This is a genomic window from Acinetobacter sp. G11, from assembly GCF_049808495.1.
GTDB classification, from domain to species: domain Bacteria; phylum Pseudomonadota; class Gammaproteobacteria; order Pseudomonadales; family Moraxellaceae; genus Acinetobacter; species Acinetobacter kookii.
On record NZ_JBNCAT010000025.1, the window covers coordinates 1 to 43739 of the forward strand.

At 42.9% G+C, this 43739-nt stretch carries 39 protein-coding genes; 18 read left to right on the plus strand and 21 right to left on the minus strand.

Translation table 11 applies throughout. The features are described 5' to 3' along the window. Window positions 1-217: 217 nt before the first annotated feature. Both ACPUEY_RS10100 and ACPUEY_RS10105 read right to left on the minus strand, forming a co-directional pair. Window positions 218-937 carry a UDP-2,3-diacylglucosamine diphosphatase gene (locus tag ACPUEY_RS10100; RefSeq protein ID WP_425121981.1) on the minus strand — a complete coding sequence of 240 codons (720 nt, stop codon included), beginning with the start codon at window positions 935-937 and terminating at the stop codon, window positions 218-220. Between the two features lie 166 nt (window positions 938-1103). Then, window positions 1104-1613 carry a peptidylprolyl isomerase gene (locus tag ACPUEY_RS10105; protein WP_092819418.1) on the minus strand — a complete coding sequence of 170 codons (510 nt, stop codon included), beginning with the start codon at window positions 1611-1613 and terminating at the stop codon, window positions 1104-1106. Window positions 1614-1778: 165 nt separating this feature from the next. On the opposite strand from ACPUEY_RS10105, the gene ACPUEY_RS10110 reads away from it, so the two are divergent. Together ACPUEY_RS10110 and ACPUEY_RS10115 are read left to right on the plus strand one after the other, a co-directional pair. Then, entirely contained in the window at window positions 1779-3503 is a 1725-nt protein-coding gene (locus ACPUEY_RS10110; protein ID WP_425121982.1) for a glutamine--tRNA ligase/YqeY domain fusion protein, read from the plus strand. A 284-nt stretch (window positions 3504-3787) separates the two neighbouring features. Next, complete coding sequence (locus ACPUEY_RS10115) at window positions 3788-4249, plus strand: SRPBCC domain-containing protein (protein WP_425121983.1); 462 nt, start codon at window positions 3788-3790, stop codon at window positions 4247-4249. Window positions 4250-4411: 162 nt separating this feature from the next. On the opposite strand, the gene ACPUEY_RS10120 is transcribed toward ACPUEY_RS10115, so the two are convergent. Beyond that, window positions 4412-4945 carry a lecithin retinol acyltransferase family protein gene (locus ACPUEY_RS10120; protein ID WP_092819421.1) on the minus strand — a complete coding sequence of 178 codons (534 nt, stop codon included), beginning with the start codon at window positions 4943-4945 and terminating at the stop codon, window positions 4412-4414. Between the two features lie 147 nt (window positions 4946-5092). Between ACPUEY_RS10120 and ACPUEY_RS10125 the strand changes: the two genes are divergently transcribed. Then, window positions 5093-5866 (plus strand): phosphodiester glycosidase family protein, encoded by a 774-nt coding sequence (locus tag ACPUEY_RS10125; RefSeq protein WP_425121984.1) that lies wholly within the window; start codon window positions 5093-5095, stop codon window positions 5864-5866. An 80-nt stretch (window positions 5867-5946) separates the two neighbouring features. On the opposite strand, the gene ACPUEY_RS10130 is transcribed toward ACPUEY_RS10125, so the two are convergent. The 3 genes from ACPUEY_RS10130 to putA form a co-directional block, all read right to left on the minus strand. Then, window positions 5947-6177 (minus strand): hypothetical protein, encoded by a 231-nt coding sequence (locus ACPUEY_RS10130; RefSeq protein ID WP_092819423.1) that lies wholly within the window; start codon window positions 6175-6177, stop codon window positions 5947-5949. A 243-nt stretch (window positions 6178-6420) separates the two neighbouring features. After that, window positions 6421-7503, minus strand: a complete 1083-nt coding sequence (gene trmA / locus ACPUEY_RS10135; RefSeq protein WP_425121985.1) for a tRNA (uridine(54)-C5)-methyltransferase TrmA — start codon at window positions 7501-7503, stop codon at window positions 6421-6423. 325 nt (window positions 7504-7828) lie between these two features. Beyond that, the gene (putA, locus tag ACPUEY_RS10140; RefSeq protein WP_425121986.1) at window positions 7829-11599 is read right to left on the minus strand and encodes a trifunctional transcriptional regulator/proline dehydrogenase/L-glutamate gamma-semialdehyde dehydrogenase; all 3771 of its coding nucleotides are present in this window, start codon (window positions 11597-11599) and stop codon (window positions 7829-7831) included. Between the two features lie 118 nt (window positions 11600-11717). Here putA and ACPUEY_RS10145 point away from each other — a divergent pair, with 118 nt between their 5' ends. Beyond that, window positions 11718-12203, plus strand: a complete 486-nt coding sequence (locus tag ACPUEY_RS10145; protein ID WP_092819505.1) for an Lrp/AsnC ligand binding domain-containing protein — start codon at window positions 11718-11720, stop codon at window positions 12201-12203. 65 nt (window positions 12204-12268) lie between these two features. On the opposite strand, the gene putP is transcribed toward ACPUEY_RS10145, so the two are convergent. Continuing rightward, complete coding sequence (putP, locus tag ACPUEY_RS10150) at window positions 12269-13807, minus strand: sodium/proline symporter PutP (RefSeq protein WP_425121987.1); 1539 nt, start codon at window positions 13805-13807, stop codon at window positions 12269-12271. A gap of 474 nt (window positions 13808-14281) precedes the next feature. On the opposite strand from putP, the gene aspA reads away from it, so the two are divergent. From aspA to ACPUEY_RS10175, 5 genes are all read left to right on the plus strand, one after another. Then, on the plus strand, window positions 14282-15730 hold the full coding sequence (aspA, locus tag ACPUEY_RS10155; protein ID WP_425122009.1) for an aspartate ammonia-lyase: 1449 nt from the start codon (window positions 14282-14284) through the stop codon (window positions 15728-15730). A 140-nt stretch (window positions 15731-15870) separates the two neighbouring features. Continuing rightward, the gene (locus ACPUEY_RS10160; RefSeq protein ID WP_180043350.1) at window positions 15871-16242 is read left to right on the plus strand and encodes a hypothetical protein; all 372 of its coding nucleotides are present in this window, start codon (window positions 15871-15873) and stop codon (window positions 16240-16242) included. Between the two features lie 133 nt (window positions 16243-16375). After that, window positions 16376-19834, plus strand: a complete 3459-nt coding sequence (mfd, locus tag ACPUEY_RS10165) for a transcription-repair coupling factor (protein WP_425121988.1) — start codon at window positions 16376-16378, stop codon at window positions 19832-19834. 233 nt (window positions 19835-20067) lie between these two features. Further along, entirely contained in the window at window positions 20068-20502 is a 435-nt protein-coding gene (locus ACPUEY_RS10170; RefSeq protein WP_092819429.1) for an HIT domain-containing protein, read from the plus strand. A 65-nt stretch (window positions 20503-20567) separates the two neighbouring features. Next, window positions 20568-22025 carry an adenylate/guanylate cyclase domain-containing protein gene (locus ACPUEY_RS10175; RefSeq protein WP_425121989.1) on the plus strand — a complete coding sequence of 486 codons (1458 nt, stop codon included), beginning with the start codon at window positions 20568-20570 and terminating at the stop codon, window positions 22023-22025. Between the two features lie 84 nt (window positions 22026-22109). On the opposite strand, the gene fdx is transcribed toward ACPUEY_RS10175, so the two are convergent. The 8 genes from fdx to ACPUEY_RS10215 form a co-directional block, all read right to left on the minus strand. Continuing rightward, window positions 22110-22448: an ISC system 2Fe-2S type ferredoxin gene (gene fdx, locus ACPUEY_RS10180; RefSeq protein WP_131274070.1), complete on the minus strand. Its 339-nt coding sequence runs from the start codon at window positions 22446-22448 to the stop codon at window positions 22110-22112. 13 nt (window positions 22449-22461) lie between these two features. After that, window positions 22462-24324, minus strand: coding sequence for a Fe-S protein assembly chaperone HscA (gene hscA, locus ACPUEY_RS10185; RefSeq protein ID WP_425121990.1), 1863 nt, complete (start codon window positions 24322-24324; stop codon window positions 22462-22464). Window positions 24325-24370: 46 nt separating this feature from the next. Next, on the minus strand, window positions 24371-24886 hold the full coding sequence (hscB, locus tag ACPUEY_RS10190; protein ID WP_425121991.1) for a Fe-S protein assembly co-chaperone HscB: 516 nt from the start codon (window positions 24884-24886) through the stop codon (window positions 24371-24373). A 105-nt stretch (window positions 24887-24991) separates the two neighbouring features. After that, the gene (gene iscA / locus ACPUEY_RS10195; RefSeq protein WP_086196349.1) at window positions 24992-25312 is read right to left on the minus strand and encodes an iron-sulfur cluster assembly protein IscA; all 321 of its coding nucleotides are present in this window, start codon (window positions 25310-25312) and stop codon (window positions 24992-24994) included. Between the two features lie 38 nt (window positions 25313-25350). Continuing rightward, window positions 25351-25737: a Fe-S cluster assembly scaffold IscU gene (gene iscU, locus ACPUEY_RS10200; RefSeq protein WP_425121992.1), complete on the minus strand. Its 387-nt coding sequence runs from the start codon at window positions 25735-25737 to the stop codon at window positions 25351-25353. A gap of 105 nt (window positions 25738-25842) precedes the next feature. After that, the gene (locus tag ACPUEY_RS10205) at window positions 25843-27060 is read right to left on the minus strand and encodes an IscS subfamily cysteine desulfurase (protein WP_092819435.1); all 1218 of its coding nucleotides are present in this window, start codon (window positions 27058-27060) and stop codon (window positions 25843-25845) included. A 1-nt stretch (window position 27061) separates the two neighbouring features. Further along, window positions 27062-27535, minus strand: coding sequence for an Rrf2 family transcriptional regulator (locus tag ACPUEY_RS10210; RefSeq protein ID WP_086197843.1), 474 nt, complete (start codon window positions 27533-27535; stop codon window positions 27062-27064). 121 nt (window positions 27536-27656) lie between these two features. Further along, window positions 27657-28295, minus strand: a complete 639-nt coding sequence (locus ACPUEY_RS10215; RefSeq protein ID WP_425121993.1) for a hypothetical protein — start codon at window positions 28293-28295, stop codon at window positions 27657-27659. A gap of 190 nt (window positions 28296-28485) precedes the next feature. Here ACPUEY_RS10215 and ACPUEY_RS10220 point away from each other — a divergent pair, with 190 nt between their 5' ends. From ACPUEY_RS10220 to ACPUEY_RS10230, 3 genes are all read left to right on the plus strand, one after another. Then, window positions 28486-28953 carry a phasin family protein gene (locus ACPUEY_RS10220; protein ID WP_425121994.1) on the plus strand — a complete coding sequence of 156 codons (468 nt, stop codon included), beginning with the start codon at window positions 28486-28488 and terminating at the stop codon, window positions 28951-28953. 158 nt (window positions 28954-29111) lie between these two features. Beyond that, a complete protein-coding gene (locus ACPUEY_RS10225; protein WP_004651791.1) occupies window positions 29112-29384 on the plus strand; it encodes an HU family DNA-binding protein in 273 nt (90 codons plus the stop codon). A gap of 131 nt (window positions 29385-29515) precedes the next feature. Next, window positions 29516-31384, plus strand: a complete 1869-nt coding sequence (locus ACPUEY_RS10230) for a SurA N-terminal domain-containing protein (RefSeq protein WP_425121995.1) — start codon at window positions 29516-29518, stop codon at window positions 31382-31384. A gap of 61 nt (window positions 31385-31445) precedes the next feature. Here the strand turns inward: ACPUEY_RS10230 and ACPUEY_RS10235 are convergent, their stop codons facing one another. Next, window positions 31446-32318 (minus strand): DUF2797 domain-containing protein, encoded by an 873-nt coding sequence (locus ACPUEY_RS10235; RefSeq protein WP_425121997.1) that lies wholly within the window; start codon window positions 32316-32318, stop codon window positions 31446-31448. Window positions 32319-32352: 34 nt separating this feature from the next. On the opposite strand from ACPUEY_RS10235, the gene ACPUEY_RS10240 reads away from it, so the two are divergent. Both ACPUEY_RS10240 and ACPUEY_RS10245 read left to right on the plus strand, forming a co-directional pair. After that, a complete protein-coding gene (locus ACPUEY_RS10240; protein WP_425121999.1) occupies window positions 32353-32823 on the plus strand; it encodes a DUF6231 family protein in 471 nt (156 codons plus the stop codon). A 98-nt stretch (window positions 32824-32921) separates the two neighbouring features. Continuing rightward, window positions 32922-33581 (plus strand): YidB family protein, encoded by a 660-nt coding sequence (locus ACPUEY_RS10245; protein ID WP_425122000.1) that lies wholly within the window; start codon window positions 32922-32924, stop codon window positions 33579-33581. 75 nt (window positions 33582-33656) lie between these two features. Here ACPUEY_RS10245 and ACPUEY_RS10250 read toward each other — a convergent pair whose 3' ends face one another. From ACPUEY_RS10250 to ACPUEY_RS10260, 3 genes are read right to left on the minus strand one after another with little or no spacing between them, the layout of a single operon-like run. Further along, complete coding sequence (locus tag ACPUEY_RS10250) at window positions 33657-34274, minus strand: OB-fold-containig protein (protein ID WP_092819507.1); 618 nt, start codon at window positions 34272-34274, stop codon at window positions 33657-33659. A gap of 17 nt (window positions 34275-34291) precedes the next feature. Further along, the gene (locus ACPUEY_RS10255; protein WP_171259680.1) at window positions 34292-34603 is read right to left on the minus strand and encodes a Rieske (2Fe-2S) protein; all 312 of its coding nucleotides are present in this window, start codon (window positions 34601-34603) and stop codon (window positions 34292-34294) included. A 14-nt stretch (window positions 34604-34617) separates the two neighbouring features. Then, a complete protein-coding gene (locus tag ACPUEY_RS10260; protein ID WP_425122003.1) occupies window positions 34618-35622 on the minus strand; it encodes an adenosine kinase in 1005 nt (334 codons plus the stop codon). A 136-nt stretch (window positions 35623-35758) separates the two neighbouring features. Between ACPUEY_RS10260 and ACPUEY_RS10265 the strand changes: the two genes are divergently transcribed. The 3 genes from ACPUEY_RS10265 (at window position 35759) to ACPUEY_RS10275 (ending at window position 40703) form a co-directional block, all read left to right on the plus strand. Then, entirely contained in the window at window positions 35759-36208 is a 450-nt protein-coding gene (locus ACPUEY_RS10265) for a GNAT family N-acetyltransferase (protein ID WP_092819444.1), read from the plus strand. Window positions 36209-36579: 371 nt separating this feature from the next. Continuing rightward, window positions 36580-39519: an insulinase family protein gene (locus tag ACPUEY_RS10270; protein WP_425122005.1), complete on the plus strand. Its 2940-nt coding sequence runs from the start codon at window positions 36580-36582 to the stop codon at window positions 39517-39519. 29 nt (window positions 39520-39548) lie between these two features. Beyond that, complete coding sequence (locus ACPUEY_RS10275) at window positions 39549-40703, plus strand: phospholipase A (RefSeq protein WP_425122006.1); 1155 nt, start codon at window positions 39549-39551, stop codon at window positions 40701-40703. Window positions 40704-40757: 54 nt separating this feature from the next. On the opposite strand, the gene ACPUEY_RS10280 is transcribed toward ACPUEY_RS10275, so the two are convergent. Both ACPUEY_RS10280 and ACPUEY_RS10285 read right to left on the minus strand, forming a co-directional pair. Then, the gene (locus ACPUEY_RS10280) at window positions 40758-42098 is read right to left on the minus strand and encodes a TrkH family potassium uptake protein (protein ID WP_425122007.1); all 1341 of its coding nucleotides are present in this window, start codon (window positions 42096-42098) and stop codon (window positions 40758-40760) included. 3 nt (window positions 42099-42101) lie between these two features. Beyond that, on the minus strand, window positions 42102-42752 hold the full coding sequence (locus tag ACPUEY_RS10285) for a potassium channel family protein (RefSeq protein ID WP_131273991.1): 651 nt from the start codon (window positions 42750-42752) through the stop codon (window positions 42102-42104). Window positions 42753-43044: 292 nt separating this feature from the next. Here ACPUEY_RS10285 and ACPUEY_RS10290 point away from each other — a divergent pair, with 292 nt between their 5' ends. Continuing rightward, window positions 43045-43590, plus strand: coding sequence for a hypothetical protein (locus ACPUEY_RS10290; protein WP_425122008.1), 546 nt, complete (start codon window positions 43045-43047; stop codon window positions 43588-43590). Window positions 43591-43739: the final 149 nt, after the last annotated feature.

A 43739-nucleotide genomic window follows, 5' to 3' on the forward strand; every position in this document is an offset into this window, starting at 1 on the left:
TTGATTATAGGATGACCAATTAGTTGTACGATAGATTTTAGGTGCAGGCTTCTTCATTCTGAAATTATATTGCTGAAGAAGCCTTCTAAGCTATGTTTGTGCAACAAAGCCCTTTTGGTCAGCTAAATTTTCTCATCGCAGAAACATTAGTTTTTAGTTCTGGGCAGGTTGTGAATGACATAGTCGAGGGATAAAAGCTGATTATGGAAATTTATATTTAATAAGCCCAAGTCTTTAATTCTAATTTTACATCTTTTTGTTCAGGATTGATCTCTAAAATCTGTGCCGAATGTTCGCGCCAGTCCCCCAGCACAATCCTTTTTTTAGCCTGAATATCATGTATCGCAGGGCGATGTGTATGACCATGAATTAATACGTCAACATGTTCTAAGGTAACTTTCACCGCGAACTGATTTACATCCATAATGTCATAAGATTTGACTTGCTTGGTTTCAGCACTTTTTTTACGGAAACCATTGGCCAGTTTTTGCCGAAAACTTAAAGGCATACGTTTTAAAAAACCTAACAGCAATGGATTGCGAATGATTTTACGGAATTTTTGGTAAGACACATCATCGGTACAGAGCAGGTCGCCATGTTCTAAACGGTATGTGGTGTCGGATATTTTTAAAATGGCGGGTTCAGACAGCGATCTGCCATGGAATTGTTTTAAGAATCTTTTGCCGAGTGCAAAATCACGGTTGCCAGCCTGAAAATATACCTGATTGCCGGCCTGATGAAACTTTTGCAGGGCATGGACAATATCATCCAGCCAGGGCGCAGTGTAGTCATCGCCAATCCAGGCATTAAACCAGTCACCCAAAATATAGAGCCGGGTATTTTTATCTTTATAACTGTCCAATAAGTCCAAAAACCCCCGAACGAGTCGAGGGTGTTCAGGTGACAAATGTAAATCAGAGATAAACAGATAGGTCACTTATTTTCCTTTTTGTAATTTCCCTTACGGAGCAATGCTCCTCACCCATCTTTGATAAAGAGGGACTTCCCAACTTTTATAATAAAGGAATAAACCTTTATTTTATGGAGGAAAGTTCCTCCCTCTTAAAAGGGACTTGCGTAGCAATGCTACTCAGGAGGGATTTTTATTCAGCAATGATTTTTGCAGATTCAATCACAACGTTCTCTAGAGGAACGTCAGCGTGGTAGCCACGGTTACCTGTGCGAACGCCTTTGATTTCATTCACGACATCCATACCTTCGACCACTTTACCAAATACGGCATAACCCCAGCCTTGAGCTGTTTTACCCGTGTGGTTAAGGAAAGCGTTGTTTTTCACGTTAATGAAGAACTGAGCAGAAGCAGAGTGAGGCGCTTGGGTACGCGCCATAGCGATTGTACCTTCGTCATTGCTTAGACCGTTGTCTGCTTCGTTTTCAATTGAATCACGCGTTGCTTTTTCTTTGAAATTTTCATCCATGCCACCGCCCTGGATCATGAAACCGTCAATAACACGGTGGAAAATTACGCCATCATAAAAACCATCACGAACATATTCCAAAAAGTTAGCAACAGTTTTAGGTGCTTTTTCTGAGTTAAGTTCAAGAACAATACGTCCTTTATTGGTGTTTAATTCGACTTGAGGAAAACTCATTCTATAATCTCCTGATCATGGACAAAAAAGCCATGGGTTTTTGGTTGAGAGAAGCATAAGCAAACTGTAAACTACAAGGCAAGCAAAAACGTTATTTTCTTTGTTAAAAATGGAGAAAAGCGTTTTAATTATCCTATTTTATCTTATAGAAGTGATTTATCAACTATGAAGCCGAATGATGTTGTTTCATCCCTGCCAAATAACCCGACAACAAGTACTCAACCTGTCGATGCTGCGCAGCAAGAACAACAGCCTGGCTTAGATTTTGTACGCCAGGTCATTACTGACGATTTGGCAGCAGGCCGTACCCAGCAAGTGATCACGCGTTTCCCACCGGAACCGAATGGTTATCTGCATATTGGTCATGTGAAAGCGATTTGTTTGAACTTCGGTATTGCGCAAGAATTTGACGGTTTATGTAACTTGCGTTTTGACGATACCAACCCGGACGCAGAAGAACAAGAATATGTGGATGGTATTGCCAACGACGTAAAATGGCTCGGTTTTAACTGGAATGGCGAACCTCGCTATGCATCAAGCTATTTCGATCAACTGTATACATGGGCAGTACAACTGATTGAACAGGGCGATGCCTATGTAGATTTACAGACACCTGAAGAAATCAAGTTAAACCGTGGTTCATTTGTAGAACCGGGTAAAAACTCTCCATACCGTAATGCGACTGTAGAAGAAAACCTGGCGCGTTTTGAACAAATGCGTAATGGCGAGCTGGGTGAAGGTCAGGCTGTACTGCGTGCCAAGATTGATATGGCTTCTCCAAACGTGCATATGCGTGATCCAATCATGTACCGGGTATTGCACTCTGAACATCATCAGACGGGTGATAAATGGAAAATGTACCCGATGTATGACTATGCGCATCCATTATCCGATGCCATTGAGGGTGTGACTCACTCTTTATGTACCCTGGAATTCCAGGATCACCGTCCATTCTATGACTGGATTGTGGAGAAGGTGAAATCTCCAGCCGTACCGCACCAGTACGAATCGAGCCGTTTAAATGTCGATTACACCATTACCTCGAAGCGTAAGCTGCGTAAACTGGTAGAAGGCGGCTTTGTACAAGGTTGGGACGATCCACGTATGCCAACGGTTGTAGGGATGCGCCGCCGCGGTTTCACGCCTGAAGGTCTGCGTGATTTCTGTAAACGTGTGGGTGTGTCGAAGTCTGACGGTATTGTCGATGTGGCAATGCTGGAATACTGCATCCGTCAGTCTTTGGAAAATACTGCTGCACGCGGCATGGCAGTGTTGAATCCGCTGAAAGTGACTTTAACCAATTTGCCTGAAGATATGGATTTGACACATGCACGTCATCCAAACGTCGACATGGGTGACCGTATCATTCCGTTAAGCTCTGAAATTTACATTGACCGTAAAGACTTTGAAGAAGTACCGCCGAAAGGCTTTAAGCGTTTGATTCCAGATGGTGAAGTACGTTTACGTCATGCTTACGTGATCAAATGCGATGAAGTGATTAAGGATGAAAACGGTGAAGTGGTTGAACTGAAATGTTCAATCGATCCGGAAACTTTAGGCAAGAACCCGGAAGGCCGTAAGGTGAAAGGCGTAATTCACTGGGTTTCTGCAACCAAGGGTGTGCCTGCTGAGGTCCGTATCTACGACCGTTTATTCACTGAATCTGATCCGGAAGTGGGCGATGACTTCCTTGCCAACTTGAATCCTGACTCATTACAGACAGTTCAAGCGGTGATTGAACCTGCACTGGCTGAAGCGAAGCCTGAAGACCGTTTCCAGTTTGAACGCGAAGGTTACTTCGTAGCAGATCAATATGATCACACAGCAGCAAAACCAGTGTTTAACCGCATTCTGGACTTAAAAGATAGCTTTAAGCCTAAGCAAGGATAAGTTACACCTTTTGATCTTGCGCCAGATAAGGCGCATTTGCTGGCCGCAAGAGATGAAACTGTGAGTAATAAGCTATCTGTGATACAGCTAAAAATGAATTGAAATAAATATGCTAAAAGCTCAACTTCGGTTGGGCTTTTTCGTAAGCGTAAAATGACCAGTTCTGACGGTAGCCACTTTATTGTGTGATCTTATTAACCAGGACTGTTTATTCTGCGAAAAATAATATTCAATAAGAACGTAAGCATGGCGATCACTAAAACAACAGGCTGAGGGGAATAAAAATGAGCGTTGTCATAGAAACCCAAATGTTAATTCGTAAACCGGTTGCAGAGGTGTTTAATGCCTTTGTTGATCCCGAAATCACCAGCAAGTTCTGGTTTACTTCATCTACAGGACCCTTGATTGAAAACACTACAGTAGACTGGTATTGGGAAAAATATGAAGTGACCAGCAGTGTGTATGTCGAACAGCTGATTAACAATGAACTGATCCAGATGATCTGGGGAGAGCCCAAGAGTACGGTCGACTTTATTTTTGAGAAATTAACCGCACAAGAAACTTATCTTCGCATTCGCAATTATGATATTCCTTTGCAAGGCTCAGACTTAATTGCTTTCGTGATTGAGCAAACAGGCGGTTTCACCACTGTGCTGGATGGCTGCAAAGCTTATCTGGAATATGGAGCGCAGTTAAATCTGGTCAATGACAAGTTTCCGCCATTTGTTGAAATGGGGGTGATCTAAACCTAAGGATCAACTGTTATTGATTGGTGGTTCGTTGCTATGCATATGGAGCAGATGGGGTATATGGAGAAGTCATCTCCTTGAAGTTGAAACTGGCTAAAAGATCTGGATGTCTATGGGCAATTTAAATTTTATCCTGCAATGAGAAACGAGCCGGTGCAATCACTGCTTGGGATTCTGTTCTTTTAACCAGAGATAATGCGGAATCCGTTTTTTTGCCTTATCACGTAACTTTTTCTTGATGTACAGCACCAATGCAAAACAGGTGGTGGTGAGGGTCAGCAACATGCTGTTCATAAAACTCATGAGTGAGCTGACATAACCGATGGTGGTTAAACGGTTCATCATGCGGATGACTTGAGGACTGCTTTCTACACCGGTAATGGCCCAGGTACACAAGTGTTCGCAATTGTTAATAATCAGATGATACTGGTTTTCGTTCATGCGAGAACGCATACGCCGTACCACTTTACGGCCGCGAAATTTAGGATTGTTATATTGCTGGATAATAATGGTTTTACCAAAACTGAATTTTTCCAGTGAGGTGATTTCAATGGGGCGTTTCTTAAATAAATGAGCAAAACCGGAATAGTGAATAACCCGGCCACGACCTGCATAAATGCCGTGATGAGAATATCCAAAGTGTTTAACGATAAGATGTGCCCCTAAAGGAAATCGTATTTTCTGCTGTTGCATGTTGACGTTTAGCCAATAAAGTTACAAATATGTTTTGTTGATGTAGTTTACTGCTTCTTTATAAAAGAATCGACTATTTCACCAAGCTGACAGACTTTTATATATCCATTACATCGCAGTATACAATGTCAGGACTCAGCATACCTCATGAGCCACAGCAACATGAAGAAAGTATTGTTAATAAAATGTGCAGTTGTCGCTTTACTCAGTTTTAGCAACCTCACTTATGCCGACCTTCATATCCAGCGCTGGCAAAATGAAGGGGTAGATGTTGATGTGGTCAAAATAGATCAGCCACAAAACTTGCGCCTGTTTTTAAATGATAACCAGACCCATCAACCGTTAGCTAAATTCCAGGCTGTGGCAAAGCAGCTGAAGCGATGTGAAAAGCTGCTCTTTGCCATGAATGCCGGGATGTATCATGCGGACTATTCTCCGGTCGGCTTATATATTGAAGCAGCTCGGCAAGAGCAAAAACTCAACACGGTAAAGCAGGCATATGGCAATTTTCATCTGCAACCCAATGGGGTATTGGCATGGAATCGACATCACAGCCTGATTACCAAGACCGAAGATTATCAAAAGCTCAATTTTAATGCCGAATATGCGACGCAATCGGGACCGATGCTGGTGATTGATGGGCAGATAAATCCCAATTTTCTAAAAGATTCAGACTCGTTAAAAATCCGTAACGCTGTCGGGATTAAAGATCAAAGCTTATATTTTGTGATCAGTCGCAATGCAGTCAGTTTTTATCAATTTGCACAATTTTTTCAACAACAGCTTAAGGTGCAAAATGCCTTGTATCTGGATGGTTCAATCTCAAGTGCCTATATTCCGCAGTTAAAGCGTTCAGACTCATTGTTTCATTTAGGGCCGATGGTGGCCTATATCGATCAACAGAACTGTTCTACTGAATAATGAAATTCGCCAGCCATTAAAAAAGGGCAAATAAAAAGGCATTCAGTGAACTAAATGCCTTTATTTAGAGGGTTTAGACTCTATTGTTGAAGTGGTAGATGCTGTAATTCATTTAACTCTTTACGGCTATAACCTCTTGAAATTAAGACTTTCTTAATTCCAATGATGACTTTTTCATCTGTTGCTTTCGTTAAAGCTTCGATCAATTGTTCATTCGATTTACAAGAGCAATCATTTTCGACACAGGAAATCTGATTCTTGTGTTCGTTGTGCTGTTGATTAGCAGAAAACAGCTTTTGCCAAAAACTCATAGAGCCTTCATATGCAACCTAACATAGATCGAAATATATCCAGTTTTTTGAGGAATACAAGCCTATAACAGTGATAAAAGCAGCAATTAGACACAAATTTTTCCGATTCTGACACAATAATTTAACGGGATTATGACAGTTACTGCCAGATGAAGGTTTGTAAACATTTAATTTTCAATATCATAAAAAATGAAGCTCAGTTGAGCTTCATTTGTATATAAAACTAAAAATGAAATAAATTGTTTAAATCTTTTCCAGCAACACACCCGACTCGACGTGATGGGTGTAGGGGAACTGGTCAAACATCGCAAATTTGGTCACTTTATGCGTATGCGATAAGGTCTTTAAATTGTCCTCTAAAGTATCCGGATTACATGAGATATAAATGATCCGTTCAAAACGCTGCAGCAGTTTTAATGTTTCATTGTCAATGCCGGCACGTGGCGGATCAACAAATACCGTATCGAAGTCATAGCTGGTGATGTCGATTTCCGCTTCCTGCAAGCGGCGGAATTCACGTTCTCCATTATAGGCCTCGGTAAATTCTTCAGCCGACAAACGGGCTACCTGAATATTGTCAATCTGGTTGTGTTCAATATTCCACTGTGCCGCATAGACCGATGATTTGGCCAGTTCGGTTGCCAGTACGCGATTGAACATGGTGGATAGTGGCAGGGTGAAATTACCGTTACCGCAGTACAATTCCAGTAAGTCTTTATCTGACTGTTTGGCCGCGTTACAAGCCCATTCCAGCATCTTTTGACAGACTTGAGCATTGGGCTGGGTAAAGCTGCTTTCGATTTGCTTGTATTGATAGGTACGACCCAATACTTGCAGTTCTTCTACGACAAACTCATCACTTAAGACCACTTTTTGACCGCGGCTACGGCCAATAATTTTGATTTTCAGTTTTTCAGCCAGCTGTTTTGCCAAGCTTTCCCATTCGGCATCCAGGGGACAGCGATAAACCAATGAAACCAGCATTTCGCCTTTTAATGTCGCCAAAAAGTGAACTTCAAACAAGCGTTTAGACAATACCGCATTGCTTTTCAGTTCTTGCAGCAAAATTGGCATCAGCTGATTAATGCTTTTATCTGCAATCGGAAATTCGTCAATGCGAATGACTTGTTTCTGGTTGTCTTCACTGCGTTCAAACATCGCATAAAACATATCGTCGTCAGTATGCCAAATACGGAATTCTGCGCGCATACGGAAGTTTTGTTCAGGCGACGGAAATACTTCTAAAGAAGGAGGATTAAACTCGGCAAATTGAGCAGAAATACGTGCAATCTTGGCATCAAGTTGTAACTGATAAGCTGAAGTCATATGCAGTAAAAATCGCAAACACATTGAAAACAGGGATGGTAACAAAGTTTGCATCAGATGACTAAACTTATTCCCCAATAAGCAGCAGAAATATACAGTTTGAACTTAAATTCAAATATGTTTTTTGATCTTGCGTATGATCAAGGCGGATGTTGATAAAAGACAAAAATCAGCAGTGTTGGAACGGTTTCGGAATCAAAAAAGAAACCAAGTCAACCAGACCAGGGAGAAGTTGACTTGGCAAAGAGGAAACGACAGCTGGATGTGTTGTCCAGCGCTAAAGCTATTTAAATTTAAGTTGAAGTAGAGCTTTTAATTTGAACTTTTAATTTAAGGTCATCAGGCTGGCGTTGCCTCCTGCAGCTGCGGTATTGATGCTGATCGCGCGCTCAATCACCAATCGTTCTAAAGGAATATCGTGATCCAGCGGTTTTAAATGCGTGATGCCGATAATTGCCCCGGAACGGCCCGCAATTTGAGTTTGCAAATGTTGCAGTTGAGCTTGGGTGCCGTGATGCAGTACCGCATCAAAATCACCGCTTTCGATGTTCCGGATTACGGCAAAACGCTGTGCAATTTCTTTGGGCATTTTAGAAAGATATTTGAGTACAAAAGTATTTTCAGCCAGCACTACTGGTTGACTGCCAACCGCAAAAATTGCCGCCAGTTGCTGAATCTGATCCTGTTCCTGCTCTGCCAGAGACAGCACGCGTTTTCTTGGCAACACCACATATTGATTGCTTTCACCGGTCGGGCCTTGCAATTCATAATGATGGCCAGAACAGAATACAGGGCACGGTTGCAATTGATATTGCGGGAAGGTTTTTTCTGCCCAGGTGTAAAACACGTCATATAAAGGCTGATGCGCTGGCTGTGTAACCTGTGTCTGAGTCGCAAATGGTTGAACCAGTTTTTTCGCAGAGCAGTGCTGCATCAAACGATACAGGTAAATTGGGCCGCCGGCTTTAGGACCTGTACCGGATAATCCTTCACCGCCAAAAGGCTGAACACCGACCACCGCACCGACAATATTGCGGTTGATGTATAAATTGCCGACTTCTGCATGTGCAATCACGGTCTGAATGGTTTCATCAATACGGGTATGCAGTCCCATGGTCAGGCCATAACCTTTGGCATTGATCTGTTCAAGTAGCTGTTCTAATTGACCGTATTTATAGCGAATGACATGCAAGACCGGACCAAATACTTCACGCTGTAGATCATCCAGATTTGGTAATTCAATTAAAGTCGGCGGAATGAAAGTCCCTTGTGTCAGAGCTTGATCCTGTCCAGGATTCAACATCAGCTGATGTATGGCATGACCTTTACTCCGCATTTGATCAATATGTTTCTGAATATTGCTTTGTGCCTCAAGATCGATCACCGGGCCGATATCGGTTTTTAACAGCAACGGATTACCTATGCGCAGTTGCTGCATCGCGCCTTTCAGCATATGAATGACACTATCGGCATTGTCTTCCTGCACGCAAAGCACACGCAGGGCTGAACAGCGCTGACCGGCACTGTCATAAGCCGAGCTGACCACATCCAGAATCACCTGTTCGGTCAATGCCGACGAGTCGACAATCATGGCATTTTGACCGCCTGTTTCTGCAATGAGTGGAATAGGTTGGCCCGACGTACTGAGTCGTTGAGCCAGGGTCTTTTGTAAAATTTTGGCAACCTCGGTAGAACCGGTAAACATGATGCCTTGAATACGTGTATCTGAACTTAACTGTGCACCGACGGTTTCACCCTGACCCGGAAGAAGTTGCAGTACATCTTGAGGAATGCCGGCTTGCCACAAAATTTGAACCGCTTGAGCGGCAATCAGAGGGGTTTGCTCGGCAGGCTTGGCAATCACGGTATTTCCGGCCACCAGTGCCGCTGAGATTTGCCCGGTGAAAATCGCCAAAGGGAAATTCCACGGACTGATGCATAACACCGTGCCCAGGGGCTGAATCACGGCGTCGTCATCCAGATCGATCATTTGAGCGACGTAATAACGCAGGAAGTCGATTGCTTCGCGAACCTCTGCAATGGCATTGGCATAGGTTTTACCACTTTCACGGCAGAGTAAAATCATCAATTCCTGCAAACGCGATTGCATGATATCCGCTGCACGCTGTAAGCAAGCAGCACGCGTGTCTTTCGGTGTATTGCTCCATTCAGCTTGTGCATTCACGGCCTGAACCAGGGCCTGATTGACCTGATCAGCGCTTGCTTCCTGTACATGACCCACGATATCTAGATGATCGGCAGGATTCACAATAAGAAGTGACTGTGGGCTTGTATCAGTTGAGTCATTTTCAAGACCAAGGTTTTTCCCCAAGGCTTTTGCCTGCCATTGATGCTGACTCAGGTTGTGTGCAGTCTGGTTAAGGTCGGTCAGGTCATGATCATTGGCTAAATCCAGACCCGCCGAGTTTGGACGTTTATCGCCGTATAAATCAGGGGCCAGGGGAATAGCAGGGTGCTTCTGACCCACCTGTGATTCTTTGGCTGCATTTTTCAAAATTTCTGCATGCGGATTTTCAATCAGATCTTCAATTTTTAGGCTTTTGTCGGCAATGCGATTCACGAAAGAGGTATTGGCGCCATTTTCCAGTAAGCGTCGCACCAGATAAGCCAGTAAGGTTTCATGATTGCCTACAGGGGCATAGATACGGCACGGTACACCCAGTTTGTTATCCGTTTTATTGCCCACCACCTGTTCATACAGCGGTTCACCCATACCATGCAGGCACTGGAATTCATATTGACCGTTGTAATATTGGTCCGGATTGGCCAGATGGTAAATGGTTGCCAGGGTCTGGGCATTATGCGTCGCGAACTGCGGGTAAATCTGCTCTGGCGCAGCCAACAGTTTTTTCGCACAGGCAATATAGGAAAGATCGGTATGCACTTTACGGGTAAATACCGGATAGTCCGTCATGCCCTCAATTTGGGCTTTCTTGATTTCACTGTCCCAGTAAGCACCTTTGACCAGGCGGATCATCAGGCGTTTTTGACTGCGTTTGGCTAAGTCCACTACATAGTCCACCACGTAGAAGCAGCGTTTCTGATAGGCCTGAATTACAAAGCCAATGCCTTTCCATTCGGCAAGGCCAGGCTCAAAACACAGTCGCTCCAGTAATTCTAAAGAAATTTCCAGACGTTCGGATTCTTCGGCATCAATATTCAGGCCAATATTGTAGCGTTTTGCCAGTTCTGCCAATTGCAGCACTTTTGGATACAGCTCATCATGCACACGGTCTATCTGCGCGCGCTGATAACGTGGATGCAAGGCGGAAAGCTTGATGGAAATGCCCGGGCCATCATAAACATCTTTGTCTTTGGAAGCCTGACCAATGGCATGGATGGCATTGCTATAATCCTGAAAATAACGTTCAGCATCATGTTCGGTCAGCGCGGCTTCACCGAGCATGTCATAGGAATAGCGGAAACCTTTATCTTCTAAAGGTTCTGCATGTTCTAGCGCTTCCTGAATGGTTTCACCGGTAACAAACTGCTCGCCCATCATACGCATGGCGACATCCACAGCCTTGCGGATAATCCCGCGGCCACTACGTGCCAAAAGACCGGTCAGGATGCCAGATAAACTTTTTTGTTTAGGCGTTTCCATCAGTTTGCCGGTCAGCATGAGGCCCCAGGCAGCCGCATTGACAAACATCAGGCTGCTTTGCCCCACATGCTCTTTCCAGTTACCCTGATTGATTTTGTCACGAATCAGCAAGTCACGAGTGGCACTGTCCGGAATTCGCAGCAAGGCTTCCGCCAGACACATCAGGGCAATGCCTTCCTGAGAGGAAAGTGAAAACTCCTGCAATAATCCCTGTACGATCCCGGCTTTACCATTCGAGCTTTTGCGTTCGCGCAGGGTGTGGGCAAGGTCGAATGCCAGATCATAAATGCGCTGGTTCAGCTGTTCAGAAATCTGGCTATGTTCGAGCAAATGTTCAACACAGTCAGGTTCAGCACGGCGCCAGGCAGTATTTAACTCAACTTCATAATCATTTTTTTCTTTGAATTCGGTAATATATCCAAAGTGAGGTTTTGCCTGGTCAAAGCGGGTTTCAGTGTCCATCATATTCATGCCAACATCCTGTGACTGCCAAATTTTTGTTGAGTAAAATGCTTTATATAATTTATGATTACAGAAAGAATGCCGAATAACTCACTATAATTTTGGTTTATTTTAGAGAATAATGCTGATGCGCAGCCCGATTTTTACCCTGGACCGAACAGATATCAAAATTTTAGATATTCTGCAAAATGATGGCCGGATTTCGAATATCAAACTGGCCGAAGCGGTGAATTTGTCCCCGACTGCGGCCTTGGCCAGGGTGCAGAAACTGGCCAAAGATGGGTTTATTCTGGGCTATGAAGCCAAACTGAATCCTGACATGCTGAATGCCAGTTTTGTGGTTTTTGTCGAGATTTTACTGGACAAAACCACCCCCAATGTTTTGGAAGAATTTTCTGATGCGATCATGCAATATCCTGAAATTGTGGAATGTCACATGATCAGTGGCGGATTCGACTTTGTGGTGAAAATCCGCTGTGCCAATATGGAAGAATTTCGGAAAATTTCAGGGCAGGTGCTGTGGCAGCTTCCCGGAATTAAGGAAACACGAAGCTATCCGGTGATGGAAGTGATTAAGGAAAGTTCCAAAATTTATTTGAAAACCAAAGGATAAAAAATAAAAAAAGGGGCTTAATGCCCCTTGACGTTTATCCGGTGAAAGAAATTAACCTGCAATACTTATCTAGCATTCTCGGACTGGGTAGGCAGTTCATTTTGCAATTCTGCCATTTCTTTCTTGTACAATTCGTCTGCCTGTTCAAAACGCTGAATCACTTCTTGCAAAGGTGCTTTTTCTAATAAGCTGACCACGACAATGCTTGCAAATGACAGAATAAAACCGGGAATAATTTCATACAAACCGGTGCTGGCCATGGTGTTTTTCCACACAATCACGGTAATTGCACCGACAATAATCCCCATAATCGCGCCGTTTAAGGTCATGCGTTTCCAGAACAAGGACAGGATAATCAGCGGACCAAATGCAGCACCGAAACCGGCCCAGGCATAGGCAACCAGTCCTAGAACCTTACTGTTTGGATTGCTTGCCAGAATAATGGCAAGTACGGCAATCGCCAGTACCATCAAGCGTCCAACCCAAACCAGTTCCTTTTGCGAAGCATTTTTGCGTAAGAATGCTTTATACAAATCTTCCGTCAGGGTGCTGGAGCAGACCAGAAGCTGACAGCTCAGGGTACTCATCACCGCAGCTAAAATGGCGGCCAAAATTACGCCTGCAATCCAGGGGTTAAACAGAATTTTGGTCAGTTCCATAAAGATGGTTTCAGGATTCTGGGAAACCACGCCTGCAAGTTCTGCATGATGCTGGAAGTAGGCAATGCCAATAAAACCGGCTCCGACTGCACCCCCTAGACATAGAATCATCCAGCTCATGCCAATACGACGTGCTGCCGGAATGGTCTTGACTGAATCTGCTGCCATAAAACGCACCAGAATATGCGGCTGTCCAAAATAGCCTAAGCCCCACGCCAGTGATGATAAAATGGCGACCGTACTTAATCCTGAAAGCATATTGGTGGCATGCGGGCGAGCCGTTTCAATCATTGTGGCAAACTGCTGGCTATGATCACCGATGGCCATATAGGCCATGATCGGCGTCAGCAGCAGCGCGAAAATCATCAGTCCTGCCTGAAAGGTATCGGTCCAGCTAATCGCTAAAAAACCGCCAATGCATACATAGCTGATGGTGGCGATAGCACTGATCCAGAGTGCCGTCGTGTAAGACATGCCAAAAATACTTTCGAATAATCGTGCACCTGCTACCATGCCTGACGCGCAGTAAATGGAGAAAAACACCAGAATCACCAAAGCCGAGATCATCCGTAAAACACGCTTGCGATCCCCAAAACGACTGGTGAAATAGTCCGGCAGGGTTAAGGCATTGTTCTGTACTTCGGTATGCACCCGTAAGCGGCCGGCGACCAGCAGCCAGTTCAGCCATGCGCCAATAATCAGGCCAATTGCAATCCAGGCTTCCGACAAGCCTGAAAGATAGATTGCACCGGGTAAACCCATGAGCAGCCAGCCACTCATATCGGAAGCCCCTGCGGAAAGGGCGGTGACCACGCTGCCCAGACTGCGTCCGCCCAGAATGTAATCTGAAAAGTCGGAGGTGGCTTTATAGGCATACAGTCCTATACCGACCATGGCAATAATATAAAAAATAAATGTGATGAGGGTGGGGTTCAGTTGACTCATGGGCGCATCCTTATGTCCTTATGAATACCATCTTTCCGAGATGAATTTTTGTGCAGGTTCAGTCAGGCGCTGATTCAAACATAAAATTGAAATTACCTTCTGTAACATTTCTAAGGGATTTCATGACGTGTTATGTAGCGGAATGTATTTTTAGATACAATTGATAAAAATTTAAGAAAATAAATAATTTATAAGCATGGTACTTAATGTCATTCATCTTGTTCAGATAATTGTCTACTGTGAATTGAAAATGACGTTGAAAGATTTTTATGCCTGATTTTTTAATGATGCAAATTGGAACCGCTAAGCTAGTTTCATGCGATAGTTACAAGTGCTTACACTCGCTACAGAGTCGATGTATTTGGTTAAAGAGCATTGCCAAATAAATATCTTTTTACAATATTTAAAATAGGGCAAAGCCTTAATACTTTTTCAATTGCACAATTCTGGTGCATACATGTGAGTATATTTAAAGTGACAACAGTTCAACCCGACAATACAAGAATAGAACGTGATTTGCTGGGAGCAAAGGAAGTTCCGGCCGCATCTTATTACGGTATTCATACTTTACGTGCTCTGGAGAATTTTCAGATCTCGAATCAAAAAGTGGGAAGTCAGTCCCATTTTATTCGGGCCCTGGCTCAAGTCAAAAAAGCCTCAGCACAAACCAATCTTAAATTTAATAAAATTTCAGAACAGGTCAGTCTGGCTATTCAGCATGCCTGCAATAGCTTAATTGCAGAACCTGAAAAATGGAGTCAGGCTTTTCCCTTAGATGTCTATCAGGGCGGAGCAGGCACTTCCATCAATATGAACACCAATGAAGTCCTGGCCAACATTGCCCTGGAACATTTAGGTTTTCATAAGGGGCAATATGAACATGTCCATCCCAACGATCATGTCAATAAGTCGCAATCCACCAATGATGTCTATCCTACGGCTTTACGTTTAGCCACATATTATAGTCTGGATGATTTATTGCTTCCGATCCAGAAACTGGTGGATAGCCTGCATATCAAGGCCGCCGAATTTCAATTTGTGTTAAAAATGGGACGTACCCAGCTGCAGGATGCGGTTCCGATGACTTTGGGACAAGAGTTTCGTGCATTTGCTACCTTATTAAAGGAAGATATACGTCTGATTCAGCGTACCCGTGAGCTTTTGCTGGAAGTGAATCTGGGGGCAACAGCCATTGGCACTGGCGTGAATACCCCCCAAGGCTATGCCCATGCTGCAATTCAGTCTTTAAATAAAATTACCGGGCTGAATTTAACGGGTGCAGAAGACTATGTCGAAGCCACCAGCGATTGCGGCGTATTCATTATTTTATCCAGCACCCTGAAACGGCTGGCAGTCAAGCTTTCAAAAATCTGTAACGATTTACGCCTCTTAAGTTCGGGACCGCGTACCGGTCTGGTCGAAATTCGCTTACCTGAATTACAGGCGGGTTCGTCCATTATGCCGGCCAAAATCAATCCAGTGATTCCTGAAGTGGTAAACCAGATTGCCTTTAAGGTCATTGGCAACGATTTAACCGTGACCATGGCAGCAGAAGCGGGACAATTGCAACTCAATGTCATGGAGCCGGTAATTGCGGTTGCAATTAATGAGTCGATTGAACTTCTCACCCAAGCGGTTGTCAGCCTTGACCGTAAATGCATTCAAGGTATTCAGGCCAATGAGCAGGTGTGTTACGATGCTGTAATGCGCAGTGTCGGCATTGTCACTTTGCTGGATCCGATTTTGGGACACGCCAAATGCGATGAAATTGGGAAACAGTGCATTGCCGAAAATAAAACCATTCAGCAGGTGGTTTTAGAGCAGAAATTACTGACTCAAGCACAGCTGGATGAAATTTTTGCTTTTAGCAATCTGGTTTCAGAAGTCACTTTACAGCATGAAGTTTTGGCACAGGTCGGCTAACTGCTGCTACAAAAATTTAATCATGACAGCAATAAAAAAGGGAGCTGTGTAAACGGCTCCCTTTTTATATGGAAAATAGTCGTGAATATACTGCAGCACAGGGTTAAAATATTCAGGATTTTTTTCGATGTGTCATGCCCATGCTGAACAAACTTGCCGGACTATTTACAGGTTCAGGACTGCTTAAAAGTTCAAAACCTTCTCCTGAACAGCTGTATCTTCAAGAAAACAATATCCAGTTTGATCCGGAGCAGGGTTATATCGTGGACGGAATTGTGGTCAATCAGCTGTCTGAACGTTTGGCTTATTTTTCCAATCGTAAACTGAACAACTTTGATGATTTAAAAACTTTATATTTTACTGCCATCCTGATTAATGAAAAAATTGACCTGGAAATAGCCAGTCAGCGTTTTGTTGCACGTTTGGGCAACACCGAAGAAAACCTGTTACAGTTCAAGCAGATCATTCAGAAACTGAATGACTATTATCGCAATTTTCTGCGTGAAAAATAATCGTATCATCAGCTGCATATTCGGCATCTAAAAGGATTTAGGTGCAATCCTGTGCTGTATATAAAAATAACTCAACCAAGAAAAAACCCATGTTAATATACGGTCCATGTCATTTAGACCAAAAGCTATATACATGTTCCAACAAGAAATTTCCCAATTAAATCTGCAACAGTTTAAGGCAGGCGAAAAACGCTGGGTCGGCAATTTGCAAGGCTCTTCGGCCGCTTTATTGTTCAAAGAAATTGCCACACAAAGTAAGCAATTGTTCATTGTTGTTGCCAGAAATAATCAGCATTTGGGACAGTTGGAAAGTGAACTGGAATTTTACGGGATTAAACCCACCATTTTCCCCGATTGGGAAATTCTGCCTTATGACCGTTTATCTCCGCATCAGGATATCGTGTCTGAACGGCTTTCCATTTTATCCAATATGCCGAAGCAGGGGGTGCTGCTTGTATCTGCGTCCACTTTAGTACAGCGTGTCGCACCGACTTCATGGCTGCTGGGTGAACATTTTGATATTCAGGTGGGACAGAAATTTGAACTGGAACAGCAGAAACTGCGTTTGGTTCAGGCTGGTTATCATCTGGTCGATACCGTTTATGATCATGGTGAATTTGCCGTGCGTGGCAGCATTATGGATATCTATGCTTCCGGTCAAAGTGCACCCATCCGTATCGATTTATTCGATGATGAAATTGAAAGCTTAAAATTTTTTGATCCTGAAACCCAAAGAACCACTCAAAACTTACAACAGTTTTCTGTATTGCCCGCCAAGGAATTTCCGCTTAAAGAAGGACGGGCAACCTTCCGTGACCGCTATGCTGAAAGTTTTCCTCATGCAAATCCAAAAAAGAATCCGCTTTATCAGGATGTACTCGAAGGCATTGCATCGCCGGGACTGGAGTTTTATTTCCCTTTATTCTTCAGCAAACAAGCCATGCAAACCCAAAGCACGCTCATGGCGTACTTACCCAAGAATGGCATTGTCATTACAGACAAGCATCTGGATGAAGGTTTAAGCAATTTTTGGAACGATGTACTGCGCCGTTATGAAGATCGTCGTCATAATGTCGACCATCCTATTTTACCGCCGGAAGACCTTTTCCTGATGCCCAATCAGGTGTTGGAACAGCTGAACCACTTTGCACGAATAATCGCTTCATCTGAAGAATTTGTCGAAAAAGCTGGGGTGATTAATCTCAATACCGAAGCACCTCCTCGTTTACCGGTTGAGCCTAAACAGGAAAAGCCTTTTGCTGCAGTCAAAAAGTATATTGAGGCTGCCAATCATCCAGTCCTGTTGGTCGCAGAAAGTGCAGGTCGGCGTGAAACCTTAAAAGATGCTTTACGTCCAGCTTTGGGCGATATTCCGAATATAGAAAATTTTGCAGAGTTTAGAAAATCCTTATATGCAATCGCGATTACCAGTGCACCACTTGATCGTGGTCTGGTGATTCCCGGTCATCTCAGCGTCATTTCGGAAAACCAGCTTTATGAACATCGTGTGGTACAGCGCCGCCGCAAGCGTCAGCAGGAAGTTTCAGAAGAGTTCCTGATCCGTAGCCTGACTGAACTCAGTATTGGTGCACCGGTGGTCCATATCGATTACGGTGTGGGGCGTTATGCTGGTCTGATTACCCTGAATATTGATGATCAGGAACATGAATTTCTACAGCTGGATTATGCCGACGCTGCCAAGGTCTATGTTCCGGTCACCAACTTGCATCTGATCAGCCGTTATAGTGGCGGTGATCCTGATCTGGCGCCATTACATAAATTGGGCACCGATGCCTGGAACAAGGCCAAACGTAAAGCGCTGGAACAGATTCATGATGTGGCAGCAGAACTGTTGCATATTCAGGCGCGTCGCCAGTCTAAACCGGGCTTTAGCTTTGAACTGGAACAAAGTCCTTATATGCAGTTTGCCAGCGGCTTTGCCTATGAAGAAACCCTGGATCAGGCCAATGCCATTGAAGCGACTTTGCACGACATGCAAATGGCAAAACCCATGGATCGTCTGGTCTGTGGCGATGTCGGTTTTGGTAAGACTGAAGTTGCGATGCGCGCGGCATTCGTGGCAGTACAGAATAATAAACAGGTGGCGGTTCTTGTTCCGACCACCCTGTTGGCACAGCAGCACTATGAATCATTTAAAGACCGTTTTGCTGACTGGCCTGTGCGCATAGAAGTGTTGTCACGTTTCGGTTCGAGTAAATCACACACGAAAACCATTGAAGACCTGGCAGAAGGTAAAGTGGATATTGTGATTGGTACCCATAAAATTTTGCAGGAAAATGTCCAGTTTAAAAATTTGGGGCTGATGATTGTCGATGAAGAGCACCGTTTTGGCGTACGTGACAAGGAGCGGATTAAGGCCATGCGTGCAGATGTCGATATGCTCACCCTGACCGCGACCCCTATTCCCCGAACCCTGAATATGGCCTTTAGCGGGATGCGCGATTTATCCATTATTGCCACACCGCCTGCACGTCGTCTGGCCGTGAAAACCTTTGTGCAGGAGCAGACTGGCGAATCGATTAAAGAAGCCATTTTGCGTGAATTGCTGCGTGGTGGGCAGGTGTATTTCCTGCATAATGAAGTGGATACCATTGAACGCACCGCAGAAAATATCCGTGAACTGGTACCAGAAGCACGTGTTGCAGTGGCGCATGGACAAATGCGGGAGCGTGAACTGGAACAGGTCATGCAGCAGTTCTATCACAAAGAATACAATGTGCTGGTCTGTTCCACCATTATTGAAACCGGGATTGACGTTCCCAATGCCAATACCATTCTGATTGAGCGTGCAGACAAGCTGGGTCTGGCGCAGTTGCATCAGCTGCGTGGGCGTGTTGGTCGGTCACACCATCAAGCCTATGCCTATTTACTGGTACCTTCCATTAAAGGTCTAAAAGGGGATGCGGAAAAACGTCTGGATGCGATTCAGCGCGCATCCAATTTAGGCGCAGGTTTCATGTTGGCAACCGAAGATCTGGAAATTCGCGGAGCGGGTGAGTTGCTGGGCGAACAGCAAAGTGGTTCGATGCAGGCGATTGGTTATAGCCTGTATATGGAAATGCTGGAAAAAGCCACCAAAGCCATTCAAAAAGGCAAAACCCCGAATTTCGATGCACCATTGTCCCTCATTGCAGAAATCAACCTGCATATGCCAGCCCTGATACCAGATGAATATCTCGGGGACGTACATCAGCGTTTATTGTTCTATAAACGCATCAGTAATACCGATACCCAGGAAAAACTCGACAATATCCGTATGGAGCTGATTGACCGGTTTGGCGTGCCACCGCAGCCAGTGAAGCAGCTGTTTGCTGTGCATCAAATCCGTTTAAAAGCGGAGCAGCTGGGCATCACCAAGATTGATATTGGTTCTCATGGTGGACATATCGAATTTTCACCCGAAACACCGGTACAAGCCATCAGTATTATTCAAATGATGCAAAAACATCCCACCTTTTTCCGTATGGATGGCGGGCAACGCCTGAAAATCATGGTTATGCTGGAAGATTACCAAAAACGTATCCAGTTTATTGTCGATTTAATGGACAGTTTGTTAAAAGAAATTCATTGATTTGACAGGGAGTGCATAATATTTACGCATTCCCTTTGCAATTTGATCGGATTTTAAAAGATAGTGCGAAGAAGCGCTTGATTTTTTAAAGAAATTTATTAAATTCGTGAATGTTCACGTATTCGCTGTAAATAGTGGTTTATTTGTAATGAAACACATTGCATAGAATATTCACGTCCCATTGTATGTGATAGTATTAGCCATCATTCTAATTTTGCATAATTTATAAAGATATGTTTAGTTTGCATCCACAACTTGCTCAAGATACTTTTTTTGTAGGCGACTTTCCACTGTCAACATGTCGTTTAATGAATGATATGCAATTTCCGTGGCTCATATTAATTCCACGCGTACCAGGCGTGAGCGAGTTATATGAATTAAGTCAGGCTGACCAGGAACAGTTCCTGCGTGAATCTAGCTGGTTATCGAGTCAGCTTTCACGCGTATTCCGCGCAGACAAAATGAACGTGGCAGCCCTTGGAAATATGGTTCCACAATTGCATTTTCATCATGTCGTGCGTTACCAGAATGACGTGGCTTGGCCAAAACCGGTTTGGGGTACACCAGCAGTTCCTTATACCAATGAAGTTCTTGCACATATGCGTCAAACCTTGATGCTGGCATTACGTGGTCAGGGTGATATGCCATTTGATTGGCGTATGGATTAATTCCTGCCTATTGAAAGCCATAGTATGGAATTTATGGTGTAAAGACTCGAATCAGGAGTGATTGAGTGTCATTAGACGACTGGATTAGAAAAGAACCCAGACAATTTGAATATTTCCATCGCTTGATGGGATATATGATGTTGTCTTTACTTGTGATTGTCTACCATTACACGGCTTCTGACACCCAATATCAGATTTATATTCCTTTTTTCCTGCTGCTGGTTTTTCTTACACCGAGATTATCGAACTGGCTCCAGTATCGCTTTAATTCCAATATAAAACGCAGTGTGTTGTTTATTACCGATGTCGTTGTTATTTCGGTTATTTTATCTGCCATTCATTTAAACCTGGTTCTGACTTTTATTTCACTATTTGTCATTTTATATACCGCAATTACCAACAAGATTTCATTTTTAGCGGTGTCATTGGCAAGCCTGATTGGAATCGCAAATTTTTATCTGTGTAATATTCTGATTTTTGGTTTTGGTGAGTATTTTGAACAAACCACCGGTGAGTTAACCGTATTAGGTTTTATCTGTTTAATCACCTTTTTTGGTGTGGGCAGTTTTTACCAAAGCAGCCAGATTCAGCATATTAGTAATCGCCGAACCTATTATTACGATCAAATGAATCGTTATATGGAATTCGCAAATCAGCTGAGCCGATATGCACCAGTGCAGTTGTGGCAGTCAATCATGAAAGGGGAATCGGAAGCCAAAATTGAATACAAACGTAAGAAAATGACCATTTTCTTTTCAGATATTCAAGGTTTTACCGAGCTTTCAGAAACCCTGATTCCAGACGATTTAGCCTTCCTGCTGAATGACTATTTAAGTCATATGACTGAAATTGCCAGGCAGTATGAAGCGACTGTCGACAAGTTTATGGGGGATGCCATTCTGATTTTCTTTGGTGACCCTATCTCGCAAGGTGTGGAGCAGGATGCAAAAACCTGTCTGGACATGGCGATCGATATGCGTCAGCAAATGAAGCTGCTGCGTGAGCGCTGGATCAAGATGGGTTATCCGGCCCTACATATCCGTATGGGGATCAGTACCGGATATTGTCACGTAGGGAACTATGGCGCAGCACATCGCATGGCATATACCATTGTGGGGCGTGATGCCAATTTGGCCGCGCGTCTGCAAAGTGCAGCAGCAGTCGATGAAATCCTGATTTCTGATGAGACCTATAATTTAATTAAAAATGACTATTTATGTGCGCCTAAAGCACCGATTCGGCTTAAAGGCATTCAAGGTCCGGTGAAGACCTGGCAAGTCATGGAAAAGTATACTTCGCGCAAATCGGATTATCAGCGCTGGTTTGATTATGAGTACAAGGGTTTCCATTTATTGCTGAATCTGGATGAAGTTCAAAACTATGAATATCCGGAATTGATTCAAGTGCTGGAGAAGATGATCAAGCGTATTGAAAAACAGCAAAAAATGACCAATTCAGAAGGTATAGTCCGGCTAAATCTGGAAGATGTGGTTGAAGATGAGAAAGACGAGCAGTATCACTAAAAATTATGAGTCAGATGTTGGATTAGATGCAGTCTAAAGATGAAAAAAACCACGCGATTGCGTGGTTTTTTATGGCTAAAAATCTTAATGATTTTCTGAAGCATGGTTAATGGTATATTTTGGAATTTCCACTTCCAGATCTTCATCCACGACTTTAACCTGGCATGAAAGGCGTGAATCCGGTTCCAAGCCCCAGGCACGATCCAGTAAATCTGCTTCAACATCAGACATTTCTTCAAGGCTGTCAAAGCCTTTTCGAACCACGACATGGCACGTGGTGCATGCACAGGACATATCGCATGCATGCTCAATCTTAATGCCATTTTTTAACAGGCTTTCGCACAGGTTGGCATTCTGTTCGACTTCAAACTCGGCACCATTCGGGCAAATTTGCGCATGTGGAAGAACTTTAATACGTGGCATAATTTTTTCCTGTTTAGTTGTCCGAGTTTGACCAGTCATCAAGTTTAGTGCCTTTCAGGGCTGCATCAATATGTTGATTCATACGTACAGCAGCAAAAGCATCACTGTGTATTTTAAGCTGTTCTACAGCCTGTTCAATCGCTTTGATATCGGTGGTTTCGAGTTGAGTCTCAAGTTGAGCCTTGGCTTGATTCAAGGAGGCTAACTGTTCAGCAGTTAATAGCTGGGCATCTACTTTAAGTGCCTGCTCCAATGCTTCCAATTCACGTTTTGCTTCAACCTTGGTTTCCTGCAAATGACGAAGGTTCTTATCTTCTTCGGCATATTTGAAACCATCAATCAGTAAGCGTTCGGTATCGGCATCGGATAAACCATAAGAAGGTTTAATGTCGATTTGCGCATGTACACCAGACGTGGTTTCTTTAGCCGAAACAGTCAATAAGCCATCGGCATCAACCTGGAAAGTGACTTCAATACGTGCCTGACCAGCTGTCATTGGCGGAATGCCATGCAAGACAAAGCGACCCAAGCTACGGCAGTGTTCCACCAGATCACGTTCACCTTGTACCACATGAATCAGCATGGCAGTCTGGCCATCCTGATAGGTGGTAAACTCCTGGCGACGCGCCACAGGAATGGCAGTGTTGCGTGAGATTAAACGTTCCACCAGACCACCCATGGTTTCCAGACCAAGAGAGAGAGGAGTAACGTCCAATAACAAGGAACCATCTTTGGAATTGCCAATCAACTGGTTTGCAGTGATGGATGCACCGATGGCGACGACTTCATCCGGATTAATGGTGCATAATGGTTCCTGATCGAAGACTTCACGCACGGCTTTTTGTACCGCATAAGAACGGGTAGACCCGCCCACAAGCACGACATTTTTAATATCATCCAGCTCAAGTTTGGCATCACGCATCACACGCTTACATACGCTAATGGTTTTATCCAAAGCCACTTTAATGATGTCTTCAAATGTAGTACGGTCTAAAGTCAAAACCTGATCTAAAACTTTCAGCTCAACCGATTCGGCATCTGACAGGGCTTCTTTGGCTTTGCGTGCAGAAACAATAAAATGTGCATATTCGGCATCATCTAAGGTTTCAATATTCAGCTGTTTTTTAGCCCATTTCACAATCAGGCGATCCAGATCATCACCACCTAAAGCAGTATGTCCGCCAGTCGCCAAAACTTCAAAAACACCTTGTGAGAAACGCAGGATTGATACGTCAAAAGTACCGCCACCCAGGTCATAAATCACATAGTTTTGATCGTGAGCGAGGTTGGTTTCCTGATCCAGACCATAAGCCACAGCCGCGGCAGTGGGTTCATTGAGCAGACGTAAAACATTCAGACCCGCCAGTTGTGCAGCATCCCGTGTGGCCTGACGTTGTGCCTCATCAAAATAGGCCGGAACCGTAATCACGGCACCATTCACTTCATTTTTTAAACTTTCTTCTGCACGGTCTTTCAGCTGTTTTAAAATTTCTGCTGAAATCTCCACAGGTGTTTTACGGCCTTGTGCAGTTTCAAAAGCAGGCATCTGGTTGTCTTCACCCACTAATACGTAAGGGTGCTGGAATTTTATGTCCGCTTTGGAACGACCCATAAAACGTTTTACTGAAACAATGGTGTTTTTGGGATCTGTGGTAATAAAAGGCTTGGCTTTATCACCATAATGCGTGTTGTTATGGCTATAGTGAACAATGGACGGAAGTAACACGCGACCTTGTTCGTCGTTGAGGACTTTGGCTTGACCTGAAAGTACCGTGGCAACCAATGAATGCGTCGTACCCAGGTCGATACCAATGGCAATGCGGTGTTCATGCGGTGCACTTGATTGACCGGGTTCTGCAATTTGCAAGAGAGCCATTGTGTTACATCCTTAGAACTAAAATTAAAAATAAAATCAAAGCAAATTAAAAATCATCATCTAAATCAAAGCTGTCGTCATCTAGGAAACGATCTTCAGCTTTGTCGATGTCGGACATGACCTTAACAAAGAAACGCAATTTACGCACGGTATCACGGGCTTCGCCCCAGTCTTCATCGTCATAGTCGATTTTGAATTCACGGACTAAACCGTCAATCCATTGCTGCACTTCAACTTTTAAAGATTGCAGGTCGTCGGCAGATGCAGCATCGTCGAGCTGTTCACGAATTTCCAGCGCATCCTGAAGAAATTCAAAATCACTGATCGACTGATCCAGGTGATAATCCTGTTTTTTCAGACTCAAGAGATAGGCAGCGCGGCTATCAACATTGGATAAAGCTTTGAATGCCTGATTGATCTCACTCGATTTAATCAGGGCCTGATCTTTGTCTTCGGCTTTATCTGGATGATATTGTTGCTGCAACTTCAAAAATTCAGTTTTTAAGGCTGCTAAATCAATATCGAGTGCTACAGGGAGGTTGAACAGCTCAAAATGATTCATGGGAGATAGGATCCACGATAGATATGCAAAAGTGACTGCTATAAATGCAATTAAAACAGTGCATTTTACACTGTTTTAATCACCAAAAGAGAGACAATGGAGTGTTTAAACGGTGAAAGATTCACCACAGCCACATTCGCCTTTTTTATTGGGGTTGTTAAATTCGAAGCCTTCATTGAGACCGTTTTTCACGTAGTCCATCTCCATACCTTCAAGATAAACCAGGCTTTTCGGGTCAACGAAAACCTTAACACCAAACTGCTCAAACATCTGGTCATGTGTATCGACTTCATCCACGAATTCGAGTACATAAGCCAAGCCAGAGCAGCCTGAAGTTTTCACACCAACGCGAATGCCTTCACCCTTACCGCGATTTTTTAGGTAATTGCTGATATGAGTTGCAGCATTTTCAGTTAAATGGATCATGAAAACTCCGTTAATTTTCCATCAAAAACTTGAAACACTTAAGCTTTTATTTTTTTGCTGCGGTAATCTTCAACAGCAGCTTTAATTGCATCTTCAGCCAGTACAGAGCAGTGTACTTTTACTGGAGGAAGAGCCAGTTCGTTCGCGATATCGATATTCTTGATCGCTTGAGCTTCGTCTAGGGTTTTACCTTTTAGCCATTCAGTTACAAGAGAGCTAGAGGCAATCGCAGAACCACAACCATAGGTTTTAAAACGTGCTTCTTCAATCACACCTTCATCATTCACTTGAATTTGAAGACGCATTACATCACCACAAGCCGGTGCACCCACCATACCTGTACCAACATTTTCAGCATTTTTGTCTAAAACGCCAACATTACGAGGGTTTTCGTAATGATCAATTACTTTTTCGCTATAAGCCATGATGCTTCTCCAAACCTCGGGGTCAGCCTTAAGATTAATATGGGGGTGAAATTACGTTTATCAACGAGATAGCTTTAAATTTTAAAGCTATCTCCAGGACATGAATCAGTGTTCAGCCCATTCAACTGTTGAAAGGTCGATACCTTCTTTATACATATCCCAAAGCGGAGAAAGTTCACGCAATTTCTCAACAGCAGCTTTAGTGATTTCAAGAACATGATCGATATCTTCTTCAGTGGTGTATTTACCGAAGCTGAAACGGATTGAACTGTGGGCAAGCTCGTCAGAAAGACCAAGTGCACGAAGTACATAAGACGGTTCAAGCGTTGCAGAAGTACATGCTGAACCAGAAGATACAGCTGCATCTTTCAAGGCCATCATCAATGATTCACCTTCAACGAAGTTAAAGCTGACATTGAGATAGTTTGCAACGTTTTGAGTTGGATGGCCGTTTAAGAACACTTGTTCTAAACCTTGTAGACCATTCCATAATTTGTCACGCAGTACACGTAGACGTTTTTGTTCGGCTTCAAGGTTTTTGCCTGCAAGTTCAAATGCTTCACCCATACCTACAATTTGGTGAGTTGCAAGTGTACCTGAGCGCATGCCGCGTTCATGACCGCCACCATGCATTTGTGCTTTAAGGCGGACACGTGGTGAACGGCGAACAAATAATGCGCCGATACCTTTAGGGCCATAAATCTTGTGCGCAGAGAAACTCATTAAATCAACTTTTAAAGTTGAAAGATCAATTTCTACCTTACCTGCAGCCTGAGCCGCATCCACATGGAAGAAAATTTTCTTGGCACGGGTAATTTCACCGATCGCTGCAACGTCAGTGATGGTACCGATCTCGTTGTTCACCATCATCAGCGATACCAGAATGGTATCTGGGCGAATCGCTGCTTCAACCATTTCCGGGGTAATTAAACCTGTTTGAGGCAGTGGTTCAAGATAAGTAATTTCGAAACCTTCTGCTTCTAATTCACGGCAAGTATCTAAAATTGCTTTGTGTTCAATTTTACTTGTAATGATATGTTTGCCTTTAGAGGCATAAAATTGAGCCACACCTTTCAGTGCCAGGTTATCAGATTCCGTAGCACCTGAAGTCCACACGATCTCGCGTGGATCTGCTTTGACCAAGTTCGCAACTTGTTCACGTGCATATTCTACTTTTTCTTCAGCCTGCCAACCGTAAGCATGAGAACGAGATGCAGCATTACCGAAAGTACCGTCGAAAGTTAAGCACTCCATCATGCGTTCTGCAACTTGAGGGTCTACAGGAGTGGTTGCTGCATAATCAAGATAAATCGGACGTTTCATGTCAAATACCTGTAACCGATAAAAGGGCTGAATCAAATGATGCTGTATTTTGGCGAATTGCAACGGTTTGAACGTTGTCGCGTGCTACCAGGTCAGCAAGGGTGATTTTTGCTAAATAATCGGCGATGTGGTGGGAGAGTTCTTGCCATAAATCATGAGTCAAGCACATTGCACCATTTTGGCAGTTACCTTTATGGTCACAACGCGTTGCGTCAACTGTTTCGTTTACGGCTTCAATAATTTCTAATACTGTGATTTCTTCAGCGTTACGTGCCAGATGATAACCACCGTTGGCTCCACGAACACTAGAAACTAAGCCGTGGCGCTTTAATTTCGCAAATAACTGCTCAAGATAAGCAACGGAAATAGTTTGACGAGCTGCAATTTCAGCAAGCGTGATCGTTTGTTCAGTTGGCTGCAAAGCTAAATCAAGTAGAGCAGTCACTGCGTAGCGACCGCGAGTAGTAAGACGCATGATTCGATACACATATTAAGACTAGATGTGTCGATTTTATGAATCCTGACTAAAATAGTCAAGTTTTTTTGTGGGGGTTTAAATTATTTTGTTTTATAGAAAAATTATATATTTATACAATTCACCAAGTATACACTAATAACGCAACTAATAGCACGATAGTTAGACTAAAAACGATATTCATTCTTTTTTGTTTTTGCTGCATACGACGAATACGATTCTTGTATTGTTTAACTTCTACCTCTAAGGTATTGATCTTGGAACGTTGTTGATCAATTTTTTCTAATAGGGGAGCAATACGTTTTTTGGAAGCAATAATCTCCTGTTCATCCACAGGTTCGCTAAGCCACTGTTTCCAGTCAGATAAAACTTTTGGAAAGCTGAACAGCAAGGCTAAATCGCGAAACTCATCCTTTAAGGTACTGTCACCATCAATACGCATTTTTTTAATGCTGCGTCGATTGCCAAAGACAAATACTTTGATTAAATCCATAAGCGTGGTGCGAATATCCAAATCGACTACTTTCGCTGGTGCCTTGGTGTCAAAGAGTATGCCGTGTTCAGTAAAAACCACATAAAAATCAAAATAAGGTAAATAGCTATTAATTTTAATGGTTATTTTTTGATCTATAAATTTTTTAGCCTGCAAGCCAACGACCCGATCATGTTTTAAGATGAAGGTAAAGATTGTCTCTAAAACAATCATGGTCATTGTGAGCAACAAATGCGGTTGTTTTTGACCTTGTTGCGATTCACTCATAAAACTTAATCCTTACCTGAAAGGAGCATCCCATGCTCGAAAATGTGTTTCAGGACTTATCAACAAATATATTAATCTTGCTTTGTAGAACAGTTTAGCAAATCGATCAAGTATTTAATTTGTTATTATAGCTGTATTTTTTGAGTAATTATATTTAAGTTGTATGGAAAATAAGCAGGAGATTGGCTGAATGGATAAATCAATAAAAGATCAAGAGATTGATCAACTAAAAAATGAAAATACTGATAAAACAAAGAATAAATCACGTTCAGGTCGTAAATCGGGTCTGGATTTTCGTAAATATACTCAGCAGATATGGCTTGCTGGCCTGGGAGCTTTTTCGCGTGCGGAAGAGGAAGGCAACAAACTCTTTGACTCTTTAGTCAAGGTGGGTGAAGAACTGGAATCCAAGACGTCTGAAATTGCCGATCAAACCGTAGAAAAAGTTTCGGTAAAAGCCAAAGAATCGGTGAGCGATACCAAAGACAAGGTCGAAAAACTCATTGACCATAGTGTTAACCATTCTTTAAACAGAATTGGTCTGGTTACCGTAAAAGATATTCAGCATTTAGAAAGTCTCATATTACAACTCCATAATAAGGTCGATTTTTTGCTTGAAGAAAATAAGCAGTTAAAGGCGCAAATGTTACAAAAATGAAACTTTTTTAGTTTTTCTGCATTTTTCAACAATTTTTTTCGCAATTATTTTATAGAAATGCTGATTGAGAGTATTGCGTTTTGCCCCAAAGCATTGATATAAAGGTGTTATGGAATCCTTAGACCTTAAATAAACGATATTAAGAGGACGTAATCTTCATGAATAAATCAGAATTAATCGATGCAATTGCAGAGAAAGGGGGATTGTCTAAGACTGATGCAGGTAAAGCCTTAGATGCAACAATTGCTTCAATTACTGAAGCACTTAAATCTGGTGATACTGTTACACTTGTTGGTTTTGGTACATTCAACGTTAAAGAGCGTGCGGCACGTACAGGTCGTAACCCGCAAACTGGTGCAGCTTTAGAAATTAAAGCAAGCAAAGTACCAAGCTTTAAAGCAGGTAAAGGTTTAAAAGATTCTGTAGCTTAATCTTTTGTAAAGCCGATAAACGCGCCCTATAGGCGCGTTTTTTATTAATAATGCCGATTTACAGTGTGAACACATTCATTCAGCTGAGGTTTTCGGGTAAAATCCCCCAGAAATAAAATATTGGAATACTTATGGAATCTTTTCGTAAAGTTATTAAGGGCTGGTTGGGCAAAGTGTTGCTCATTTTGTTTTTGACCCCTTTAGCACTTGTAGGTATTGAAGGATATTTTAGTGGTGGTAAGTCAGAAGACACAGCAAAACTGGTGAATGGCCAGGAAATTTCTAAAAAAGAATTAGAATCGCTGACCCAAACATTTAAAGAACAATATTTGGCTTATGCCAACGGCGACGAAACTTTACTGAATCAATCTTTCATTGAAAACAAGGCGATGGATAGTCTGGTCGCTCGAACCTTGTTGTTACAGCAGGCAGAAGAGCTGGGCATTTCATTAAGTGATGCACAAATTGAACAGATGGTTGCCCAGCAACCAAGCTTCCAGGAAAACGGTAAATTTTCTGAAGCCTTGTACTCAAATTATTTGCGTTCAGTGGGCATGACCAGTCAGTCTTTGATCGCCAACTTGCGTAAAGACCATGCCTTGAAAATGTTGACTTCAACATTTATGGACTATGCATTGGTGAGCAAGCTTGATATTCAGCAAATTGCCAACTTGCAAACTGAACAACGCACCTTGCATCTTGCCAGCATTAAACTGGATGAATACAAGAAAAATATCAAAGTCACACCGCAAGAAATAGCAGCTTATTACAACAAGCATCAAAATGCGTTTAAGCAGGTTGCAAGTGTAGATGTGGACTACGTTGTGCTTACGCCTGCTGATGTTGCACCTGCCAATACTCAAGTGACAGATGCTGAATTGCAGCAAGCTTATAATGCATTTGTTGATGCGCAAAAGCAGAATGTTAAGCCATTGGTCAAACATATTTTAATTACGGCAGACACCCGTTCGGACGCTGAGGCGAAAAAATTAGCCAATGAGGTTGCTGCAAAAATTAAAGCAGGCATGTCTTTTGCCCAAGCTGCAGCACAGTATTCGGATGATACTGAATCGAAATCTAAGGGTGGTGTGGTAGAAGCCTATGCAAAAGGCGTGTTTGGTGATGCATTTGATCAAAGCGTTGCTTCTTTAAAACCGGCACAAGTTTCAGCGCCGGTTAAAACCCAGTATGGTTATCATTTAATTGAAACTGAAGCCGCCGCAGTGAAAGTGCCTTCATTTGAAGCTGAAAAACCGCGCTTGCTGGCTGAGTTGCAAAAGAATAAAGCCGCAAATTCATTCTCGGATGCTGTAAATAGCCTGAATGAGCTGGTGGTGGGTAGTGATGCGCTAGATGTGGTGGCTCAGGAAGTTAAAGGTGTAACGGTTCAGTCTGTGAAAGGTATGCCCCTGGCTACACAACATCCTGTACTGAGCGATGCCAATGTCAAGGTCAAGCTGTTTAATGATGATGTGAAAAATGGCGATCGCAATGCATCTAGCAGCATTCAAATGGCAAATGGCAATACTGTTTGGGTAAAAGTGCGTAATTATCATGCGGCTGGTGTGCAGACTTTAGCTGAAGCAACACTACGTGTAAAAGCGAAACTCATTGAACAGAAAGCAAGTGATGCAGCGAAAGTGAAAATCCAGACCGCATTGAATAACTTTAAATCACAACCAGCTGCTAGCGTTGTGGCACAAAGTCAGATTGCTTTTGAAAACGCTGGTGTATTTACCCGTTCACAAGGCCTAAAACGTGAAATTGAGCGTGCGGCATTCAGTGTTCCGGCACCGAAAGCAGGTATGTGGTCAGTTACAACTGCTTCTTTGCCTAATGAATTGGTAGTGGTTGCTGTATCAAATGTGAACAAGACGACTTCGAATGCCTTAACCAATGAACAGTTGGGTGAATTGTCCAAGTTGTATCAACAGCTTCGCGGTCAGCAGGAACTGGATGATTACACGCAATATCTAAAGTCACATGCGAAGATTAAGTAATCTTAAGTGAAATAAAAAAAACCTGCGTTAACGCAGGTTTTTTTTATGGCTGAATTGAAGCTTATTCAGCACGTATTTTCAGTTCATAGCCTGAATATTTGCGGATATTAATGACACCGGTATCCAAGATTAGATATTGTCCTTTAATACCCAGTAATTTGCCACGAATAATCGGTGTTTTATCCAGATTGTGTGACTTGATTTTTTCGGGATATTGCTCGACCGGATAAACAAACTCGCGTGGTAGCTCATTCTCCATGACTTCAATTGTTTCGTTAAATTCGAGGTTCTGGCTAAATTCATCCCGAATGGTTTGAATTTTCGGTGCAAATTCTTCTATCAGCTGTTCACGCACTTCTATTAAATTGAGCGGTTCAGCTTCGCCTTTGAGTAGTTTGCGCCAATCGGTCTTGTCTGCAACCTGAGTGCCAAACATAATTTCCAGTTGGCCTGAGAGACGGCGGGAACCTACTTTCATAATCGGCAAAGCCTGGGTTGCACCCTGGTCCAGCCAGCGCGTTGGCATCTGTCCAAGACGGGTGATGCCGACTTTTAATGCACTTGAATTCGCCAGATAAACAATATGCGGCTGGAAGCACACCTCATGAGCAAAGCCGTCTTCGCGGCAAGTCCCGAGATGATAATGACAGGTTTCCGGTTTCATAATGCACATGTCACAGGATGCTTTGGTTTTGAAACATTTAAAGCAGTGACCCTGTGAAAAGGATTTACTGGTTTTGCTACCACAGGATACACAGTAGATATTGCCGGTCCATTCGATTTCAATTTCCTGGCCTAAATTGAATGGCAGGTCAACTTCTGAACGATCTAGAATAAATTTATATTCAACATTTGCCTTGTGTGTATGTTGATCAGTTACACTAAGGTCCTTAAGACCTGCATGCATTTTATGGCAAATGCCTTGTAGTTCCATACAGAATACTCTCTTCAATAATAAGGATGCAGTTATGGCTGAACAAAATGTCATTACTTCAATGCTAGACGATTTATCCAAGGAACAGCCTATCCAAACTGCATTATGTATTGGTCAAAATCTTGCGCAATACGACAATAATCAATCAATTCAATGGCACTATTTTAACGTAACTGAGTTTTTAAATCTGCCTTTTACCCAGCGATATGATCTGGGTTTTGTGGTGATGGATGCACAAGAGTTGGCGCTACTTTCTGATGTGCAGAAGTCTCAGCTGTTAGTGAGAATACGTGACCTGATGGCAAAACGAATTGTTGTGGTCAGTCGATTACAGGATGAAAAATTGTTGCGTGCCTTGGGTTTTACCCAGCTGATTGATAAAACCCGTCATGACAGTGATTTTGCACTGTGGCAATTCAATATTTTAACCTATAAACATGTGCCTGACTGGTTTAACTCCAAATTTTGGGCAAACCCTGAAAACTGGAATAAATTTCGCTGGTAATCTGCTGATTTTTATAATTGCAAATTTTAACAATAGCGGTTGATTTATTACTTTCAAAGCATCGTATTCTTTTATTAGGCTCATAAAAGGATAATGCGATGACGAATCTTAGCAATATCGTCGAAATACTGGCTAAACAGGCTTTGGGTGGCAATCAGCAACAATCAAGGCAGGGTGGCTTAGGAGACATTCTAGCTTCGGTATTTGGCCAGATGAGTGCGAATAATATTCAGCAAAGCCAACAGCAAAACCAGCAAAGACAGCAAGGTGGGTTGGGCGGAATTTTGGGATCGGTGCTGGGACATTTGAGTGGTCAACAGAATCAACAACAAAATCAGCAACCTCAGTACACCCAACAGCGAAGTAATGTAGGTGCTAATGCGACCAAGACCTTATTGATTGCGGTGCTTCCTTTGGTGCTTGCCTGGATTCAGAAACAAGGCGGCTTGCATGGTGCGCTGGATAAACTAAAAGGTATGGGACTCAGTCGCCAGGTGGATGATTGGGTTTCTACAGGTCCAGGTGAAAATGTCAGTGTGGACCAGCAGCAGGTACAGGGTCTGTTTGATGATCAGGAAGTCGAGCAGGTCGCACAGGAAACCCATGTACCCAAACAGGATATTTACGCTGCGATTTCAAAAGTCTTGCCGCAAATTATTGATTCACTGACCCCACAAGGCGAACAAACCAATAAGCAGGAAGCCAATGCTGATATTCAGCAGGTGATGAACCTGGTGTCCGGCTTTTTGAAACGTTAAGATTTTAACCGGCTGAGTGGCTGTCTCAGCTGGGTTTGAGGCATTTAAAATAAAATAGCCTATGCTAAATGAATGCTATTGATGATTTTCCATGTTAAATAAATTGTTGGACTTGGAAATTTTTTTAGCAATATAGTGGGACTTTTTTAGACGAATCAAAATAATCTGCGATTGAAATTCCAGTTCACCAAATTCAGGCTCAACCTGTACATAATGTAATTGTCCAAAACTGTCCCGTACCCGTGCCTGTGCGGAAAATCCCGGACGGGCATTGCCACTGGAAATGGTCGCCAAACGTCCCAGTAGACTGACCTGTTGCTTGGTCAGTGTCGGCTTGATGACCTGGTCAAGGCAATGAATCATAAATACAGTGAAAAACACCGCAATGATCAGCGCCGGGATCATCAGATAATAAGCAGGCAAGAATGCCTTCTGTTGTGCAAATACGCAAAGTTGCAGAAAATAGCCTGCAAAACTGAAGTTCATCAGTAAAAACACCACAATCAGTGTTTTGGAGAATTTGACGTTGAGCAGTGGTGAGTCAGTCAGTTTCTTTGGTGAAAGCGTTTTTAGAAACTCGGTCGGGCGAATGTTAAAATAATAGCCAATGGTTTCTGCCATGCTGAGTACAATTAAGGCCAATAAACTTAAATGAAACGGGATCAAGTTATAGTCTTGTAGAAACTCAAGCATGGCAAATTCCATTGGGTTTATTCTTCTTTCAGGTAAATTCCACCATCAGAATGCACGGTAATTTCAACTTTTTCAAGTGATTGCCCCTGGCAGGGACCAGAAACACATTCACCGGTTTCAACCAGAAACAGGGCTCCATGCGTGGAGCATTCAATATATTCCTGATCACGGTCTAGAAACTGGTTTTCCAGAAATTCCAGCTCGACCTGCAAGTGAGGACAGAGATTCTGATAGGCATAGAATGAGCCGTCACGCTGGGTAATGAAAATATTGTCACCATTTGGCGTTTCGTATGAACGTGCTTCACGTTCAGGAATCTCTTCCATCATGGCAATTTTAATCATTATGCACATTCCTTCTGAAAGTTATTTAATAATTCTGCGTAACTTTCTACACTCAGGCGCGGGCCAAACTGTGAAACCACTTCACTTGAAATCAGGATTGAAAGTTCAGCAGCTAGTTTAAGGCTTAAGCCTGCATTCAATGCATACAGGAATGCGCCTGCAAAGGCATCACCGGCACCATTGGCATCTACCGCAGTCACTTTACGGCCTGGAACTTTCAAGGTTTGTTCAGAATCGGAAATTAAGGCACCTTCAGCTGACAATGTAATGACAGTGTATTTGCTTTTTAGTTGCAATTTAGCCAGTGCTGCTTCAATTGAATCCGTTTCTGTATACATTAAAGCTTCATGATAATTGCACAGCAATAAATCCACGCCATCATCCAAAAGCTCATCTAGGCCTTGACGTGCATATTGCACCATTGCAGGATCAGAAAGGGTCAAGGCAATTTTTACCCTATGTGCTTTTGCAATTGCACGGGCCTGTTTAACCGCTTGTCTTGCAGTATCGCTCGTGGACAAATAGCCTTCAATATACAGCCATTTTGCGGTTTTTAAGGGTTCAAAATTAATTTGAGCTTCACTCAGTTCAGCGGTAATGCCGAGGTAAGTGTGCATGGTGCGTTCAGAATCCGGACTCACCAGAACCATACAGGTACCAGTCACACCTTCACTGACGGATTGCTCGGCGGTTTGAATACCTGCTTCGTTTAAACCTTTCAGATAAATCTGACCAAGTTCGTCGTTGCCTACGCGGCAAGCATAAAATGCAGTGCTGCCCAAGGCACTAAACGCAACGGTGGTATTTGCGGCAGACCCACCCGAGGCTTGACCTTTGTATAGTTGTGTTTCTTTTAAATTATTATATAAATTTGCTTGCGTTTCACCATCAGTCAACTGCATAGTGCCTTTTTGCAAATTTTGTTGAATCAGGAAATCGTCAGAGACTTTAAATTCTTGGTCGATTAATGCATTACCAATTGCAAAAAGATCAACAGTTGTCATGTCTTTCATTCACATTTAAATTAAAACGCTAAGTTTACACCAATGCTCATGATTGCTGTAGATTGATGAATAAAATTCAATATATAGTCAATTTATTCGTTCAAAATACCATATAGGACAGAATAAGGAAGGTTAGATGAATATCACGATTGATAAAGCTGAACAATTACCTGAACAAATCAAGGAATTAGCCAAGCAGGCACAGCAAGAAGGATTTCAGTTTGTTGATCGATTGATTGAAGAGTTTGAAAGTGGCAAGAACAGATTTGATCAACCGGGCGAATTCCTGTTGTTGGGCTATCATGATGACAAGCTTGTGGCTTGTGGCGGTTTAAACCAGCAATGGAATGAAAATGAAATAGATAGCCGGATTGGCCGGGTACGTCGTTTTTATGTCTTGCCTGAATATCGCAAGCATGGTGTAGGCAAACAACTGTTACAACAGCTGGAAAAAGAAGCACGTGCCAACTTTTCAGCCCTGTGCCTGAATACTGATACCAAAAATGCAGCACATTTCTATCAAAAACAAAACTATGTGTTTGTAGAGAATCATCCTAACTATAGTTATTTCAAATATCTGATCTAGTTTTGATCTCTGACTATGACACTGTTTAGTCCAGGTGGGCTTGATGGTGTCATGCTGAAGCAATTGATTAATTTAAAAGCTTTTTATTTTGCTGATACCAGTCTACAAAAATAATTAAAAATTATTTCAATTCAATCTCTTGTTTATTGTGTGGATAGCTTTGTTTTGCACTGATTTTAAATACGGAATGATTCCCAGCTAGAATTCACTTTTAATAAAGTTACATTAAAAATTGCGCACCCTTGCTTAAACTATGACGCTCTTAAAACTGGACTAAAATGCTTGGAATTTCGTAACAGTACAAATTCAAATGGTGCAATATTCAGGTATAATCAAAACCATCTTATAAATATGTAAATGTTGGAGATCACATGACTGTAGATGTCACTGAAACCATTTCTCAAACTGTTCATCCTGCGTTTCAGTTGATACGTCAACACCATGTTGAAGCCCTAGATATTAGGGTGTCAGAATATCAGCATAAAGTCACGGGGGCCATACATTATCATCTGGCCAGCGATCTGGATGAAAATGTCTTTCTGGTGGCGTTTCGTACCCAGCCGATGGATTCAAAAGGCGAGGCGCATATTTTAGAACATACCGCACTCTGCGGTTCGGAAAAATTTCCGGTTCGTGACCCATTCTTCCTGATGATTCGCCGTTCACTCAATACCTTTATGAACGCGTTCACTTCAGCAGACTGGACCGCTTATCCTTTTGCCACGCAAAACAAAAAAGACTTTCAGAACCTGCTGGAAGTGTATCTGGATGCCGCTTTTGCTGCGAACTTGAATGAACTGGATTTTGCCCAGGAAGGGATTCGCATTGAGCTGGAAAATGGCGAACCGGTCTATAAAGGCGTGGTGTTTAATGAAATGAAAGGCGCCATGAGTTCTCCGTCAGATCAGCTCTATCATCAACTGGCGCATCATTTATTTCCGCATACCACCTATCATTACAATTCAGGTGGTGATCCCAAGGATATTCCGGACTTAACTTACCCTGAGTTAGTTAATTTCTATAAGTCACATTACCATCCAAGTAATGCGGTATTTATGACTTTTGGCAATGAGTCGGCTTATTACTTGCAGGAACAATTTGAAACTTTAGCCTTGTCTAAATTTGAAAAAGGCCAAACCCTGCATTCAACGCCCGAAACCCGTTTAACTGCACCGCTTGAAGTCACAGAAACCTATGCGGTAGATGCGGAAGACCTAAAAGATAAAACCTATCACGTGATTGCATGGCTGTTGCCGCAAGCCAGTGATATTAAATTGCGCTTGGGGATGCGCCTGGTTGAAGGAATTTTACTGGAAGATTCAGCTTCGCCTTTGCGTTATTATCTGGAAACCTGTGGTTATGCCCAGTCGACCGGTCCAATTATGGGCGTGGATGATTCCAACTTTGAAATGACTTTCTTCTGTGGTGTACAAGGTTCAAATCCTGAACATGCCCAGGAATTTAAAAACGGTGTGTTTAAGGTGCTTGAAGAAGTGGCTTCCAAACCGGTCGATACTGAAATGGTCGATGCCATTTTGCATCAGATTGAATTGCATCAGCGTGAAATCAATGGCGATGGCATGCCGTACGGTTTAAGCCTGATTTTAAATGGATTAAGCAGCGTGATTCATCACAGCGATCCGATTCAGGTCTGGGATGTCGATACAGCCATTGAACAGGTGAAAGAAGAACTCAAAGACCCAATGTGGTTGTCGAACCTGATTCAAGAATATCTGCTGGATAATCCGCATCGTGTACAAATGACTTTGGTGCCTGATGCAACCAAGTCGGCAAGAGAAGCTGAAGCGGAAAAAGCGCGTCTGGCTGCCATTGGTGCCAAACTGACGGATGAGCAAAAAGCGGAAATTATCAAGCAAACCGAAGCCTTAAAAGAACGTCAAGATTCGCCGGATGATTTGAATCTGTTGCCGAAAGTCGGTCTGGAAGACGTTCCTGCAGATTTGCACATCGTACAAGGTCAATTGCGTGAAATTATCAGCAATAACCTGGATACGCCTTTGAATTTGTATCATGCCGGGACCAATGGTATTTACTATCAACAGGTGCTGGTCAAAATTCCGGATCAGGTGGTTCAGTCGCCATATTTCAATTTACTGTCAATTTTGCTGGGTGAAGTCGGTGCGGGCGAGTACGACTATCTGGAACTGCAACAACTGCAAACTGCAGTGAGTGGTGGCGTGGGGATGGGTGCATCTTTACGTTCAAAAATTGATGATAAAAACAAGATTAGTGCTTGGCTCACCTTGACCACCAAATCGCTGGTGAATAATTTTGAAGCCATCCGCCTGTTGAAGCTGGCATTTGAACAGCTGCGTTTTGATGAGAAAGATCGCATTATTGAATTATTGCAGCAACGTAAAACACGCTGGACTTCACGTATTTCCGGTTCAGGTCATAGTTATGCCATGCAAATTGCAGGGCGTAACCACAGTGCCTTAGCACAACGTGACTATCAGAATACCGGTTTGGGAGCGCTGAACTGGTTAGGCAATCTGGTGAATAAAATTGAAACTGATGAAGCTGCTTATGAGGCGTTAATTGCGGAATTAAAAGCCATTCATCGTCTACTTTTACAGGCACCCAAACAATTCTTGCTGGTGTGTGAAGAACAGCAGTCCGATCGTCTGATTGAAGAAATCCAGACGGTTTGGGATAAATTGAGTGTGAATCAAACTCCAGTAGAATTAACGCAAATCATCACAGAAAATAGCAATCTTGACGAAGCATGGCTGATTCAGGCCAATGTCCAATTCTGTGCGGCGGCTTATCCTGCGGTAGAAATGTCTCATCCCGATGCTGCACCTCTCATGGTGTTGGCAGCTTATTTACGCAATGGCTTTTTGCACAGTGCAATTCGTGAAAAAGGTGGGGCTTACGGCGGTGGCGCAAGCTACGATGGCAATGCTTGTTCGTTCCGTTTCTATAGCTATCGTGATCCGCGCCTGGCAGAGACTTTTAAGGACTTTGACGCCAGTATCCAGTGGTTGTTGAATAGCGAACACAAACCGCATCAACTTGAAGAAGCAATTTTGGGCTTAATTGCGAGCATGGATAAACCGGGTTCTCCTGCCGGTGAGGCGATTACTGCCTGCTATGCATTATTGCATGCACGTACACCTGCGGTGCGCAAACAATTACGTGCGCGTTTACTTGCTGTAACTCTGGATGATCTGAAACGGGTTGCAGAACAATATCTGGTTCAGCAAAAACCGGTGAAAGCGGTGGTTGCACCTGTGGCTAAACGTGAAGCGCTGCTTGAACTTGGTTTTGATATTAAACAAGTGAACTAATAAAAAAACATTATTTGAGGTAAGACCCTATGGCGTTCAAAATGTTTGAACGCACTACGCTGCAACTGAGCATGATCATGCTCAGTTCTTTGTATGTGACGAATATTCATGCACAAACCCCACAATCATTAATTACTCCCGCAAGTCCGGAAGCATGTGTCGCCTTAGAATCCAATGCGGATCGTCTGGCCTGTTATGACACCTTGTTCAAAGTCCCTGAGACAGAAAAAATGGCACTGGTGTCTGAACGTCAGGCAGCCAATCAAATTGCACCTGCACCGACTGAACCGGAAACGATAAAAGATAAAATCAGTCATGGTGTAAGTAACATATTTGCGGTTGAGGGGCCAAAAATTGATCCCAATACGTCATTGCTGGACAAGCGCTGGGAGCTGTCACCTGAAAGCAAGCTTGGAACCTGGAATATTCGTGCGCACCAGCCGGTTTATTTACTGCCGGGATTCTGGACTTCGGACAAAAATGAACGTCCTTCCAGCCCGAATGAAAACAACACGGTACAGCTAGGTGATGAGCAAAACCTGAAATCGATGGAAGCCAAGTTCCAGCTGTCTTTAAAAACCAAAGCAGTAGAAAACCTGTTTGGGGATAATGGTGATGTCTGGCTGGGTTATACCCAGTCATCACGCTGGCAGGTCTATAATGCAGATGCTTCGCGTCCTTTCCGTGAAACCAACTATGAACCTGAAGCCAGTCTGGTTTTTCGTACCAATTATGAAATTTTGGGCTTAAATGCACGCTTGCTGGGTGTGACCTTTAACCACCAGTCCAATGGTCGTGCCGATCCTTTATCGCGTAGCTGGAACCGCATGATCTTTAATATCGGTTTAGAACGTGACAACTTTGCATTGATGTTACGTCCCTGGTATCGCATTGAAGAAAATGCAAAAGATGATAACAACCCGGATATTAAAAACTATATGGGGCGTGGTGATTTAACCGCATTCTACCGCAAGAATGATCATGAGTTTTCGCTGATGCTGCGTCACTCGCTGAAAGGCGGTGATGATGCACATGGGGCAGCGCAGTTTGACTGGGCATTCCCGATTAGCGGTAAATTGCGTGGTCATTTCCAGTTGTTTGATGGCTATGGTGAAAGCCTGATTGATTATAACCATCGTGCGACGTATGTCGGTTTGGGTGTGTCCTTGATGAATTGGTACTAAATCACTGATGCTTAAAAAACCACTCTTTATGAGTGGTTTTTTATTGAATTGGGTTTAACCGATTTGAATATCTGCTGGTGGATGTTTTAAGCGGCTCTTTTTCGGGGTGGCAATCAGGTAGGCCAGCGTCAGAGGTCCCAAACGACCCGCGAACATCAGCAAAATTAAAGCAAACAGACTAGCAGGCTGTAATTCACTGGTGATGCCCCGTGATAGTCCTACCGTACAGGCGGCTGAAACCGCTTCAAAGAGTAAATCCAGAAAGTCCTTGTTCGGCTCTAGAATAAGAAGCGTAAACGATCCTAAAAATATCAAGATCGCCGTGATGGACAGGACGGCAAACGCCTTAAATGAAGTCGCTTTCGAAACAGAATGATTAAATACCCGCAATTCTTCAGAACGGCGTAAGAAGGTAATCACGCTTAAAACCACAATAATAAAAGTCCCGACTTTAATACCCCCTGCGGTACTTAGAGAACCACCGCCGATAAACATCAAAATCATGGTCACCAGTGTAGAGGCATCTGTCATGCTGGCGACATCTAAACTGTTAAACCCGGATGAGCGTGGTACGGTGGCATGGAACCAGGCATTCAAGGCTTGATCCCCCAGGCTCATGCTGGATAGGGTTAGCGGATTATTGGCTTCCAAAGCCCAAATCACAATAAAGGCAAACAGGTTCAAGCCTGCAATGGTGGAGAGCATCAGTTTGCTATTGGGGCTTAAGGTTTTCCAGCGTCGGGCACGCTTGATATCCATCAGCACCACAAAGCCAATACCGCCAATAATGTAAAGCATACTGATGGTAAAGGTAATCAGGTAATGATCCGCAAAACTCATCAAACTGTTGGGAAACAGGGAAAAGCCGCCGTTATTAAACGCGGAAACGCTATAAAAAGCCGCATAAAAAAAGGCGCGGGAAAAATCGTATTCCTGCATCCAGGCAATGGTTAAAATAAATGTGCCAATCGCCTCAAAAAACAGGGAATATAACAGCACGCCTTTAATGGTGAATGACACTTTGGCCAGGCTGGTCTGGCCGATGGTTTCCTGTGCCATCATTTGCTGTTTGAGCCTGATATTGGAGGAAAGGCTCAGCGCAGCCAGTATGGCAAAGGTCATAAAGCCCAGGCCGCCACTTTGCAGTAACAGCATAATGACGATCTTGCCAAAGGTGGTATAGGCTTCTCCGACATTGACCACAGACAGCCCGGTAATGGTCACGGCAGAGGTTGAAGTGAACAGGGCATTGAGCCAGCTTAATTCCCCATGATGCGAAATAGGAAGTTTGAGCAATAACGTTCCGACTATAATAAAGCTCAAGAAACCCAGCGCCAGTAAACTTGGAGGGCTCAGGTTAATCGTATTATGCTTGTTGTTTTGTACTTGATTCATATTCTATTTAAACCGGGCAGACAGTTTTCTTAAGGGTTCAAGTTCACCCTCCACCACTAAGATATCACCTTCTTGCAGGATTAAATTAGGATCAATGTTATATAAAATTTCCTTGCCGCGTTTGTGCAGAATGGTTTTAATTGCCGGAATATTGCCCATCAGGTGATTGAAGCGCTCACCCTTCAAACTGGCTTTAATTTCGATTTTGACAATGAAGTGATTGTCTTCCAGTCCCATATAACGGCTGACCATCGGGTAGCTTAAAGACTGGGCTACGCGGGTACCCATATCTTCTTCCGGGTGAATAATTTTGCTGACGCCCAGATGGGTCAAAATCATGTGATGCGCCTTGGATTTGGCTTTGGCCCAAATCTTGTTCATGCCCAGATTTTTCAGATGCAGCACACATAGAATACTGGCTTCAATGTCTTCGCCAATCGCTACTACCACGGCTTCACAGTTTTGAATATTCAGTTCTCTGAGTACATGTTCATCAGTGGCATCTGCAATGACAGCATGGGTGATTTGATCTGAAATGCTCTCAACATTTCTTTTGTTGTTATCGATACCAATCACATCGTGATTTAAGCTGACCAGCTGGGTTGCAATGGTGGAACCAAAGCTACCTAAACCAATGACTGCAAATAATGCCATGCAACGTATTCCTTATCCATTTTTATATGGTTTTGATTCATGAGGTGTTATGGATCTATACACTGATTTTATAATTTTATGGTTCGTTCAGCTATCCAGCTTACAAAATTATTAATAACAAAGGCTTATTTTGAAAAGCATTGACCTGTATGACCCGAATGTTTTTAGGCATGAATCTATAAATTGGTGAATTGAGGTTAATTGTGAAGAGTGTGAATTGCAGCATGTCATGAGATGGTCAAAAACCTGCTATATCTTTGTAGGCATAATTCTATTTTTATAGGGAATGAAAATGGATGATAAAAAGATTTTTAAGATATTACAGGGATGGTTTCCGCTGCTGAAACATCAGGAAATTCCAAAGAAAAAATATAGAGGTGATTTTCAGCAATTTCGGGCATGGCTTGCCGCTGAACAGGCAGGCCAGCATGAACATGTCTATTTAATGTCCATAGATGTCGAAAATCCTTATGAAAATGGATTGGAACGATGTGCAATGTTGCAGCATAAAAATATTGATATGGGTTTAATCCAGCAAAGTATTCGTAACAGGGCCATGCCTTTATATCAGCATTATCAGAAGCATAAAGAGATCATTGGAAAATACTACAATGTAAATGCCCATGTTTTTGATATTGTTTTTGAGGAAATTTATACTTTTTTAAAGTTGCAAAATTTTGAATTGCTGATTATTTATGCCGAAACGGCCTATTGGATGGCCGTGCCCGATGAAGATGTCAGAATCCATAAATTCTGTAAGTCCTTCTCAAAACAATTTAAGCATGAAGGGATTTGTATAGAACATTATATAAAACTGGACTGCTTAAGATCGACTTGAAAACCATTTGAATTCAAAAAAAAAAAGAGCCAATGAATGGCACTACTGTCCCACAGTTTACTTTAAATAAAAAAAACCTGAGTCTAAATAGTTAAAATATGAGTGCAAACAAACACTTTAACTATAAAGGACTCAGGTTTTGTCACATC

Excerpts from the sequence above, each read along its gene's own strand:
- putP (WP_425121987.1), bottom strand. The coding sequence starts at position 13,807 with ATGAGTCAACTGAACCCCACCCTCATCACATTTATTTTTTATATTATT.
- ACPUEY_RS10290 (WP_425122008.1), top strand. The coding sequence starts at position 43,045 with ATGGATGATAAAAAGATTTTTAAGATATTACAGGGATGGTTTCCGCTG.
- fdx (WP_131274070.1), bottom strand. The coding sequence starts at position 22,448 with ATGCCACGTATTAAAGTTCTTCCACATGCGCAAATTTGCCCGAATGGT.
- iscA (WP_086196349.1), bottom strand. The coding sequence starts at position 25,312 with ATGATCCATTTAACTGAAAATGCTGCAACTCATATCAGCAATTACCTA.
- ACPUEY_RS10235 (WP_425121997.1), bottom strand. The coding sequence starts at position 32,318 with ATGGAACTACAAGGCATTTGCCATAAAATGCATGCAGGTCTTAAGGAC.
- ACPUEY_RS10260 (WP_425122003.1), bottom strand. The coding sequence starts at position 35,622 with ATGACAACTGTTGATCTTTTTGCAATTGGTAATGCATTAATCGACCAA.
- ACPUEY_RS10285 (WP_131273991.1), bottom strand. The coding sequence starts at position 42,752 with ATGGCATTATTTGCAGTCATTGGTTTAGGTAGCTTTGGTTCCACCATT.
- ACPUEY_RS10280 (WP_425122007.1), bottom strand. The coding sequence starts at position 42,098 with ATGAATCAAGTACAAAACAACAAGCATAATACGATTAACCTGAGCCCT.
- ACPUEY_RS10240 (WP_425121999.1), top strand. The coding sequence starts at position 32,353 with ATGGCTGAACAAAATGTCATTACTTCAATGCTAGACGATTTATCCAAG.
- ACPUEY_RS10160 (WP_180043350.1), top strand. The coding sequence starts at position 15,871 with ATGCTGAACAAACTTGCCGGACTATTTACAGGTTCAGGACTGCTTAAA.
- ACPUEY_RS10210 (WP_086197843.1), bottom strand. The coding sequence starts at position 27,535 with ATGCGTCTTACTACTCGCGGTCGCTACGCAGTGACTGCTCTACTTGAT.
- ACPUEY_RS10115 (WP_425121983.1), top strand. The coding sequence starts at position 3,788 with ATGAGCGTTGTCATAGAAACCCAAATGTTAATTCGTAAACCGGTTGCA.
- ACPUEY_RS10170 (WP_092819429.1), top strand. The coding sequence starts at position 20,068 with ATGTTTAGTTTGCATCCACAACTTGCTCAAGATACTTTTTTTGTAGGC.
- ACPUEY_RS10245 (WP_425122000.1), top strand. The coding sequence starts at position 32,922 with ATGACGAATCTTAGCAATATCGTCGAAATACTGGCTAAACAGGCTTTG.
- ACPUEY_RS10130 (WP_092819423.1), bottom strand. The coding sequence starts at position 6,177 with ATGAGTTTTTGGCAAAAGCTGTTTTCTGCTAATCAACAGCACAACGAA.
- ACPUEY_RS10270 (WP_425122005.1), top strand. The coding sequence starts at position 36,580 with ATGACTGTAGATGTCACTGAAACCATTTCTCAAACTGTTCATCCTGCG.
- ACPUEY_RS10120 (WP_092819421.1), bottom strand. The coding sequence starts at position 4,945 with ATGCAACAGCAGAAAATACGATTTCCTTTAGGGGCACATCTTATCGTT.
- ACPUEY_RS10255 (WP_171259680.1), bottom strand. The coding sequence starts at position 34,603 with ATGATGGAAGAGATTCCTGAACGTGAAGCACGTTCATACGAAACGCCA.
- ACPUEY_RS10105 (WP_092819418.1), bottom strand. The coding sequence starts at position 1,613 with ATGAGTTTTCCTCAAGTCGAATTAAACACCAATAAAGGACGTATTGTT.
- trmA (WP_425121985.1), bottom strand. The coding sequence starts at position 7,503 with ATGACTTCAGCTTATCAGTTACAACTTGATGCCAAGATTGCACGTATT.
- mfd (WP_425121988.1), top strand. The coding sequence starts at position 16,376 with ATGTTCCAACAAGAAATTTCCCAATTAAATCTGCAACAGTTTAAGGCA.
- ACPUEY_RS10265 (WP_092819444.1), top strand. The coding sequence starts at position 35,759 with ATGAATATCACGATTGATAAAGCTGAACAATTACCTGAACAAATCAAG.
- ACPUEY_RS10225 (WP_004651791.1), top strand. The coding sequence starts at position 29,112 with ATGAATAAATCAGAATTAATCGATGCAATTGCAGAGAAAGGGGGATTG.
- hscA (WP_425121990.1), bottom strand. The coding sequence starts at position 24,324 with ATGGCTCTCTTGCAAATTGCAGAACCCGGTCAATCAAGTGCACCGCAT.
- ACPUEY_RS10215 (WP_425121993.1), bottom strand. The coding sequence starts at position 28,295 with ATGAGTGAATCGCAACAAGGTCAAAAACAACCGCATTTGTTGCTCACA.
- ACPUEY_RS10145 (WP_092819505.1), top strand. The coding sequence starts at position 11,718 with ATGCGCAGCCCGATTTTTACCCTGGACCGAACAGATATCAAAATTTTA.
- ACPUEY_RS10110 (WP_425121982.1), top strand. The coding sequence starts at position 1,779 with ATGAAGCCGAATGATGTTGTTTCATCCCTGCCAAATAACCCGACAACA.
- ACPUEY_RS10275 (WP_425122006.1), top strand. The coding sequence starts at position 39,549 with ATGGCGTTCAAAATGTTTGAACGCACTACGCTGCAACTGAGCATGATC.
- ACPUEY_RS10230 (WP_425121995.1), top strand. The coding sequence starts at position 29,516 with ATGGAATCTTTTCGTAAAGTTATTAAGGGCTGGTTGGGCAAAGTGTTG.
- ACPUEY_RS10205 (WP_092819435.1), bottom strand. The coding sequence starts at position 27,060 with ATGAAACGTCCGATTTATCTTGATTATGCAGCAACCACTCCTGTAGAC.
- iscU (WP_425121992.1), bottom strand. The coding sequence starts at position 25,737 with ATGGCTTATAGCGAAAAAGTAATTGATCATTACGAAAACCCTCGTAAT.
- ACPUEY_RS10125 (WP_425121984.1), top strand. The coding sequence starts at position 5,093 with ATGAGCCACAGCAACATGAAGAAAGTATTGTTAATAAAATGTGCAGTT.
- ACPUEY_RS10220 (WP_425121994.1), top strand. The coding sequence starts at position 28,486 with ATGGATAAATCAATAAAAGATCAAGAGATTGATCAACTAAAAAATGAA.
- putA (WP_425121986.1), bottom strand. The coding sequence starts at position 11,599 with ATGAATATGATGGACACTGAAACCCGCTTTGACCAGGCAAAACCTCAC.
- ACPUEY_RS10250 (WP_092819507.1), bottom strand. The coding sequence starts at position 34,274 with ATGCTTGAGTTTCTACAAGACTATAACTTGATCCCGTTTCATTTAAGT.
- hscB (WP_425121991.1), bottom strand. The coding sequence starts at position 24,886 with ATGAATCATTTTGAGCTGTTCAACCTCCCTGTAGCACTCGATATTGAT.